Source organism: Caballeronia sp. EK (assembly GCF_014384845.1).
Taxonomy (GTDB): Bacteria; Pseudomonadota; Gammaproteobacteria; order Burkholderiales; family Burkholderiaceae; genus Caballeronia; species Caballeronia jiangsuensis.
The window spans coordinates 1-50,146 of record NZ_JACSUE010000028.1 but is presented as its reverse complement, the minus strand read 5'-3'; the positions used below and the strand labels follow the sequence as shown (position 1 = coordinate 50,146).

41 protein-coding genes, 1 tRNA gene and 1 pseudogene are annotated in these 50,146 nt (G+C 60.9%); 23 read left to right on the top strand and 20 right to left on the bottom strand.

The genetic code is table 11. The annotated features are described in order from the left end of the window. Positions 1-95: 95 nt before the first annotated feature. From IAG25_RS38725 to IAG25_RS38695, 7 genes are all read right to left on the bottom strand, one after another. Positions 96-2,534 carry a CoA-binding protein gene (locus IAG25_RS38725; RefSeq protein WP_255504310.1) on the bottom strand — a complete coding sequence of 813 codons (2,439 nt, stop codon included), beginning with the start codon at positions 2,532-2,534 and terminating at the stop codon, positions 96-98. A 10-nt stretch (positions 2,535-2,544) separates the two neighbouring features. Beyond that, positions 2,545-3,843, bottom strand: coding sequence for an ATP-grasp domain-containing protein (locus IAG25_RS38720; RefSeq protein WP_187609562.1), 1,299 nt, complete (start codon positions 3,841-3,843; stop codon positions 2,545-2,547). 2,643 nt (positions 3,844-6,486) lie between these two features. Then, the gene (locus IAG25_RS38715; protein ID WP_187609561.1) at positions 6,487-6,756 is read right to left on the bottom strand and encodes a hypothetical protein; all 270 of its coding nucleotides are present in this window, start codon (positions 6,754-6,756) and stop codon (positions 6,487-6,489) included. 270 nt (positions 6,757-7,026) lie between these two features. Continuing rightward, positions 7,027-7,099, bottom strand: a tRNA-Lys gene (locus IAG25_RS38710). 15 nt (positions 7,100-7,114) lie between these two features. Further along, positions 7,115-7,681, bottom strand: coding sequence for an Hsp20/alpha crystallin family protein (locus IAG25_RS38705; RefSeq protein ID WP_187609560.1), 567 nt, complete (start codon positions 7,679-7,681; stop codon positions 7,115-7,117). 222 nt (positions 7,682-7,903) lie between these two features. Continuing rightward, positions 7,904-8,311 (bottom strand): Hsp20/alpha crystallin family protein, encoded by a 408-nt coding sequence (locus IAG25_RS38700; protein ID WP_187609559.1) that lies wholly within the window; start codon positions 8,309-8,311, stop codon positions 7,904-7,906. 27 nt (positions 8,312-8,338) lie between these two features. Beyond that, positions 8,339-8,782 carry an Hsp20/alpha crystallin family protein gene (locus tag IAG25_RS38695; RefSeq protein WP_187609558.1) on the bottom strand — a complete coding sequence of 148 codons (444 nt, stop codon included), beginning with the start codon at positions 8,780-8,782 and terminating at the stop codon, positions 8,339-8,341. A gap of 1,604 nt (positions 8,783-10,386) precedes the next feature. Here IAG25_RS38695 and IAG25_RS38690 point away from each other — a divergent pair. The 3 genes from IAG25_RS38690 (at position 10,387) to IAG25_RS38680 (ending at position 14,511) form a co-directional block, all read left to right on the top strand. Beyond that, positions 10,387-10,770 (top strand): hypothetical protein, encoded by a 384-nt coding sequence (locus IAG25_RS38690; RefSeq protein WP_187609557.1) that lies wholly within the window; start codon positions 10,387-10,389, stop codon positions 10,768-10,770. Positions 10,771-11,303: 533 nt separating this feature from the next. Continuing rightward, a complete protein-coding gene (locus tag IAG25_RS38685; protein WP_187609556.1) occupies positions 11,304-12,821 on the top strand; it encodes an ATPase domain-containing protein in 1,518 nt (505 codons plus the stop codon). 4 nt (positions 12,822-12,825) lie between these two features. Beyond that, positions 12,826-14,511: a response regulator gene (locus IAG25_RS38680; RefSeq protein WP_187609555.1), complete on the top strand. Its 1,686-nt coding sequence runs from the start codon at positions 12,826-12,828 to the stop codon at positions 14,509-14,511. Between the two features lie 65 nt (positions 14,512-14,576). On the opposite strand, the gene IAG25_RS38675 is transcribed toward IAG25_RS38680, so the two are convergent. Together IAG25_RS38675 and IAG25_RS38670 are read right to left on the bottom strand one after the other, a co-directional pair. Continuing rightward, on the bottom strand, positions 14,577-15,788 hold the full coding sequence (locus tag IAG25_RS38675) for a DUF2252 family protein (RefSeq protein ID WP_187609554.1): 1,212 nt from the start codon (positions 15,786-15,788) through the stop codon (positions 14,577-14,579). Continuing rightward, positions 15,785-16,147 carry a hypothetical protein gene (locus IAG25_RS38670; protein ID WP_187609553.1) on the bottom strand — a complete coding sequence of 121 codons (363 nt, stop codon included), beginning with the start codon at positions 16,145-16,147 and terminating at the stop codon, positions 15,785-15,787. Before IAG25_RS38670 ends, IAG25_RS38675 begins: the two co-directional genes overlap by 4 nt. Between IAG25_RS38670 and IAG25_RS38665 the strand changes: the two genes are divergently transcribed. Continuing rightward, a complete protein-coding gene (locus IAG25_RS38665; protein WP_187609552.1) occupies positions 16,146-16,307 on the top strand; it encodes a hypothetical protein in 162 nt (53 codons plus the stop codon). The genes IAG25_RS38670 and IAG25_RS38665 overlap by 2 nt on opposite strands. Here the strand turns inward: IAG25_RS38665 and IAG25_RS38660 are convergent. Then, positions 16,304-16,516, bottom strand: a complete 213-nt coding sequence (locus tag IAG25_RS38660) for a hypothetical protein (protein ID WP_187609551.1) — start codon at positions 16,514-16,516, stop codon at positions 16,304-16,306. The two genes, IAG25_RS38665 and IAG25_RS38660, sit on opposite strands and share 4 nt — an antisense overlap. Between IAG25_RS38660 and IAG25_RS38655 the strand changes: the two genes are divergently transcribed. After that, positions 16,515-17,642, top strand: coding sequence for an L-dopachrome tautomerase-related protein (locus tag IAG25_RS38655; protein ID WP_187609550.1), 1,128 nt, complete (start codon positions 16,515-16,517; stop codon positions 17,640-17,642). The two genes, IAG25_RS38660 and IAG25_RS38655, sit on opposite strands and share 2 nt — an antisense overlap. Before the next feature lie 19 nt (positions 17,643-17,661). On the opposite strand, the gene IAG25_RS38650 is transcribed toward IAG25_RS38655, so the two are convergent. The 3 genes from IAG25_RS38650 to IAG25_RS38640 form a co-directional block, all read right to left on the bottom strand. Further along, positions 17,662-17,880, bottom strand: a complete 219-nt coding sequence (locus IAG25_RS38650; protein ID WP_187609549.1) for a hypothetical protein — start codon at positions 17,878-17,880, stop codon at positions 17,662-17,664. A gap of 111 nt (positions 17,881-17,991) precedes the next feature. Continuing rightward, positions 17,992-18,591: a response regulator gene (locus tag IAG25_RS41835; RefSeq protein WP_255504309.1), complete on the bottom strand. Its 600-nt coding sequence runs from the start codon at positions 18,589-18,591 to the stop codon at positions 17,992-17,994. 482 nt (positions 18,592-19,073) lie between these two features. Then, the gene (locus IAG25_RS38640; RefSeq protein ID WP_187609548.1) at positions 19,074-19,307 is read right to left on the bottom strand and encodes a hypothetical protein; all 234 of its coding nucleotides are present in this window, start codon (positions 19,305-19,307) and stop codon (positions 19,074-19,076) included. Positions 19,308-19,682: 375 nt separating this feature from the next. On the opposite strand from IAG25_RS38640, the gene IAG25_RS38635 reads away from it, so the two are divergent. The 3 genes from IAG25_RS38635 to ligD all read left to right on the top strand — a co-directional run bounded on the left by IAG25_RS38635 (position 19,683) and on the right by ligD (position 23,624). Then, positions 19,683-20,999 carry a Gfo/Idh/MocA family protein gene (locus IAG25_RS38635; RefSeq protein ID WP_187609547.1) on the top strand — a complete coding sequence of 439 codons (1,317 nt, stop codon included), beginning with the start codon at positions 19,683-19,685 and terminating at the stop codon, positions 20,997-20,999. Between the two features lie 106 nt (positions 21,000-21,105). Then, the gene (locus IAG25_RS42180; RefSeq protein WP_309244018.1) at positions 21,106-21,819 is read left to right on the top strand and encodes a DNA polymerase ligase N-terminal domain-containing protein; all 714 of its coding nucleotides are present in this window, start codon (positions 21,106-21,108) and stop codon (positions 21,817-21,819) included. After that, positions 21,771-23,624 (top strand): DNA ligase D, encoded by a 1,854-nt coding sequence (gene ligD / locus IAG25_RS38630; RefSeq protein ID WP_309244017.1) that lies wholly within the window; start codon positions 21,771-21,773, stop codon positions 23,622-23,624. The genes IAG25_RS42180 and ligD overlap by 49 nt, the downstream gene beginning before the upstream one ends. Before the next feature lie 37 nt (positions 23,625-23,661). Here ligD and IAG25_RS38625 read toward each other — a convergent pair whose 3' ends face one another. Next, the gene (locus IAG25_RS38625) at positions 23,662-23,871 is read right to left on the bottom strand and encodes a dodecin (protein WP_187609546.1); all 210 of its coding nucleotides are present in this window, start codon (positions 23,869-23,871) and stop codon (positions 23,662-23,664) included. Between the two features lie 121 nt (positions 23,872-23,992). Then, entirely contained in the window at positions 23,993-24,214 is a 222-nt protein-coding gene (locus IAG25_RS38620; RefSeq protein WP_187609545.1) for a hypothetical protein, read from the bottom strand. Between the two features lie 308 nt (positions 24,215-24,522). Here IAG25_RS38620 and IAG25_RS38615 point away from each other — a divergent pair, with 308 nt between their 5' ends. Both IAG25_RS38615 and IAG25_RS38610 read left to right on the top strand, forming a co-directional pair. After that, positions 24,523-25,002: a GNAT family N-acetyltransferase gene (locus IAG25_RS38615; protein WP_187609544.1), complete on the top strand. Its 480-nt coding sequence runs from the start codon at positions 24,523-24,525 to the stop codon at positions 25,000-25,002. Between the two features lie 416 nt (positions 25,003-25,418). After that, positions 25,419-26,009, top strand: a complete 591-nt coding sequence (locus IAG25_RS38610; protein ID WP_187609543.1) for a hemerythrin domain-containing protein — start codon at positions 25,419-25,421, stop codon at positions 26,007-26,009. A 12-nt stretch (positions 26,010-26,021) separates the two neighbouring features. Here the strand turns inward: IAG25_RS38610 and IAG25_RS38605 are convergent. Both IAG25_RS38605 and IAG25_RS38600 read right to left on the bottom strand, forming a co-directional pair. After that, positions 26,022-28,333: pseudogene (locus tag IAG25_RS38605) on the bottom strand (FdhF/YdeP family oxidoreductase). Positions 28,334-29,135: 802 nt separating this feature from the next. After that, positions 29,136-30,293 (bottom strand): YihY/virulence factor BrkB family protein, encoded by a 1,158-nt coding sequence (locus tag IAG25_RS38600; protein ID WP_187609542.1) that lies wholly within the window; start codon positions 30,291-30,293, stop codon positions 29,136-29,138. Positions 30,294-30,613: 320 nt separating this feature from the next. Here IAG25_RS38600 and IAG25_RS38595 point away from each other — a divergent pair, with 320 nt between their 5' ends. From IAG25_RS38595 to IAG25_RS38535, 13 genes are all read left to right on the top strand, one after another. Further along, the gene (locus IAG25_RS38595; RefSeq protein WP_187609541.1) at positions 30,614-31,489 is read left to right on the top strand and encodes a manganese catalase family protein; all 876 of its coding nucleotides are present in this window, start codon (positions 30,614-30,616) and stop codon (positions 31,487-31,489) included. A 113-nt stretch (positions 31,490-31,602) separates the two neighbouring features. Continuing rightward, entirely contained in the window at positions 31,603-32,112 is a 510-nt protein-coding gene (locus IAG25_RS38590) for a response regulator (RefSeq protein ID WP_309244016.1), read from the top strand. 264 nt (positions 32,113-32,376) lie between these two features. Continuing rightward, positions 32,377-33,546: a zinc-dependent alcohol dehydrogenase gene (locus IAG25_RS38585; RefSeq protein ID WP_187609540.1), complete on the top strand. Its 1,170-nt coding sequence runs from the start codon at positions 32,377-32,379 to the stop codon at positions 33,544-33,546. 234 nt (positions 33,547-33,780) lie between these two features. Further along, positions 33,781-34,044, top strand: a complete 264-nt coding sequence (locus tag IAG25_RS38580) for a hypothetical protein (protein ID WP_187609539.1) — start codon at positions 33,781-33,783, stop codon at positions 34,042-34,044. A 244-nt stretch (positions 34,045-34,288) separates the two neighbouring features. Beyond that, positions 34,289-35,239 carry a glycosyltransferase family 2 protein gene (locus tag IAG25_RS38575; protein WP_187609538.1) on the top strand — a complete coding sequence of 317 codons (951 nt, stop codon included), beginning with the start codon at positions 34,289-34,291 and terminating at the stop codon, positions 35,237-35,239. 184 nt (positions 35,240-35,423) lie between these two features. Beyond that, positions 35,424-36,695 carry a glycosyltransferase family 4 protein gene (locus IAG25_RS38570; protein ID WP_187609537.1) on the top strand — a complete coding sequence of 424 codons (1,272 nt, stop codon included), beginning with the start codon at positions 35,424-35,426 and terminating at the stop codon, positions 36,693-36,695. After that, positions 36,692-37,279, top strand: coding sequence for a D-glycero-alpha-D-manno-heptose-1,7-bisphosphate 7-phosphatase (locus IAG25_RS38565; protein ID WP_187609536.1), 588 nt, complete (start codon positions 36,692-36,694; stop codon positions 37,277-37,279). Before IAG25_RS38570 ends, IAG25_RS38565 begins: the two co-directional genes overlap by 4 nt. Further along, a complete protein-coding gene (locus IAG25_RS38560; RefSeq protein ID WP_187609535.1) occupies positions 37,276-38,451 on the top strand; it encodes a glycosyltransferase family 9 protein in 1,176 nt (391 codons plus the stop codon). The genes IAG25_RS38565 and IAG25_RS38560 overlap by 4 nt, the downstream gene beginning before the upstream one ends. Positions 38,452-38,453: 2 nt before the next feature. After that, the gene (locus tag IAG25_RS38555) at positions 38,454-40,199 is read left to right on the top strand and encodes a carbamoyltransferase family protein (RefSeq protein WP_187609534.1); all 1,746 of its coding nucleotides are present in this window, start codon (positions 38,454-38,456) and stop codon (positions 40,197-40,199) included. Then, positions 40,196-41,242, top strand: coding sequence for a glycosyltransferase (locus IAG25_RS38550; RefSeq protein WP_187609533.1), 1,047 nt, complete (start codon positions 40,196-40,198; stop codon positions 41,240-41,242). Before IAG25_RS38555 ends, IAG25_RS38550 begins: the two co-directional genes overlap by 4 nt. Then, entirely contained in the window at positions 41,239-42,297 is a 1,059-nt protein-coding gene (locus IAG25_RS38545) for a glycosyltransferase family 9 protein (RefSeq protein ID WP_187609532.1), read from the top strand. The genes IAG25_RS38550 and IAG25_RS38545 overlap by 4 nt, the downstream gene beginning before the upstream one ends. Beyond that, a complete protein-coding gene (locus IAG25_RS38540; RefSeq protein WP_187609531.1) occupies positions 42,284-43,243 on the top strand; it encodes a glycosyltransferase family 4 protein in 960 nt (319 codons plus the stop codon). The genes IAG25_RS38545 and IAG25_RS38540 overlap by 14 nt, the downstream gene beginning before the upstream one ends. A 27-nt stretch (positions 43,244-43,270) precedes the next feature. Further along, entirely contained in the window at positions 43,271-44,251 is a 981-nt protein-coding gene (locus tag IAG25_RS38535) for a UDP-glucuronic acid decarboxylase family protein (protein WP_045462531.1), read from the top strand. On the opposite strand, the gene IAG25_RS38530 is transcribed toward IAG25_RS38535, so the two are convergent. The 3 genes from IAG25_RS38530 to IAG25_RS38515 form a co-directional block, all read right to left on the bottom strand. Then, positions 44,248-46,893, bottom strand: coding sequence for an ATP-binding cassette domain-containing protein (locus IAG25_RS38530; RefSeq protein WP_309244015.1), 2,646 nt, complete (start codon positions 46,891-46,893; stop codon positions 44,248-44,250). The two genes, IAG25_RS38535 and IAG25_RS38530, sit on opposite strands and share 4 nt — an antisense overlap. Before the next feature lie 386 nt (positions 46,894-47,279). Further along, positions 47,280-49,061, bottom strand: coding sequence for a RecQ family ATP-dependent DNA helicase (locus IAG25_RS38520; RefSeq protein ID WP_255504305.1), 1,782 nt, complete (start codon positions 49,059-49,061; stop codon positions 47,280-47,282). Positions 49,062-49,159: 98 nt separating this feature from the next. Further along, positions 49,160-49,354 carry a DUF2934 domain-containing protein gene (locus IAG25_RS38515; RefSeq protein ID WP_187609528.1) on the bottom strand — a complete coding sequence of 65 codons (195 nt, stop codon included), beginning with the start codon at positions 49,352-49,354 and terminating at the stop codon, positions 49,160-49,162. Positions 49,355-50,146: the final 792 nt, after the last annotated feature.

Sequence of the window (50,146 nt, the reverse complement as noted above, 5' to 3'; positions counted from 1 at the left end):
ACGCAGACCTTCGGGTGGTCCAGGAAGCCAACAACAGGAAAATAGAGTCTAACGCGGGACTTTTTGGGTCGGCGGGTATTACCTACAGATGTCGTTTACGACATTGGTAGGGTAACGACACACGCGTTGTATTCCCCGCGTTGCTCGCACAAATTTGCGATGAACACCTCGCGCGGATCATGGTTGACGGGCCTGTCCTTGAACACCGGATGATTGACCCCTGGCAGCTTCGCTATGTCCAGGCTGCCCACGTTCTTCTTGCGCGCCTTGTACTGGGCGTAACGCTCCACCGCGTGTTCGGCCAGCTTGCGCAGATCCACGCCGTGGCTACCGTCCGACGGATCGCCGAGCGCCGTTTCGCGGAACGCTTCGATCAGGAACGCGATTCCCTCGTACCCGTTGCCTCCATGTGTGTAGCCGGTATGCGAAAGGAAGCCGACAAGCGCCTTATTGAGTTGCACGCGCTCGGGGCTCTCAGGACCGTCGGCCGATACGGCGCCTTTCGCCCCTTGTGCCGAAATGGCTCCTGGACCGTTTGTGAGCAGCAGCCCCGCGAGCGTCTTGAATGCGAAAAGATTGTCGGGGCCAGGTTGGAGATCGAGCAATGCGGCGAAGCAAATCTCGGTGAGGCTGCGTTCGTTCAAGAGCGATTCGTTGGTAAAGCCGCAAAAACCGTCTGGTGCGTGACGCGACGCGTCCGCCGAAGCGCCGATCAAACGTCCGAACAACATCGTCCACCAAGGCAAGCTCTCGGCGGTGACGCGCGACACGCGCTTGCGCATGAGTGGGCCCCACGCCAAAGTGGTTGTGATCGCGGCGAGCACGGCGTCCGCCGTCGGGTGCGCTGGCCGCGACGCGAGCCAGCGGATCAGCACCGACTTAGCGCCACGCTTTGCGAGCCCCGAAAGCATTGCTTCGGCGCGCGGATCGCGAGCGTCCGCGAAGAGCGGCTCGCTGCCGGTGCCGTCGATCTGGCCGATATCAAAGCTTTCGTCGAGCGCATTGGTGAGGCCCGCAGCGGCGAAGTGGTCAATCAACCATTGGGCGGCATCGCGCGCGGCGCGCTGACGCTTCGGCCCGACGATCGACGCCGCAGCCGCCAGAATTGCGTTGGGCGCATTGCCCGCCTCTCGCGCTGCCTGAGCCGCGACGAGCTCCGGCGTTCCATGCAGATTGACCGATGCCGCGATCGCTACGTTGATCAGCTTTTCGTCGTTCTCGCCGCCGGGTTCGTGCAGCAGCGCCAGATTCACGTTCGCTTCGAGCGAGCGCGTCGCGGCGTCGAGCATCGACGTTCCGTGAAGGCTGCTGACTTGCGTTTTCGCATCCATCTGCGAGGCGCCCGATGCGTCCTTGAGCGACTGACGCGGCGCAATCGCCCCGATCTGGCTGTTGACCTGCAAGACCTGCTCGTCATACGGAGCGACCGCGCCGACCACGGGAATCGCAAGTTCAGACGGCAACTCGATCCCCTGAGCGGAGCCGAACCACGGCTTGAGCGCGAGGCTGCCTTCGGGCTCGAAGTCGGGCATCGTCGCGTTGGCGCGCATGACGGCGGTCAGCGCCGCCGGGATATGCGCGATGTTCGTGACGACCGCGCCCTTGGCCGAGCAGCATGGATCGTCGGGGCTGAAAAGTCGGTCGACGCCGAACTTCTCCATGAACCAGCGTTCCTTTGCTTGCGCGTCGTCGGAACCACCGGCCATCGCGCCCGCATGGCCGACCGCGCGTGTCAGCCGGCTTTTCCACCGGCCCACCACGCAGGCGACGACCGGTTTCGTAAAGGTCGCGTCGGCTTCGTAATAGCCGCCCGGTTCGCAATAGAGCACGGCGGCCTTGCTGCGCGCATCGTTGGCGAGTGCGAATGCGAATTCCGGCGCGGCGTAGTGGATGTAGACGTCCTTGCCGCTGGAAATGACGGTCGACGTGCCCCAGCCGCTCATGCGCAGATATTGCGCGATCGTCGTGCTGAAGCCGCCGGAGTTTGAGAAGATAGCGATCGAGCCTTTGCGCAGCGAATCGTCCGGATTGTCGCCCCCGAGCGCTCCGCCAATCCTCACGCGATTCCACGAGTCCGCTACGCCCAGCCCGTTCGCCCCGAAGATGTCGACGCCCGCTTGCTGACCCATCGCGCGGATTTCGCGGGCGTCATGCACGGCGATCTTCTCGGTGATGATGAAAATCTTCTTGAGATCGGGATTGACGCGAATCAGTTCGGCAACACCGTCACGGGCAGCCGATGGCGGCAGATACACCACGCCGCAATTAAAGCGATGCCCTGCCTCCAGCCCTTCGCGGACGTTGTTGTACACCGGAATATCGCCGGCCGATGTGGAGAGCGCTTGCCCCCCCTTCCCGGGTGCCGTACCGAAGACGATATTGCCGCCGGAGAAGGCATGACTAACGGGCGTCACATCGGACGACTCGCCGCCCAGGATGTTGAGCACGCACACGCGATCGTCGCGTGTGGCGATTTGCGCGAGCGAGTTGACGCCGACGAAATATTTGAACGGTTTGCTGTGTTGTTTATGCATGTCGTACTCCTCAAGCCTGAGCCGTTTCGGCTTTCTGCGCGGTCGCGCCAATGCGTACTGCGATCTCGGCTCGGCCACCCTCTCGCATCCACGCGTCCGCCTTGCGTGCGTACTGGATGACTTCGCTGATGTCGGAGTCGAATCCAAAAAGTCTGTAAGGCAGCCCGAGCGAGTCGCAGGTGTCCCTTAACGCAGCCATGCCGCGCACGAGGTTCGGCCCGCCGCGACCCAGCACCACGTAGAGCGGCGTCGGTCCATGCTCGCTGAAGTGTTCGCGAAGGGCATCGGCCATCGCGCGCAGCGTCTCGAAGATGTCGGTGTTGTTCGACTTGCCGCCGATAATGAAAAGCACGTTCGACTGCTTGAGCCAGTGTTTAAAACAGATACGGGCCACTTCCTTCATCTTCGCGTATGGCGGATTGCCCCCGAAATCCGACGAGATGATCGCGGCGTCGCCGAGCATTTCGGTCACGAGCGAGTTGGCACCGCCGCCGAATGTCGGCGCGAGGATCGTTCCCTTGTCGTTGATCACGTACACATCGCTTTGGCCCTGATGCGTGCGCAACTGATTGATCTCCTGCTCGAAGTCGGAGTAGTCGGCGGCGAACAGGTGTTGCGGCAGCCCAAGACGCGTCCAGCGCGGATCGTCGCGATCGAAGCCGCACTTGAAGTCGCAGGCGACAGGGGTCAGCCGTCCGTTCTTGTCCTCGCGCATCCGGATGGGATTGAGCTCCAGCGTCGTCATGCCGAAGTCATGAAAGAGCTCCCAGAGTTTTGGCAACTGCTGCACGAGCGGCGAGATAATCTCCTTCGGCGCGCCGATCTCGCTTAGCGCATTCGCCACGACGAACGCCTTGAGGCCCGTCAACGCATCAAAGGGCACCATCGCCACATGCTTCGGGTCGACCTCTTCAATGTCCATGCCGCCCTTATGCGAAAGCGTCATCGTCGGCGCTCGGAAGCGGGTGGAATCGGTGATCGAGAAATAGACTTCATGCTCGGCCGGAACGCCAGCTTCGAACGTCACGCCGTTCGCCTTCGCCTTCAGGTGGCCGACAGTGTGTTCAGCGAAGTACAACCGTTCTTTTTCGCTCAACGCGGTCTTGAGATCCGCTGCACGGCCGAGCAAGCCCGCTTTGCCTTTCTTTCCGACACCTCCCTTGAACACGGGCTTGATGAAAATCTGGCGATGACGATCGATCAAGGTCTTGATCTCTTCCTCGCTGGCGCTCGGGCCGAGGATCTCACTCGCCGGAAATCCAACGAATTGCAGCAGGCGCGCGCCGTGCAACATACCGGTGATTTGCATGAAGTTTGTCTCCTGAAGGGCATTGCGATAGAAAGAAACGGGTGTTTGGACAAGAGCCAGACATGACGATGCGGCCGCCGCGCCATTGACGCTCGGATTCGGATGTCTGGTTTGCGCAGAGGCTAGGCCGCGAAACCAGGCGGCCTCGAGCGGCAATCGTCAGCCGCGATGGATGTGTTGTGTGACGTGCATGGCGTGTCTCCGATGCGTTCTACTTACGTTCCAGTTTGCTGGAATCTTGAGTACAAATACTGTCGCAAAGGGGCTGAAAGTAGAAGTGCAATCTTTTCAAGTATTGATGTCGTCTGGCTATCAATGCGAGTTCTGTGGCAGCGAAAGTCGTGCCGTGTTTGCGGGTGCTAATTTGCACCGATGCGGTTGATATACGGGGTCGGCCCACCGAACGCAGCAAAACCCGCCATCACGCATACGCGATACGCGTGCTCGCTAAAGCGTTGCCGAATTTCGAGGGCTTCTCGCACGGCTGCATCGGAAATATACTCAGGCGATTAGGTACATGAAGTTGCGAGGTGAAGGCCGATTTACGCGCCCTGCTTGCTCCTGATGCGGTTATGCTCTCTCCTGCCGAGGACTTCCAGTGTCGAGTGACTAGGCGTCCGCCGAACGCATCGACGGCTTCGAGCGCATCGCGAGCGTGATCATTCGCCTTTGATTTACGAGGCGCACTTCCCGCCACCCTCCGACCTACAGGAAACCAATCAAACAAAATGATCGTTGCATGGGCGCGACGGGGTCGGCGCAACTGGAGACCATTGAGCGTGACCGATGTCGACTATGTCGTCGGCACCTTTGTGGATCAGTTACGGACCTAGCCGCTCCCCTTCTGTCCACTTTCCACCCTCGCTTGAGCCACCGCGTACGACACGGCGCATGGTCCATGCCTTTGAGGAGATTGGCCAGCGCGCGTCCGCTGCGCGAGTTCGAAGACGACCTAACTGCTTCGACTGTCCCAAGGCCGGCGTACACCGCCATATCTTTCGCGGCTCGACTCGTGCAACGGTCTCTTCAGCTGAGCCATGCGCGCAGACCAACATTATGCGTGTACGATCACCTTGCGCGTGTCCGCCAGCCGTACCGGTCAGACAGCAACGCGCTGTCTCGATAAGCCTTGCCTAGGTGAGCCAAGCGAGTGGCTCGCCCGCGCCCACTCTACTGACCATGGGTTTCTGAGTGCGGTTAATCGCGCCGAGCCGGGCGCCCACCCAGCGCTCGGCCTATGATTCAAACAATCAAAGACTCGGTCTAGCCGACAGGGTGGCCAGCAGATCTGTCAACTGTTCAATGTCAATCGGTTTGACAAGGTGATGGTCGAAACCCGCCTGCGCGCTGCGCTGGCGATCTTCTTCTTGCCCATAGCCGCTTATTGCGATTAATGTGACGCCCGCCGTCTCAGACCGGCTTCGGAGATTCCGCGCGAACCCTCGGAGCGGCCATCGAACGCGCAGCCGTTGGCAAGTGGCCAGCTGAAGCTGATGATTGTGGACGACAATTCATATGGGCAGCGCGGTCTTCTGGAGCGCGCTGTTCGAAGCGCTGTGCGGACGCGCAGACGGTCGATCCGGGGCGACGAACATCGGGAACGCGGCCGCGACGGGTGCGCTCGTGGCCTACGTCGTCGATTATCAAAGAAGAGCAGACGAGTCATGTTTGGGTGGAAGTGCGCGCCTACTCGACCGGCGAAGGCGGGATCGCATCGTTTTTTCGGGACATCACCGAGCGGAAGCGCCGCGCCGAGGCCGGTGTACTTCGCGCTCGGCCTTCTTCGCCGCGATGCGTCGCGCCAGACACAGTGCGTGATGGCCTTCATCGCCGCGTAGTGTCCATGCCCCTTGTGCATCGCGCCGGCGGATGCTACCGCCGCCGACGCCGCCCTGCCGTGGCGCCCGATCCTATCGCTCGGGTAAGCAATTCGTGAACGTGCGTTTGCATGGCATACCTTCACGTCTCTCGACTGGCTTAGTCCCGTGAGGCCATCGCATCGGCTTTCCCGACGCCGCTTCAAGACGTCGATGCGCGGCGCCCGTTTGTTCTCTCGCTGGTAGCGCCCCGCTGCCGCGACCAACATGACGCCCGCAATCCCGATGAGCGCAGTGCGCGGGCCTGCTCGCGCAACATCGATTGGGTCGCATCGACCGGTTGAACTCGCTAGCGAAGCGGCACGCTGCGACTGAGCTGCGAATGACCGGTGAGCGTCAGCTAAGGCGTGAGACATGTGGAATAGGCTGCGAATAAGTCCAATTAGATTTTATAAGGAAATTAACTTAGGTTAACTACGACAATGGAAATAGGTAGACATGTGTCATTCGAACAACTACTCGGTGGGGTCGGGTTCTTGACGCCGACGTTATTTCCGCGGTCAACAAAAAGGGCGTCAACGGGCTCGCGCGGGCTTGATATGCAGCAATGCAGACTGGCTTCGTTTAGCCGAAGCCGGATGCGGCGACGCAGGCGCGGTAAGTCATGCTTATAAGGGAAACGATCTAGAACGTGGTCGAACGTCGCAATGGTAACCGGCCTTTAACATGCCAAGCGCAGTGGCGCGCCCCTGCACGAGGAGGCGCGCGGCGAAGAATGCGCGAACGAGCGATGCACAGCGACACGTCGTCACCCAGCGAGGGGGCGTCATGCCTTTCTCGACGTTTCGTCGAAAATGCCGCGCCCGATGGAGATGATCGCGTATTCCAACGCATTACGTTGCGCCTCGGACGCACTTTCGAACGGTCGGGAAGAACGCGCCAGGTGCCAATCGGCGAGCACCTTGCCGGCCCTGTCGATGCGCACGATTGCGACGTAACCGTCGGGCGAGGACGTCCGCGTTTGAAGCTCGAGAACCGGGAACGTCAGAATGCCGACAGTAAAATCGCCCCATGTTTCTTGAAGTACGTCAAGCATCGGAGACTCCAACGCCCGGATGCTTGTCCTGTCCGGGCAGAATTGGTCTGATATTTGTTTTTAGTCCAGCTCGTGTCGATTTGAACGAGTTGCAAGCGTCTCGTCGCGCCTCTGATCGTCGGCTCAGGCATCGCTACTCAGGGAGCAAAGCGCCGCCTTCCGACAGTAAGCACTTGCTTTGTCTATGAGAGATGCCAATGTTTTACATGCACCGATTCGGGTTTCTGGGCGATAACCATACCTCCTTTCAGCTTCGCGTTACCGTTCCCATGGGCCGTATTGGATTCGAACCAGCGACCAACGGATTAAAAGTCCGCTGCTCTACCAGCTGAGCTAACGACCCGATCCCCTCGATGCCCTAGCCAATATCAATCGTGCGGCTCGCGGGGCGCGTCGGCTCTAATTTCGGCACCGTCAACGTGAGCACGCCGTTGTCAAATTTCGCCAGCGCGCGTTCTGGGTCAGCGTAATCCGGCATCGGGATCATGCGCACGAACGTTCCATGGGCGCGCTCCAGCCGGTAGCAGCCATTCTCTTCGCTGCGCACGTCCTGCTTTTTCTCGCCACGCAGCAGGATCGCCCCGTCCTCGACGCTCACATTCAGATCTTCGCGCGCCATGCCAGGCAACTCGGCTGTTATGCGCAGCACCTTGCCCTCATCGACCACGTCGACGCGCGGCTGGAAGCGTGACGAACTGAAGTCGCCAAACCATCGTTCGAGCGTGCCCCGACCCGCAAATGGGTCATGAAAGAACTCTTCCATTGCATGCCACGCTTCGCTTGAAAACAGTCGCGCAATGTCAGGCCACGAGGCCCGCCACTGTTCATTTGTCGAAGGCGTTTCTTTGCGATCGTCCGCATCGGAGTTGCGGGATGAACCGCGAAGGAACTTGGAGGGATTCCATTTCTTCGGATCGGTGCTCATCGTATTCTCCTCTATAGCATGGGAGACCAACATTCCGACGCAGCGAAGCAAAGTACTCGCAAAGAAAATTGCTTTCGCACGGGGCCGGCGGTTCGCTGGATGAGTCTGTCTCCAATGCACGCACTCGTGTCTAACACCCACATCGGAGCCAAGGGGCGGCAGGTGGCAGCCTGACGGCCACCACCCGGTTCCTTTCCGCTACCGTTGCCGCCGGCCCTCGGCTCAGTCCGTCCGTATTTCGATCCGGCGCGGACGGGCCTCGTCCCGACGCGGTATCGTTAACTTCAACACGCCATCTTTGAGGTTGGCATCGATTTTTGACGCGTCCAGGTCAACCCCGAGAGAGAACGCCCGCGCAAAATGGGGCCGGCGAATCTCCGCATGCTGCAAGCGCAGCCCTGCCGGCATGGGTACCATCGCCTCGGCCTCGATGTATAGGCTGCCGTCGTGTACCTTTACGTCGAGTCGGTCCTTTGTCACACCGGGCAAATCGGCCCACAGGGTTACGCCCTGGCTGTTCTCGAAGATGTCTACGGGCGGAGTTAGCGTGATGCGACGTTGCGACTGGTCGCCTTCACGCCTCGCCACTTCCGTCTGATCCTTTTTTGCAAGCTCGGTCGTGTCGTTCATGATGTTCTCCTCAGTCCGCAAAAGATTTCACTGCACCGTGATGGCCCGGGGCTTGGACGTCTCCCGCTTGCCGATGCTTACGGTCAGGCAGCCATTGGTGTATTGCGCCGAGACCTTGTCAGGGTCAGCGTGCTGCGGGAGCTCAATGACGCGCCGGAAAGTGCCGACGAACCGCTCGTGCGCGTAAGTGCGCATGTCGTCGCCAGTTGCTTCTGGCTGCGAAGGCTCGCGCTCGCCGCTGATGGTCAGCAGCCCCTTGTCGATGGATACGTCAAGTTTCTGCGGGTCAACACCCGGCGCGAACGCGACGATTTCGATCGAGCCGTCGGTCGAGCCGATGTTGATCTGCGGGAAGGCGCCAAAGGGCCCGGAACGGATGCTGGACGGGAAACCGCCGAAGAGGCCTGCCATCTGCCGTTGCAGACGGTCGAACTCGCTAAAGAGGTCGGTCCCGAAGTTAAGTTCGCTCATGGTCAATCCCTCCTTTGAACGAGCAGGAAGACGAACCGGCCTACGCGCTCCAGTTCGTCTCCCGTGCCGCGGGCAAACAAATCGAAACACGCAGCGCGCCGGACTGCTGGCGCGACTGCCTGAGCGAGATCTAAGATAGGTTGCAGAACAGGAATTTCAAGGGGACGAGCGCTGATGTTTTGTTCATGGAAAGCGGCGGCCGAAGCCCTGTTATGACGGTTTCTCCTGACAAACCATGCGACGACACCATGGATTCGAATACGAATGGATGAGCTTGAGCCAGCACAGTGTTCTGTTACGTGCCAATAAGGTTTTCGCTCCGCGGCGAATGCGTGTGGCGGTCAGAGTCATTCCGGCTCCCAGTCGGCAGTAACATGAGCGCCCGCGCGCGAGACGGACCAATCAGACCGAGTAACCGACTGCCCCTTCAGCGCACCGGACGATTCTTACTCCGCCTTACAGCGACAAAGTGGTCACCGTATTTTGCTAGGCGTAAGCGGCACCCCGGTCCCGACACTAATGCGTCGCTACCTCCGCCAGCGGGTGGTCGTCAGGGGCGCGTGACGTGTCCCAGCTCAGGCATTCAGTTTTCAGGTCGCCGGGCGATCCGGGAGGATCGTTGTATAGTCGCCCGGGGCGTACCGGTCCCTGCCTCGCTGGAACGTCCCCGTAATCCAAATATCGCCCTGAAGGGGCAAGGTCCGCAGCGGCGAGCTCGTTGAAGGTGCGTCGCCTGTCCAGAACATGGTTATCGCGGCCGCAGCCCCGAGTAATACCTGCCGTGCGTTCATAGCCCTAGCCTCATACTCTTGCAGGCCCATTGGGGCAAATCCCCTATCCATCGCTGGGATCAATTCGAAGCGTGTTGGCGGCGGGCGTTATCGCGGCACCTGAAAGTCGCGCATGCTCACAAACAGCGAAGTGGGACCCGCATCGCATAATTGCCTGCATGCACAACGGCGTTGTGCTACCGCGCTCCGACGGGAGAGGCGTGGAACCACCCGTGGCGCATGAGGACATGCTCGACCAGACTGAACGAAGCCGGGCGCAAAAAACTTGCTCATCGTCTTCTCCTTCGACGCAGCAAGGAAGAGAACGGGCTTGCGCGCCCCATTTCGCCTGCGATGCTGCCGGCTAACAAATAGAAACACGCAGCGTGCGACCGATCGGGCGGCGGACACACTGCCTGAACTGAAAATAACGTACTCAATCTCTTTGAAAATTTCAAGTCGCCGCGGTGGACTGAGGGGGCAGCAGCGCCGCCGCGAGCGACAACGCAACTCAGGTCGCACGTCGGCGAAGACGAACGGCGCTGTGGTCGAACGCAGTGCGCCGCCACAAACGCACTCCTTGCGCGGCCCTCAGTCCACTGCGTTTCAGGCACCGCCAATGAAGGCGTGAACCCAGGCTGCGATGCTCCTCGGCGACGGGCGCCGACGCCGCCGTGACGGGGTGACGTTTCCATGGTCCCGTTCCGGGGATCGATGTCGTCGCTCATGACATCGCATGACCGCTGCTGCTCGTTCTTCCGGTCCAATCTTAGGCTTGAAAATCGTCGCTTTGCCCATATCGTCCCGCGCAAATAGATCGATTGGGAGGACATCGTGGAATTCGATACTGATTGGCGTACGCTTGGCAAGCACCGCATCCGGCTGCGCTCAGCCAAAGGCTTCCCGACCGAGGTCATGCATCAACTCGCGGAAGTGACGCGGACCGCGGTCGACAACAATATGAGTGCGCGGGCGCGCGTCGTCGACATCGTCTTCGGGCAAGAGAAGACCTACGACATAACAGTCGGCTCTACTGTAGCGGAGGATCGGCTCTGCGCGCCGCAACTGGAGGCCGCTCTCGCAACGGTGATGGGCCTTGTGCCTGATCAGGTCAATATACTTGTCCGGATCGTGGCCCAGGAAGAGGTCGACCTGCACTTTGGGGTGTATGAGCGGATGCTTGCGGAAAAGGTCGGTGCCGTGCCACCGATACAGTGATGTCAGGGCGATCGTCGCCCGAACAGCGAGGGCAGCCGGCGGCGACCTTCGGGTGCAGTCGGCTAGCTGGCCACAATTGCACCGATTGAACACGTGGAACACGCCGCGACTCGTGGTTCTCGCGCTGCCATCGAACATCGCTTGTCCACGAGCGCGGCAACACGGCGTGCAGTCACGCGCCGTGCGACCGTCCGAGCTCGTCTGAAGGGTCTATTGATGCGCTATGCACCCCTCGTGCCGCCTCCGGCGGCATTTTAGCCGCGTCCGATCGCGACAATGGGATGTGGCGCAGTCAGCGCGCGGGATCGGAACCTCCGCTCGTACGACGCCGGGGGCCCACAGCCCCATCGGCGCCCCCAAGGCCCGGCGCCATGACGTCGAAACGAGAAATGCCGCTCTTCTAGACGGTATCAGCGACATCATCGACGCAAATACCGCAATCGGGTCGCTCAGAATCTCCCGCACGCCGACGCGAACGCGGCCCAGTTTTTGCTCGACATGGCGGCCGACGGTACAACACCACACTTCAACATATGTTAGCGACGATCAATCAGCCAGATCCGTGCCGTATCTCATCGGGCGTCGACGGCCTGGACGATATCCTGGGCGGTGGTTTGACGCCGCACCGCATGTATCTTCTCGAAGGCGCCCCGGGTGCAGGCAAAACAACGTTGGCCATGCAGTTCTTACTTAAGGGTGCCGAAGTCGGTGAGCCAGGCTTGTACGTGACCTTATCGGAGACAAAGGCCGAACTCGTGGCCGTCGCTGAAAGTCACGGCTGGGACACCGCGCACATCACGATCATTGAACTGCTCACCGATGAGGGCCTCGATCCTCGTTACGAACAAACGATTTTACATCCCGCGGAAGTTGAATTGGGCGAAACCGTCCGTGACGTCATCGCGCGGGTCGACGACTTGAAGCCGGTCCGCCTCGTCTTTGACAGCCTGTCCGAACTCCGAATGTTGTCGCAGAACCCGCTGCGATACCGGCGTCAGATCCTCGCACTGAAGCGCTATTTCGCGACCCGTGCCTGCACGGTGATGCTGCTTGATGACAACGCCTCGGAACCCGGCGATCTTCAGTTACATAGCATCGCGCATGGCGTGATCAGCCTCGACAATCTGGCACACGATTATGGTGGCGAACGCAGGCGACTGCGCATTGCCAAGATGCGTGGCATTAAGTTTCGCGAGGGATACCACGACATGACGCTCGAAACGGGGGGCATCAAGGTTTATCCTCGCCTCGTCGCTGCAGAGCATCACAGCGACTATTCGGCGAACGCATTGAGCACTGGGACATCCGGGCTCGATGCGCTCCTCGGCGGCGGCCTTGTCCCAGGCACAAACACGCTGTTCGTCGGGCCATCGGGCGTCGGTAAAACGACAACCGTCGCCTCATGTCTGCTGGCTGAACTCGAGCGCGGAGAAGCCTGCGTCTACTATCTGTTTGACGAGACGCGTACCACGCTGCTACGGCGTTTAACCAGCCTCGGCATTGATCTCAGGCCCCACCTGGAAAGTGGGCTGCTGACCCTGCGCCAAGTCGACCCTGCCGAAATTTCGCCGGGCGAGTTTGCGAGTGATGTGCGTCGCAGCGTCGAGCGGGACAACGCGCGCTTTGTCGCCATTGATAGTCTTAACGCGTTCTTGCAAGCCATGCCTGGCGAACGCTATCTGCTGTTGCAGATGCATGAGTTGCTCACCTATCTTAATCAGCGCGGCGTCATCACCCTACTGGTCTTGGGGCAGCATGGTGTCATCGGCGAGATTCAGAGCGACATTGATATCAGCTATCTTAGCGATGTGGTCGTACTGTTCCGCTACTTCGAGCGTCGGGGTGAAGTGCTCACCGCGGTGACCGCGGTCAAAAGTCGCGCGAGCGGGCACGAGCGCTCGATACGCCAGTTCCAGCTAGGCAACCGCGGCCTAATCGTCGGCGAAGCGTTGCGTGATTTCGAAGGCATTCTGGGCGGTCTTCCAAGGTACCAGGGGGAGACGGCTATGCTGCCCCCTTCGAACGGCAATAAAACACCCTCCTCCGACTAGCGCAATGGAACTTCGCGTTCTCATCATGGCGCCCTTCGGCCGCGACGCCGATGTCATCGCCGACGTTCTCGCGAGCGACGGTCGAAGCTGCTTCTCTTGTCTTGACTCGGAATGTCTCTTGAAGGAACTCGAAAGGGGCGCGGGCGTTGCGATTGTTACGGAAGAATCCATTCAGGACGATAGCGCTCGCTCGCTCGGAGAGTGGCTCGAGCATCAAGCTGCCTGGTCCGATCTCCCCATCATCCTGCTCTCAGGGCGTTTCGCCGGCCGCCGTCCCATGGCGAGCCTCGACCTGCTCGAACAGCTTGGAAACGTACTGGTTCTTGAGCGGCCCTTGAACTCCGAGACGTTGCGTCGTGCGGTGACGTCGTCCCTGCGCGCCCGCGCTCGGCAGTATGAGTCGCGCAAGCATCTGGCGGAATCCGAGCAACATCTGATCGAACGCGTGAAAGCGCAAGGGGCGCTCGAGCACCTAAATGAATCGCTCGAAAGTCGTATCAGCGAACGCACGCGTGAGCTTGCATCGGCGAATGATCGGCTCATGAAAGAGATCCATGAGCGCGCCAAGGTGCAGGCCGTGCTTGTGCAATCGCAAAAGATGGAAGCGCTGGGCCAGCTGACCGGCGGCATCGCGCACGATTTCAACAATCTTCTTAATGTCATCATGGCCAACGCCGAGTTGCTTGCTCGTCTAAGCGTTGATGAGCGGGTGCGCAAGATGGCAGCAACGATCAAACGCGCCACTGAGCGTGGAGGCAAGCTCACCGCCCAATTGCTCACGTTCTCACGCACGAGCAATCTCGACTTGAAGGCCGTGAACGTTACTTCGCTGCTCCAAGGCATGCGTGACATCATCTCGATCTCGCTGGGACCGGCCATCGCATTCTCTACCCATGCGGACGGGAAAGATCTTTGGACGCGGGCGGACGCGAACCAGCTAGAGCTCGCCGTGCTCAACCTTGCCATTAACGCGCGTGATGCCATGCCGGGCGGCGGACGCCTTTCCATCCACGCAAACGAGCGCCCTGCGCCGGATGAAACACTTGCCGCCGGACGCTACGTCGTCATCAGTGTGAGCGATTCCGGAACGGGCATCGAGCCAGGTGTGCTATCTCGCGTGTTCGACCCGTTCTTTACGACAAAGCCGGTCGGCAAGGGTACCGGACTGGGATTAAGTCAAGTGTACGGAATCGCACGGCAGGCAGGCGGTGTTGCGCGCATTGCGAGCGAACTGGAAAAAGGCACCACTGTAGAGATGTGGTTGCCGCTCGTAGAAAAGGAAATGCAGGAAATCGTCGCCGGGTCAAACTTGGATAACCGCGCGGTCGAGGGCCGCCACATCCTCGTAATTGAGGATGACGAGGACGTCCGGAGCATGCTTGTCGAATGCCTGCAGGCCTTCGGGTACACCGTTTCACAAGCACGTGACGGCGTTAGCGGTCTCGAGCGCCTTCACATCGACGATCCCGACCTGCTGATGGTCGACTATGCCATGCCCGGGATGAACGGATTGCAGGTCATAGAGAAGGCCCGAGAATTTCGCGAAAGCTTACCGGTAATTTTGGCCACAGGCTACGCAGATGTCGATATTTCGACGCTCGCTGATAAGCGCCTCACGGCGCTGCGCAAGCCATTTCAACTTGACGAGCTTTCACGCGTGGTCCGCTTGGCGCTGAGCGCGCCCACATAACGAGAATTAAAACGTAGCTACGCTGGAGGACCTCACAACAAGCGAGCGATTGGTAGATCGTACAGTCAAGTTCCGGTCGCGTAACGCCGACAATGCTCGAGGTAGCCCGCTTCATGGTTGCTCACCAATTGGACGATGCTGTTCCAAAGCCATAGCGGCGCGTCGATGGTCTTCGATCGATTGCGACCGAGTTCCGCTCGCCACGCCCGCTTCGTTGCGTCGTCCATCTGCCGCGCATGTGCCTTACCTACGACAGCCGCGAGATAGTGCGCGACGTGCATCGCGTCATCCTTGCCGAGCGCCTCGATCTCGAGCTTCATGTCCTGCGGCAACAACTCGCGGATAACGACGCCGCGATCGAGCAGGCGCGCTGCGCGCATTCGCTCACCGAGATACGGTGAGAGGTTTCGGGCACCTTCGAGGACACGCAACGCGTTGTCGCGCGGCATCGCCACATCATCATAACGGGGCGCCGCGGGCTTCACGCCTTCCTTGATGTCCATCAGACACAGGTCGTCGCCTTCCACGACGCCACCATCGATATCGAGCAGGACCGCATAGCGCAGACGGCCGAGGGAACTGCAACCCTTCACCCAATACGCCGCGTCCAGCACGACAACCTCGCCCGAGTCTTTGCGACCCTTCAGGCTGGTCGGCAGACTCGCAATGTCTTCGTCGGCGAAAAACGCTTCGATCGCCTTTCGCTCGTCTCTGGCAAGAGGCCAGAATCGCCTTCCCAGGGGAATCGCCGGATGAAGATCGTCGATGCGCTCACGCGCGAGATGCTGCCACGACCGGCGCACGGCTTCCTTCATCGTCACGTGAACAGGTTCAGGACGTTTGATGTCAATGACCTCACCTGCGAACGCGGATTCATATCCGGCAGCCAACGCCTCGATCATTCGCACGACGTTCAGGCCGGACAATGAGGACCCGCGCGCAGCCGTCGCGAGCGACAATCCCAGGCGGACGACGTCATGCACGGGATTGCCGATCACCGTCTGATCGAGGTCGCGAATCTGGATCTCCACTTTGCCTTTCGCATTGGCGATCGGCCCAAGATTGCCGGTGTGGCAGTCGCCGCAAATCCAGATCGCCGGTCCGTGAGGCAGCGAGTCTCCGTTCGCTTCGATCACCCACTCGTAAAATCGTTCTGTATTGCCCCTGACGTATGCGTGCGGCGAGCGCGCCATCTTGCAACGGCGCAGTTCGGAGAGAAGCGCCTGTCGGTCATCGGGCGCGGGCATCCGCTTGTTCGCTTCGCTGTTCTTCGTCATATTGTTTGTCGTAGGTGGCTGACCAGCATAGCAGGAGCTGTTCCGTTGTCTTCCAAACGGCTTACGCGGTCGGCAAAGTGCCCGTCGATGCTCTCCAGATTTCCCCCGACCTGTTCCAGGGCGAATGACAGCCTCGACAACGACTGCAACTGGCGTAAATCTGCCTCGATGCCGGAAATAGCGGCCGCGATGTCGGACCGGATGGCCGCGGACGTATCGTTCAGTGGCCCGAAAAAACGTTCGGCCGTTGGCAGCGGCCCGCCGCCGCGCATCCACGCAGCCAGTGCTCGCAGATAGTAGCGAGCGCGATCGCGTACTCGCGCGATGCGCGACGCCAGCACCTTCAGAAGCTCGCCCATGATCTCGAAGGCGCGCGAACGGGAGAATTGCGGTCACACGCTCAACGACACGCCGATGCCGATGGCCGCGCCCAGCGCGATTGCTCCTGCACGCGACACTGCGCCCGCGATGCTCGCGGAAGACTCGAGCGCGAGCGCCGCAGCCACGACGATGCTTTAGTTCGTGGTCGGAAGGCGCGTTGATGCAATGCATGCCACGAGCGTCGCGAGGGCGAATCGTGGCAAGGCATCGGCGACATCGGGGAAATAATGCAGCGTCACGAGACCGACCGCGGTGCCGATCACCGCGCCGATCACGAGCATCGCCCGTGCGCATGCCACGGCATCGCGATTGCTGAGTTGGCGGATCCTCGCCTCGGAGCCGATCATGAGACCGCTCGTCAAAACCCTTCTCGCCCTTTGCCTCGCCGCCCTCGCGCCGTTGGGCAGCGCACAGGAATCCGTTATCAGACACGATCGGCAAAGCGGCGATGCCCGGCTGCAGCTCCTGGCGACGTTCGAGCATCAAGTGACCGGCGTCACCGTAACGCCCGATGGCCGCATTTTCGTCAACTTCCCGCGCTGGACGGAAGATGCGCCGATCTCCGTCGCCGAGCTCGGCAGCACCGGCGATCTTCGACCGTATCCCGATGTCGAATGGAATAGCTGGCGCAATTCCCGACGCGACGAGGTCACCCCGCAGGACCATTGGGTCTGCGTTCAATCCGTCGTTGCGGATAAGCGCGGCAATCTCTGGGTCATCGATGCCGGTGCGCCGGCCCAGTCGCTCGTCGTGCCGGGGGCGCCGAAGCTCGTGCAGATCGACTTGACGTCGAACCGCGTCGCGCATGCCTATTCGTTCGACGAAACGATCGCGCCGCAAGGCAGTTATCTCAACGATGCGCGCAACAGCCCGGACGGCCGCTTCGTCTACATCACCGACTCCGGCGTGCGCGGAGCGATCGTCGTGGTCGATACGGCGTCCGGCTCGGCGCGCCGCGTGCTCGACGGCGATCCGAGCACGCAGGCCGACAAGAGCGTGACCGTCAAAGTCGACGGCAAGCCGCTACAGCAGACAGATGGACGACGCGTAAGTTTCTCCGCTGACGGGATCGCGCTGACGCCCGATGGGCGCTATCTGTACTGGCAGGCGGTGGAGGGAAGAACGCTCTATCGCATCGCGACCGACGCCCTTCAAAACGCGCAGTTGAGCGCGCAGCAGGTGTCGGCGCGGGTCGAGGCCGCCGGCATCGATGGTCCCGCTGACGGTCTATGGTTCGACGAACGCGGGCGGCTTTATGTGTCGTCGGTCGAACATCATGCGATAAGCATGCGCGATGGCGAGCGCTTCACCACACTCCTGCGCGATAAGCGCCTGGTCTGGCCCGATACGTTCTCGGAAGGCGTGGATGGCACGATCTATGTCACCGACTCACGGATTCCCGACATGAGTTGGTTCAACCCGCAAAGCCCCACCGCGTTACCGACGCGGCTCTATGCGATTAGGGGACGTTAAAGGTCGTCGTCTTCGTCGGCTAGCTGACGAAGACGATCTCTTGGACGAAGGTACTGCTGCAAGTGAAATGAGCGATCCGCCCGATTCGCAAATTAAAGAGCACTTGTTCGAGCCCGTGGACTTCCCTGCCGTCCTTATGCTCGCCGACGACCGTCGCGCCGCACGCCTCAGGCCCATTGCGCTTGAGGTCGATGATGCGGCGGATGGCGCCCTGCTTATTGGTGAAGTATCTATTCATGAAGGGCGCGCGTGCGTTGTCGTGCTGCGATCGTAGCGCAGCTTGCCTTAAGTGAATGTTATGTTGAATACGTTTCCACTCGATCCACGCAATCCTGCGCGAGTTGACGCCTCAACAGCGCCGGATGATTTCCGCGACTTCCAACGCGGTAACGGGCTTGCGCAGATAACCGTCGAATTGACGCGATGATTCCATGTCGAATCCACTCTTACCGGTCACCGCGACGATACACGCTTCGGTTGATGCACCCGCGCAGCGAACGTATTCGCAGAGCTTGCGTCCGTCGATATCGGGCAGGCCGATATCCATGAAAACGGAGTCGTAGCGCGTCTGGCCTGTCATGCGTAGCGCCTCGCCGCCGGTGCGCGCAACGTCCGCATGATGGCCGAGCGATGCGGCCAGTTCGGCGAACGCCGCCGCGACGTTTTCATCATCTTCGACGAACAGAAACAGCATTGTCGATACTGGCCGATTGCGGCCAGCCCCCGTGTCTTTGGAAGGGCGCGCGTGCCTAAGCAACCTGAGCAAATCCCGTACCTTCGGGACGGACCTGCAAACGCTGCTACTTTCATTCATCCCGACCCAGCACGGAAGGTGTCGATTTCGCGCCGAGGTGGAGGCTACCTCGCCGTCGACCCTGTCGCGACGTCGCTTTAGCGCGACCATCCCGGCCGGCTGCTTTCCGGTGTCAGCGCAGGCATGCACGTCCATTCACAAATGAAGCACCGATCGATGCATCACTCCAATCCGCCAGTACCGTCGTGGTCGCTGCCGTCGAGTTGGATCTTGTTACCCAAGCACGCCCCTCGTGCTCATGTCTGGTAAATTTTCGGCGACATCTTTCGGGCGTGTTGGAGGCCGCGGCGCAATAGGACATCGAAGCGTCCGACACTGCCGCGAGCGACTCGCTGACGAAGTCCACGAACATTCGTCGAGCGCCGGCGCGGTCAACCGCTTGCGTCCGGCGCGTCCGCCGTCTCATAAGTCAGGTACGCGCGGTGCTCCCTGATCTAAAAAGACCAAACGAGTCATGTCGTGTTCGTCGACGTCGACCACTTAGCGCGATATCGTGGAACATACATAGCGGCTTCCGCGTCCCGGCGTCGACCGAGTGCATGGCAGAGCTTTACTTTACAGAGAGGGGTTACCGCCGTGCTACGCAATGTACGGGCAAAAAACCAGCCCCAATGGGCTCATTGCTGATCAATGCCGTCTGACCAGGAGCGCACCGTGAAAGCTTCCAACCGAATCAAAATCTCGCTGATCATCGCACTGACGACGTGCAGTTGCTTTATGGCGGGCTGCAACCGCAACCGCACCACCGTTACCACGGGGAACGCGGCCAGCGACACCGCGGCCGCCGCGCCAGCATCGGGCGCCTCGGTTCCGACTGCGGCGAGCTTCCCTGCTACCGCGGCCAGCGACACGCCTTCGGGCGCCAGCCAATAACGCCTAAACCCAGTACGCCGCGAGTCAACTGATCAACGAACTCGCGTCCCTGTCTACGGACAAACTCCCGACGCACCAAAGTGCGTGACGGCGTTCATCGCAGCGCACGGTCCGTGCCCCCTGTGCATCGCGCCGGCGGATGCGACCGCCGCCGACGCCAGCCCTGCCGCGGTGCCCGATCCTATCGCTCGGGTTAGCAACTCGTGAACATGCGTCTTCACGATAACCTCCACGTCTCTCGACTGGTTTAGTGCCGTGACGCCATCGCATCGGCTTTCCCGACGCTGCTTTACGACGTCGCTGCGCGGCGCCCTTTGGTTTCGCGCAGGTAGCGCCCCGCTGCCGCGACCAACATGCCTGCCCGCAACGACCCTACGCGCCTTGAACCCGAATCGACTTCCACGCCGCCAGGAACCGGGCGGCGCGCGTTCTTATTACGCGGAAGCGCGGGCATCGCGGTCGCGTTCACCGCCGCTTCGGCTGGCAACGCGTGGGCTGCCGGTCCGACGGGCGCCGACGCCAATCAAGTCAAGCTCCCGCTGATTCAGGATCCGAACACTGAGCAGAAGGAAGAGACACCGGACGCCAGCTTGCCGCCCGACGACCGCATCGGTTATGCGATCGTCGGACTCGGTCGCCTGTCGCTCAACCAGATCCTGCCAGCGCTCGCGCAGTGCAAATACTCGAAGGTCTCCGCGCTGGTTTCGGGCGATCGCGCGAAGGCGCTGCGCGTCGCGCGCCAGTACGGCGTGCCGGAGGCTGACATCCACGACTATCAAAGTTTTGAGCGCCTCGCCGACAACCCGCGCGTGCAGGTTGTCTACATGGTCTTACCCAACGGCATGCACAAAGAATTCACGTTGCGCGCCGCGAAGATCGGCAAGCACGTGCTCTGCGAAAAGCCCATGGCGAATAGCGTCGCCGATTGTCAGGCCATGGTCGACGCGATGAAGCGCGCGAACCGCAAACTCATGATCGCATATCGCAGCCAATACGAGCCGATGGATCGCATGATCGCGAAGATGGTGAAGGACAGGCAACTTGGGCCGCTGCGCGAGTTCATCGCGGGCAATTCACAGAACGTTGGCGATCCGTCCCAATGGCGATTGAACAAAGCGCTGGCGGGCGGCGGTGCATTGCCCGATATCGGGCTTTACTGCCTGAATGCGGTGCGCTTTCTTTCCGGCGAGGAGCCGCAGGAAGTCATCGCGACGGTGAATCGGCCGGAGTCCGACCCGCGCTTTGTCGAAGTGGAGGCGTCCGTGCACTTCATCCTGCGATTTCCAAGCGGACTGACGGCGACGTGCATGTCGAGCTATGCAAGTCACGAGTCGCGCTTCTTCAGGCTGCAGGGCGCGCAGGGCTGGGTGGAGATGGATCCGGCGTTCGGCTACAACGGATTGCGCCTGCGGCACGGCAAATTGCTGGGCGGCAAGAGCGCGGCTACCGAAGTGCAGATCGATCCGCAGAATCAGTTCGCGCGCGAGATCGACCACATGTCGGTGTGCGTGAAAGATGACATCGTGCCGCACACACCGGGCGAAGAAGGCTTACAGGATCAGCGCATCATCGAGGCGATCTACGAGTCCGCTCGCACCGGCCGCGCAATCAGGCTCGCCGCGCCCGCAGTCCCGACACGCGGCCCCGATCCGCAGATGGAAGAGTTTTGAGAAGTTCTGCAATTCACCCGAACATCCAAGGTGGAAGGTCGGCTACTTTTCCGGGCGAAACGATCGGCGTATTGAAAATCAGCCCATCGAACCGAGGGAAACCGCGATGGTTTCGTCCGGAAAAACTGCAGCGGCAACGCCACTCAAGCGCTATCGCGATAAGCGGTACTTTGGTGCCACGCCTGAGCCGTCTGCATCGAAGGCGAGTGTGGCAAACAGAACGCCGACTCAGGGCAGCAGCTTTGTTGTGCAGAAGCATTGGGCCAGTCGCCTCCACTATGACTTCCGGCTCGAACACAACGGCGTGCTGCTCTCATGGGCTGTTCCCAAAGGGCCGTGCTACGACCCTGCGAAGAAGCAGATGGCGGTGCACGTTGAAGACCACCCTATCGATTACGCTAGCTTCGAGGGAACCATCCCTCCCAAGCAATATGGCGCAGGCACGGTCATTGTGTGGGACCGTGGGACGTGGGAGCCGGTCGGAGACGCTGACAAGGGTATGGAAGCAGGAAAACTGATTTTTCGATTGCACGGTGAAAAGCTCGCCGGTTTGTGGGAGCTGGTGCGGATATCAAAGCCGGGAGACAAGGCCGACCAGTGGATGATGTTTAAGAAACGCGATGAGTGGGCGCGACCGCTCGCCGAATACGACGTCATCAAGGCACTCCCCGACAGCGTCATTGCCAGTCCCCTTGGACTTGTCGAAGAACGCGAGTCTCGCTCTTCCGAAATCGGCCCACTGCGCTCCCGGAGGTCGACCTGTCGGATGCAGTGGCAGCGTCGCTGCCCGCTAAGCTTGAACCTCAACTGGCAACGCTAGCGCCTTCGCTGCCAGCAGGCGGTGACTGGATAGTTGAATCCAAGCTAGACGGTTACCGACTGCTAGCTCGCATCGAGAAGAAGCGAGTGAGGCTGTTCACACGCAACGGGCACGACTGGACATCTCGATTCCCATTATTGGTCGCTGAACTCAAGGACCTACCTCTCTCGAGTGCATGGTTGGACGGCGAGATTGTCGTGCTAAAAAACGGTATCCCCAGTTTCTCCGCTCTTCAAAACGCGGTTGATGGGCAATCGAACAACGACATCGTCTACTTCCTTTTCGACGTGATATTCCTTGACGGCAAAGACCTTCGGAGGGTGCCACTGTGGTCCAGGCGTGCGGTACTAGCGCCGATTGTTGAAAACTCAGGAAACCGGCTGCTATACAGCCAGGACTTTAACGCTCCGCCGGCGCAGATATTTGAAGCGGCGACAGGATTGGGGTTGGAAGGGCTAATGCTTAAGCGTCGCGACGCACCGTACGAGTCGGGGCGTACGCAAACTTGGCTGAAGGCGAAAGCACGGCTGCGACAGGAACTGGTTATTTGTGGCATGACCGCGCGTGGCGGCAATGACGGAGAAGTGGGCAGCTTATTACTCGGCTATTACGTCGGCGGCAAGCTTCATGACGCGGGGAGTGTCGGGACTGGTTGGGATTCGAAGGCTGCACGCGACCTCTGGAAGCAACTCACACCTCTTGAGCTCGACGCAACGCCGTTTCACACGCCACTCAAGAAGCCAGGCAGATGGTCAAAGCGAGCGGTCGGGAGCGAGAGATGGGTAATGCCTGTCCTGGTGGCAGAGGTGGAGTTCACTGAGTGGACGGCCGATGAAGTGATTCGGCAAGCGTCCTTCATAGGTCTGCGCCTTGACAAGGACGCTCGTGGCGTAGTTCGCGAAGGCGGGACGACCCGGGCCCCTGGGTCTCATCCTCAAATGAAGATAACGCATCCCGAACGCGTGATTGATGCGTCAGCGTCGGTGACGAAAGCCGACCTCGTTCGGTTCTACGCCAGCGTCGCGGAGAGGATGCTGCCTCATCTCAAAGACAGGCCCGTTGCCCTCGTGCGTGCGCCTGAAGGCGTAGCCGGTAAGCTCTTTTTCCAAAAGCACGCCGAGCGCACAGCGATGCCCGGGCTGAAAGCGCACGACCGTGATTTGTGGCCAAAGCATCCGCCATTGCTAACGGTCGACACAGCGGAGGCTTTGTTATCCGCGGCGCAGATGAACACTATTGAATTCCATACATGGAACTCGGTAGTGCGACGGCTCGAGGCGCCAGACAGGGTCATCTTCGACCTCGACCCTGGCGAGGGCGTCAAATGGGCTCACGTTCAGGAAGCGGCTTTACTCGTCCGCTTGCTACTGTCGGAGTTGGGCTTGCAAGCGTGGTTGAAAACGAGCGGTGGCAAGGGCTTGCACATAGTCGTGCCGCTGAACCCCCGCCTTGACCACGCCAAAGTAAAGGAATTCTCGAAATCGTTCGTTGCACAGCTCGCGAAGACGATTCCAGCGCGCTTCTCGGCGGTCTCTGGTCCATCGAATCGCGTGGGGAAAATCTATGTTGACTACCTTCGCAATGGGAAGGGCCAAACGACCGCCGCAGCATTTTCGGCTCGAGCCCGGCCGGGGATAGGCGTTTCAATGCCAGTTGCTTGGGAACAACTTGCTGACCTCAAGAGCGGTTCGCAGTGGACCGTACAGACCGCTCGCGAGTACTTGAGCTTCCAGGCAAGCGACCCTTGGAGCGATTACTGGACGACGAAGCAGTCGCTGGCCTCTGCGACGAAGCGACTGCCGTAGACTGGCGGTCCACCCAGCCCTTCGTGCTTGATAATCGTCAGTCGTCGACGCGGAACCCAACTTTCAAGGTCACTTGCCAGTGCGCAATCTTGCCGCCTTCTGTATGGCCCCTAGTTTCTGTCACCTGAAACCATTCAATGTTCCGCACTGACCTGGACGCTTTTTGAAGCGCAACCTCGACAGCTTTATCGGACGATTCAGGTGAAGAACCTGTGATTTCGAGAAGTTTGTAAACATGATCAGACATACGAGCTCCCAAGACAATATGCGTCTTCAATCGTTGATGGTTGGTGGTTAATTCGATGTAATTTTGGGCTCTCGAGCTTCGCCGCGGGTGTTCGAAGGAGGGGCCGAGAGCCCGCGCGGAGCTAGCTTCGTGCTTCCGCTCCCTTCAATTCATCGTGTTTGTGAGCATGCGTTGCAGCGTATTTCAGCTCAAAGTGCGCTCCCTTGCCGCTGCGTGTCGGCGGGAAGTGTTCGCCCTCTACGCACGTCACATCGAACTTATCTTTGCCATCGTCATGGACGACAGAATAGATACCGGATACTCTCACGCGCTCACCTGGTTTATATGCAGTGTCGCCAGCCATAGATTGCTCCTCGAGTAGTGACGAGTGCTGGCAAGCAACTGCTGTACCTTGCCAGCCAGTCGAGTGCGTGTTTGCCCAGATCCCCTGCTAAGGTCGTTAACAGACCAGCCACGGTACGCGCTCTCGCCAAGTTGCAACTTCAGGTCCCGGGTTGGCTTTGGTCATCACGCTCGCACTCCGCGGCATTGGATTTGACCGGCTGGAGACGCCTAGTCACGCCTGAACCGACTCGCGCTCAGAATCACCTGAGGTCATGTGTGGCTCTTTTCTTGCTGCAGACGGGAACGCTCGCCTTAGGATACACTCGCATGACAGCCGCTTCTCTTCCTGTACTCGTGCAACGAGAAGGCACATGGTCCTACGATGGGCGTGTTCTCCTCGACGAAATTGCAGCCATGCATGCCCTCTATTTGGGTGTCGGCGGAAAGTCGCGCTTCTCGCCTAGTGACATAAGCACCGCCCGAGGGCGTTTTCTTATTGCTCGAACCGCGAGGGGTGAGGCTGTTGGTTGTGGTGCTTTCAGGCGACTCGACTTCGGTGTCGCAGAGCTGGTCTGTATCTATAGTCGAATGCCAAACGCCGGCATCGGAAGAGCCGTGCTGACGGGACTCGAGTCGAATGCGGCAAAGGCCGGATACCACTCTCTTATGGTCGAAATGCCGAGACCGAACCTGTCGGAACAGCGTTTCTTCTGGCGCATGGGCTTCGAGCCAGCATTTCCCACCGCCGCGAACCTCAAGCCGGACCAAGGCTTGTTCATGCGGAAAAAGGTGTCGGAGGTACGTTAGGAGGTGCTTTTGCTGGCTTTCGGGCGGCAAAGGGTCGCCGCATTCACGTGTGGTCGAATCTCGTGCACGTTGCATTTCCGCGCGATTCTGCCCTCTTCGGCGCGATTTTCCGCAGTGCGATCGCACCATTCCTAGCGAAGCTTCTTGGGCAAGCACCTAGGCCAAACACTATGCTGCGATGATTACGTAGCAGCAACCCGGTCCCAGCGCCGTCGATGGACGACCCCTCCTGCGACCTCGCGTTGACGGGTCATGCCCTCCAGCATTCCGTCCATCGGTAAGAAGTCTCGTCGATTACGACGACTTCGCCGCTCTGGCACACTTGAAGCATGATGCGGGAGGCGGAACAGTGCTTGCTTAAGTGCTTTTATCCGGACGGGACGAGCTCTCGGCCCCGCCAGCGCGAAGGAGTGGCCATGTACATCTCATCATTCCCAACCATCACGGCGATGATCCGCATGGATCACACGCACGTGATGGCGACTTTTCATCGGTATCACGCTGAAACGTCTTGGTGGAGAAAGCGCTCCATCGTCGAACTCGCTTGTACGGCGCTCGAAATTCATGCGCAACTGGAAGAAGAGATTTTTTACCCCGCGCTGAGCGAGGTGATGGCCGGTGACGAGCGCCTAACGAAGAGCAAGCCCGAGCACGACGCGATGAGGGAAGAGATAGCGAAGCTGCGCGCCATGGGGCCGCAAGACGCCGCTTACGATGCGCGCTTCATGCAGCTCATGCGCGAAGTGATGCATCACGTCGCGGACGAGGAAACGGTATTGCTTCCCACTGCCGAGCGCGCGCTGGCGTCACAGCTGTCCGAACTCGGCATGCGCATGACGAAGCGCCGCATGCAACTCGTCGCGCAGCATCGGCCGACTGCGATCGCGGCGAACACCGTCGGCACGTTTCCGCTCGCTTCGCTTGCTGTGATGTCGCTTGGCGCTCTCGCTATCGCGCATCGTCTGCGGGGGGCCGCCGACGCGCGGCGTGGCGGACGCCATACGTGATTCTCGTCACGCTTAGCGCGGCCTTCCATTCACCTCGACGATCAGCACCGGAATCGACTTCGCGCCCGGCACCTTGCTTTCCTTGGCGCAGTGCCATAAAGGCAGGAGCGGATTGCACTCCGGGTAGTAGCCGGCGATGCATCCCTGCGGTATGTCGTAGGGCTGTACGCGCAGGCCTGCGACGCGTCGCTCGAAGCCATCGTCGACGATCGTGCGCAACGTGATGCGGTCGTTTTTCCTTAGACGGTGTTGCGTCATGTCGGCTTCGCACATGAAGATCACCATTCGGTCGCCGCTGATGCCGCGAAACCGGTCATCGAGACTATAGATCGTCGTGTTGAACTGGCTGTCGCTGCGCAGCGTCATGAGGCGCAATGACTGCGGCTCGCGCTCGGGCATATCGGGATCTTCGCCGAGCGTCTCGGGCACGAAGAACTCCGCCTTGCCGCTTTTCGTTTGCCACTGGCGTTCACGAGCGGGCAGATTGCGCGGGAAGCCGCCCGGCGTCCACATTCTCTTGTTGAAGTCGTGGAAGGTGTCGGGATAGGTTTTCGCGATCTCATCGCGCACCAGCGCGTAGTCGTTGCGCCAGCGATCCCAGTCCACCGTCGAGCGTCGCCGAGCGTGTGCTTCGCCAGTTCCGCGACGATATACGGCTCCGAGCGCGCATCGTGCGAAGCAGGCTCTGCCACGCCGCGCGAACCGTGAATGCAACCGGTGCTGTCTTCCATCGACACCGCCTGCGCGCCGCTTGCCTGCGTATCGATTTCGATCCGGCTCAGGCACGGCAGAATGTACGACTTCTCGCCATGCACGAGATGACTGCGATTGAGTTTCGTCGCGATATTGACCGTGAGTTTCAGATTGCGCCATGCCGGCTCGATGCGCATGCGGTCCGGCACCGAACGCACGAGATTGCCGCCGAGATTGATGACCGCGCTGACCTTGCCGTCGAGCATTGCCTCGAAAGTCTCGACGATGTTCATGCCCTTCTCGCGAGGCGGCTCGAATCCGAACTGGCTTGCGAGCTTGTCGAGCGGCGCGAGTTCCGGCTTCTCGGTGATGCCCACCGTGCGTTGACCCTGCACGTTCGAATGCCCGCGCACCGGAGACGGCCCCGCGCCCGGCCTGCCGACATTGCCGCGCAGAAAGAGCAGATTGCATAGCATGCGCACGTTCTGCACGCCTTGCCTGTGCTGCGTGATGCCCATGCCGTAATGCGCCATCACCGCGTTCGCGCGCATGTATCCCGCAGCGGCGGCTTCGAGGTCCGCGCGCGGCAGTCCTGAGACGCGTTCGATCTCGCTCCACGACGCGGCGCGCACATAGTTCGCGAAGGCTTCGAATCCCACGGTGTGTGTTTCGATGAAATCGACATCGAGCACGCGCGGCTCGCCGCGTTCCCGGGCGCGATCGTCGGCGTCGATGACGATCTTGCAGATGCCGAGCAACGCCGCCGTGTCGCCGCCTGTCTTCACCTGATGATATTGCGTGCTGATCAGCGTATGCGCGGGCGTCATCATCTCGACCGGCGATTGTGGATTGCTGAACTTCAACAAGCCCGGCTCGCGCAACGGATTGAACGTGATGATCGGCACGCCGCGCTTTCTGGCTTCCTGTAGCGGATGCAGCATACGCGGACTATTGGTGCCGACGTTCTGGCCGAAGAAGAACATGAGATCGGTCTTCTCGAAGTCTTCGAGTCTCACGGTGCCGACACCCACGCCGATCGCTTCCTTCAGTCCAACGCTCGTGCTCTCGTGACACATGTTCGAGCTGTCGGGCAGATTGTTGGTGCCGTACATGCGTGCAAAAAGCTGGTACATGTACGACGTTTCCAGCGATGCGCGACCGGATGCATAGAACGCGACCCGCTTCGGATCGAACGTGCGCAACTCGCGGCCGATGTCCTCGAAGGCTTCTTCCCAGCTGACGCTCACGTACTTGTCGGTGACGGCGTCATAGCGCAACGGCGCGGTGAGACGCCCGGCGTCTTCGAGATCGTGATCGTGCCACGCGCAGAGTTCCGTCACCGTGTGGAGCTCGAAGAACTGCGGCGTCATGCGCTTCGCGGTGAGATCCCACGCGGTCGCCTTCGCCCCGCTTTCGCAGAATTCGAAGGTGTGCGGATCGGCGGGCTTCGCCCACGAGCAGCTCACGCACGCAAAGCCTTCGGGCTTGTTCTGTTTGAGAAGCACCGTGCTGACCTTGAGCGGCGCCTTCGCGTGAATAACTGCACCCGCGACCGCTCTCAACGATCCCCATCCACCCGATGAATACGGATACGTCGCGTCCTTGCGGTCAGCGTTGTCTGATTCGGCCATATCTTTGCCCCGCACGCTTGCCAATTTGCCTCATGCGCAAGCAAGCCGCGTACCCCTTTTAGCACGGCCTACAAAGCAAGCTGCCCGCGTTGTATCCGCGCGGCTAGTCCTGTTTATGCAATCGCCCCCGTGTGCGTGGCTATCGTGACGGGGTCGCGGATACGTCGCCGATCATGTCGGCCCTTATTCAGGATCGCGCACAAATATCGCTTATGCGCTTTGACCGCGGCGCCGCTGACCTCCCGGCTAAGGGAGTGGGACGTGCTCGAAGAAGCATTCGGGTTCCTCGCGATCAAAGGGATCGCCCGCCTGCCCCTTTCGGGCGCGAATGGTCTAGCTCGATGGCGCTGCCTACCCCGTCATGCTGCTGGGGCTCGCACTGTGTACAAGCCCGACCTTCGACGCCGGCCTGTCGTGGACCTTCGCGGCGTCCGTTGCTTGGGGCATCGTCAGTGGCTCGGCATCGGTTGGGCGTTCGGTGCGGGCGTCGTTAATCCTCACGACTAGGCTACGCGAATGCTCTACATCTGAAGTTCAACTTCGCGCCACGCTAATTGCGGCTACAGGCAGTAATTGCGGAGCCCGCGTTGACGGTCGGCTCCGCCGGGTCATCGAAGTGTTCTTGCGCTTGCCTCTCCTTGCCGAGCGCGGCCCCACTCTTTCAAGCGTTTTGACCTCGTCCGTGAACGTGAGCGCCTTCTCAAATCGCCAGGAGTTAATTACCGGCGACGAAACGATTGTACCTAAGACATTGCGTTTCTCGCCTCGGCAGCTCCGCTGCATAGTTGCGGCGGAAATGCGGTCAGCTCCGTCGTCTCGTGTCATCGGGATGTGCGCCCTTCATGAACATGAAGAGGCTCGCGCCCGCCGCTGCGATCGCGAAGCGCCTCGGATTCGCCTTCACTGCATCGATAGCCTTTGCGATCACTCGCGATCCGATTGGCGCAACGCGCGGGCCGGCTTGCACCGCGGGTGTGGACACGATCGCATGTGCGGCAATGAGAGCGGCGTGCGCACGCGCGTCCGCGGGCACCTTCATCGGCGCCGCACGAGGCGCACGCTCCTCGCGGGATGCCTGCGCTTCGCCATCCGTCGCTTCGCCTTGCCTCACCCCCCCTTCTCGGGCTTCGACTCTCGTTGCAGCGGCTTCGGCGCCGAGCAGTATGACGGCGGCAGCGAAATACAGCCACATCAAAAGCACGGCGAGCGAGCCAGCCGCGCCGAACGCGCTCGCCGTGCCAGCGTGCGTGAGATACAAAGCGAACAGCTTCTTGCCGACGGAAAACAGCACCGCGGAGATGACACCGCCCACGAGCGCATCGCGCCACGGTACGTGGCCGTCCGGAAGATACTTCAACAGCGCGGCGAATGCGCCCGAAAGAATCACCAGGCCGAGCAAGAGCTGCACGATATCGCCGATGACGACGAGCGGCGAATCACCGAACACCCACTTGCCCGCGGCCTGCACGGCGGTGTCCAGCACGAGCGACACGATCAGCAGGAAGGCGACGCCCATGACGAGGCCGAACGAGATCAGCCGCACCTTAACGAGCGTGGCGACCCCCGACTTCCGTTCATTGGGCGTCGGCCAGATGATGGAAAGCGCAGTGTTCAAAGACGAGAACGTCGCGGACGCGCCCACGGCCAGCAACACGAACGAAATCACGGCCGCGATGCCGCTGCCTCCGCTCCGATGCGCATGCGAGACAATTGTCTGGACGCTCTCGGCGGCGTCCTTCCCAAGCATGCCGCTAATCTGATGAAAAAGCTGCCCGCGAGCGGCCTCTGCACCGAACACGAGGCCTGCGGCAGCGATCACCATAACGAGCGTCGGCGCCAGCGAAAAGGCAGAATAAAACGCAATGCTCGCGGCCATCGGTGCGGCGCGATCAGCGCCAAAACGTTTGAACGTGCGTGCGGGCCATGCGAAGGTTCGGCCCATAAGCGATTTGACGTTCATGATTTTCCCCGTTGTCAATGCGCTGAGTTGTAAGCATCGAAGATGCCCGCCTCCGGACGACCGTGGAATCGCATGGCACACGCGTTGCTGATTCCCATTCAGGCCGAGGCGAGGAATTCGATCCGGATAGTGGCCCTTCATTCAACACGCGGCTTCCCTCCGCGATACGCCAGTGCGATTGCTTAGCACTGAGGCTCGCAGCAGCGTGACCGTAAGCGACGCTTTGGGGTCCTCTTGGTCGCTGCGAGCTAAACCGTTCAACTTGATGATTCGCGCTGAGCCCGTGACGGGTTTCATGCGCTCGAAGAGGAGTCGTCCAAATGTTCGTTCATAACAAGCGTCTGCAATACACCGTGCGCGTGAGCGCTCCCAATCCGGGTCTTGCCAATCTGCTGCTCGAGCAGTTCGGCGGTCCGCAGGGCGAACTGGCAGCCGCATGCCGGTACTTCACGCAAGCCGTCGGAGAAGATGATCCGGGCCGCAAAGACCTGTTGTTCGATATCGCCACCGAGGAACTCAGTCATCTCGAAATAATCGGCTCGATCGTCGCGATGCTGAACAAGGGCGCAAAAGGCCAGCTCGCGGAAGCCGTGGAATCGGAAGCCGAGTTGTATCGTTCACTCACCGGCGGCGGCAACGATTCGCACACCACCGCGCTGCTCTATGGCGGCGGCCCTGCACTCACGAACTCTGCAGGCGTGCCTTGGACCGCTGCTTATATCGACACCATAGGAGAGCCGACTGCCGACCTGCGCTCCAACATCGCCGCGGAGGCACGCGCGAAGATCGTCTACGAACGCCTCATTAACGTAACGGACGATCCGGGCATCAAGGAAGCGCTGGGCTTCCTCATGACGCGCGAAATCGCGCATCAGAAGTCGTTCGAAAAGGCGCTGCACTCGATTCAGCCAAACTTCCCGCAAGGCAAGCTGCCGGGGAAACCGGAGTTCACAAGCGTCTACTTCAACTTGTCGAAAGGAAATGACGCGCGCGGTCCCTGGAACGAGGGCGGCGACTGGGAGTTCGTCGACGACCCGCAACCGGCCGTCGACGGCGGAGACGGCACGGCCACCGTGACCGTGACCGAACGGGACGTGGAGGTGCTGCAGGCGATGGCATCGCGCACGGCTTCGGATCCATCGGCCGAGCCGACCACCGGAGCCGATCTGGGCGCAGGAAAAGCCACCGAGGTGTAAGACTGACCGGCGCTGCTGCATATCGGGGCAGCGTCGGCCGAGTCGCTATCTTAATCCGGCGGATGCTCGATCGAAGATCCTTGGAAAAGCGCCACAGCCGAAACTAGCCACACGTGTTGGTAGCCACACCTGTAACCCGTCCCGCGATAACCGTTCTGCGGAGCGCCACGATCATCATGAGTGCCGCGAACGTCCACCTGATACCCAAATGCGCGATCTGGACGCGCAGAAAAAAGCCGGTGTCTGACACGCCGCGCGTGCTCGTCGTTGACGACTACGCGGATACGGCCGACGCCATCAGCATGGTGCTGGCCATCTGCGGCTTCGACGCCCATGCGGTCTACGGCGGCCGCGCCGCGATCGACGCGACCGCGCGATTGAAGCCCGAACTCGTCCTACTCGATATCTGGATGCCCGGCATGTCGGGGCTGGAAGTCGCAGCGCACCTTCGTGCGGACGAGAACACCTCTGAGATCATCCTGATCGCGCATTCTGCTGCGGCGAGCGAGTCCGATATGCAGCGCGCGAAGTACGCGGGATTTGACGCATTTTGCGCGAAGCCGACGGATGCAACGGACTTTGCGCCATTACTGCGTCACTTCTTGCCTGGATCCGTCGCGTGACGTCATTGAGCAAGAATTCGCGTTTCCCGCTTGAGAACCCGCCTGCTCCAGCGATAGCGGGGTCAGCGAATAGTGGCTCAACGGTCGACACCTACCGGCCATGACGTCACGTTTGAGGACGGTGTTCACGTCAGTTTGTACTCGCGTTCAAACTAGTAGCGCAACGCGGCACCGCCGACGCGCAAGGACGAAAGAGCGAAATGGGCGTAAGCGGTACGTGCATTGCTGAGTTGAAGCACCGCTCACGCTCAAGGGATGCAGACCATGAAAGCGCTCATCTGGCAAGGCAAGAAAGACATCCGCTACGAGACGGTGCCCGACCCGCGCATCGAACATCCGCGCGACGCCATTATCAAGGTCTCGACGTGCGCAATTTGCGGTTCGGACCTACACCTATTCGATGGCTTCATGCCCGGCATGAAGTCTGGCGACGTGATGGGGCACGAATTTATGGGCGAAGTCGTCGAGGTCGGCAGCGAGAATTCAGCGCTCAAAATTGGCGAGCGCGTGGTTGTGCCGTTCACCATCATCTGCGGCGAGTGCGATCAGTGCAGGCGCGGCAACTTCTCTGTGTGCGAGTGCAGCAACCGCAACAAGGACGATGCAGAGAAGCTCTTCGGCCACACGACGGCGGGCCTTTTCGGCTATACGCACCTTACGGGCGGTTACCCTGGCGGACAGGCGGAATATGTGCGCGTGCCGTTTGCGGACAAGACCCACGTCAAGATCCCCGAGGGCCTAAGCGACGAGCAGGTGCTCTTTCTCGGCGACATCTTTCCGACCGGCTGGCAGGCGGCCGTGCAATGCGAGATCGAACCGACCGACACGGTCGCAATCTGGGGCGCAGGCCCTGTCGGACAGATGGCCGTGCGCAGCGCCCTTCTGCTCGGGGCGAAGCAGGTCGTCGTGATCGATCGTGTGCCTGAACGATTGGCGATGGCGCGCGCCGCTGGCGCTATCACGATCGACTTCAAGGAAGAAAGTGTGCTCGATCGCCTCAAGGAACTTACACAGGGCAAGGGCCCCGAAAAGTGCATCGATGCCGTTGGCATGGAGTCGCATGCGACGCGTTCCTTCGATGCGCTTTACGATCGCGCGAAGCAGGCTGTGATGCTTGAGACCGACCGACCACATGTGTTGCGCGAGATGATCTATGTGTGCCGTCCGGCGGGCACGCTCTCAGTGCCCGGCGTCTACGGCGGGCTGATCGACAAGATCCCGTTTGGCGCGGCCATGAACAAGGGGCTTACGTGGCGGATGGGCCAGACGCACGTGAATCGCTGGACCGACGACCTGCTGCGCCGCATCCAGGAAGGCCAGATCGATCCGTCCTTCGTCATCACCCACCGTGTTTCGCTCGCCGATGGGCCTGAAATGTATAAGACATTCCGTGACAAGGAGGATGGCTGCATCAAGGTCGTGCTCAAGCCATGAAGGTCGCGTACCAGCGAGGCACGCCATTGCGCAACGCTGCTTAGCAAACCACCGACGCGACTCTCATGCTGGTGATTTCACCTCATCTCGACGACGCCGTCTTCAGCTGCGCTGCGGCGCTCGCGGCATCGCCCGGCGCGGTCGTCTGCCCGATCTCTGCAGGCGCGCCGCGCGAGGCGCTTGGGACCGACTGGGACACGCAATGCGGCTTCGCAAACGCGCACCAGGAGATGCATGCGCGCCGCGCCGAAGATGCCGCCGCGTTGGGGCACCCTCGACGCGCAGCCCCTTCATCTCGACCTTCTCGATTCCCAGTACGCGGGCGATGTCAGCACAACATCCGATGGAGTCGCCTCGGTGTTGTTCGGCGTGACCCGCACGAACGCGTTCCCGATACTTCTGATTCCGCTGGGTCTACTCCATTCCGATCATCGTCTCGTGCATGCCGCGTGCCAAAATGTGTGGCGCGCCGAACCCCATGCTGACGTGCATCGCTGACGAAGATGCGCTCTATCGGCGCATGAGCGGGCTCGTTCAAGCACGCCTTGACGAGTTGGCACAGGACGGCATGACCGCGACGCCCGTATCGGAGCCCCATCGGCACGGACGCGCTCGTACGCAACCTCGCTGCGAAGCAACGGGCGGTAAGTCGTTATGCGAGCCAGCTTCGGGCGTTCTGACCGAACGGGCTATGACGACGTCTTCGCACCCGAGCGTTTCTGGACACTTGAGCCCTCACGCCATGACCGCTGAACGAGACGTCCATTCCGACGAAAAGCCCGCGCGACTCACGGTCGTCGTACTGACTTATAACCGTTCCGACGAGGTTCACGACACCCTCGCAAAACTTGCCGCGCTGCCCGATCGCTTCGACATCGTGGTGGTAGACAATGCCTCCACGGACGGGACGGCCGCGCGGATCGCTGCCGCTTTTCCCTTCATTACGCTCGTCATCGCGCCGGCTAATCTCGGCGCAGCCGGGCGCAATCTCGGCGTCGCGCATGTCAGCACCGAATACGTCGCATTCTGCGACGACGACACCTGGTGGGACCCGGGCTCGCTCTCGCGCGCGGTCAAGATACTCGATGCCGCGCCGTGCGTTGCGGTGTTGAATGCCCGCATCCTGGTCGGCGCACTGGGCACGCCCGACGAGACCTGCGAACGCATGCGCGAAAGCCCGCTACTCAGCGAGGTAAAGCCGGCACCCGCCCTCATCGGTTATTTGGCGTGCGCGTGCGTATTTCGCACGGAAGTTTTCCGGCAAGTGGGCGGTTACGAGGCGAGGCTTTTTATTGGCGGAGAGGAAACGCTCGTTGCTCTGGATGTTTTATCGGCCGGTCACGAGATCATATACATAGACGAATTGATTGTTCACCACCACCCGTCTCCAATCCGAGACAGCGCGCAGCGCCGAAGAATCATGGCGCGCAATGCAGCGTGGGTGGCATGGATGCGTCTTCCGCTGGTCGAAGCGCTGCGGGAAACGCGCAACGCCTTTCGCATCATCCGCATGGAACACTCAACGTCCTCCGATTTACGTGTCTTCTTGGCAGGCATCGCATGGGCGCTAGGTAAGCGTCGGGTGATTCCGCAGCGCGTACAGGACATGCGCCAGCGCGTTCGCCAGGACGACGCCCGCCACGCGACAGAGATAAGCGAGTCAGCCTCTTTCCGTTCTACACACATCGAGTAAAAGCGCGCAGGCCGCCTCGTTCGTCCCAAACGATATTTGGTTCGTCTCTCAACGAACCGCAAATCGTTTCGTATATCTGACGACCTCCGCAACGAGTGGCACATCGAATGCTGAAAGCCCGTCGACTGATCCCCGCGATTGTGCACCCACGCACGCGCTATTGTGGATCGTGACAGGGGCTCCTATGAAAATCGCGCTGATCAGTGAACATGCCTCGCCGCTAGCGGTGGCGGGCGGTGTGGACAGTGGCGGACAGAACATTTATGTCGCGAACGTCGCGCGTCAACTGGTACGTATCGGTCACGATGTCGATATCTTCACGCGCCGTGATCGTTCCTTGTTACCACTCGTCTCCCGCTTCGACAACATCCGCGTGGTAAACGTACCGGCAGGGCCGCCCGTGCAGTTGCCCAAGGAGCAGCTGCTACCGTACATGGATGCGTTCGCGACCTTCATGATCGACTTCATCAAGAAGGAAGCGCAGCCTTATACGATCACGCATGCGAACTTCTTTATGTCCGGCATGGTTGGCTTGCGTATCAAAGATGCGTTAGGTATCCCGCTCGTCACCACGTTTCATGCGCTCGGCCGCGTGCGGCGACTGCATCAGGGCGAATCGGACGGCTTTCCTGATGCGCGCTTCGACATCGAGGACCAACTCGTAAGACGTTCCGATTCGGTGATTGCCGAATGCCCGCAGGATGAAAGCGACCTGCTTCATCTCTACGACGCAGATCCCGCGCGCATCGATCTGGTGCCATGCGGTTTCGACCGCGTCGAGTTCCATCCGATCGAAAAAGCGGTGGCGAGAGAACGCCTCGGCTGGCCGCAAGACCGCTTCATCGTGTTGCAGCTTGGGCGCATGGTGCCGCGCAAGGGCGTCGATAATGTGGTGCGCGCGCTAAGCGTATGCCGCGCTGAACACGGCGAAAGTGCCGAACTTTACGTGGTCGGCGGCAACTCCGACGAAGCCAACGAGATCGCGACGCCGGAGATCGTGCGTCTGCGTGGCATCGCGCGCGAAGTGGGCATTGAGAATCATGTGCACTTCGCCGGCCGTCATGGACGCGCCGAACTCAAGCACTTCTATAATGCGGCCGATGTGTTCGTGACGACCCCGTGGTACGAGCCCTTCGGCATCACACCGTTAGAGGCGATGGCGTGCGGCAGGCCGGTCATCGGCGCGGACGTGGGCGGCATCCGCTATTCGGTCGCCCACGGCGAGACGGGTCTGCTCGTCCCGCCGAAAGATCCGGCTGCGTTGGGGCAAGCGATTGCCATGCTCAAACGTGATCCGATGCTTGCGCGCCGCATGGGCGAAGCGGGCCTCGCGCGCGCCAACGCGATGTTCACCTGGTCGAGCGTCGCGCAAGCGCTGGCGGACGTCTACGCGCGCGTCAGCGGCGAGGAAGCGCAGACCGCAGCGCGTGCCGCAATGGGCGGAGCATCGCGATGACCCCGTTGTCATCGACACCGCGTGCCGCCATCTTCATCGACAAGGACGGCACTCTGCTCGAAGACGTGCCCTGGAACGTCGCTCCGCACATGATGCGTCTCGCGCCCGGTGCATTCGAAGCGCTACGTCTGTTCGCATCGCGTGGCGTGCCGCTTTTCGTCGTCAGCAATCAGAGCGGCGTGGCGCTGGGCAAGTTCGGACGTGATGCGCTCGATCGCGTCGAGATGCGTCTGCATGAAATCGCAGCGCAAGCGGGCGCCGAGTTCGAGGACATCTATTGGTGCCCGCATCATCCGCAAGGCATCGTGCCCGATTACACGCGGACCTGCGAATGCCGCAAGCCCGCGCCCGGCATGTTGCTGTGCGCGGCGCGCGAGCATCGCATCGATCTGTCGCGGAGCTGGTTCATCGGCGACATACTCAACGATGTCGAAGCGGGCACGCGCGCGGGTTGCCGCAGCGTGCTCATCGATAACGGCAACGAGACCGAATGGTTGCGCGGCGAGGGTCGCGAGCCGGATATCGTCGTAAAGGACATGCACGAGGCCGCGATAGCCATAGTCAGCGAGGAGCACCCGGCATGAAGCGCGATCCGTTGAGTCCATCGGCGTTATCGCCGGTCGTCGAGGCGCATGCGCGTAAGAGCGCGTCGAATCGGGCGCGCGAATGGGGCGCGGACGTGAAGCGGATTCTTTGCATCCGTCTCGACAATCTTGGAGATGTATTGATGACCACGCCCGCGCTGCACGCATTGCGCGCCGCGCAACCGGGGCGGCATCTGACCTTGCTCGCATCGCGCGCTGGCAAGGCGGCGGCGCCCTTCATCGATGCGATCGACGACGTAATCGAATACGACGCGCCGTGGGTCAAACAGGATGCGCCAATCGATGCTCTCGCGGACCTCGCGATGCGCGCGCGCCTCAATGCGGCGCATTTTGATGCGGCCGTCATCTTCAGCGTATATAGCCAGAATCCGCTGCCCGCCGCGATGCTGTGTCATCTCGCGGGCATTCCGCTGCGGCTCGCGCATTGTCGCGAGAACCCTTATGGCCTCTTGACGGACTGGGTGCAGGAAACCGAACCGCAGCAACGCACCCGGCATGAAGTGGAACGTCAGCTCGCGCTCGTCGCGCAAGTCGGCGCGCGTACGGCGGATACGCGTATGCGCTTTGCCGTGCGACCCGAAGATGCGGCTTCTCTCGATGAAAAGCTGCGCGCGCACGATGTCGATATGCATGCGCCCTTCATTGTCGTGCATCCGGGCGCGAGCGCCGCATCGCGACGATATCCGGTCGAGCGTTTCACCGACGTAATGAAGCGGTTGCATACGCAACTTCAATGGCCGATGCTTGTCACCGGTTCAGGCGGCGAAGGTGCGCTATGTCGCACTGCATGCGCTGCAGATTCCGGCGGGATAGATATGTCCGGCGCGCTCGAACTCGGTGAACTCGCTGCATTGATCGAGCGCGCGCGCGTGCTCGTATCGAATAACAGCGGGCCCGTGCATCTCGCATCGGCGCTCGGCACGCCCGTCGTCGATCTCTATGCCCTCACGAATCCACAGCACATGCCGTGGCGAACGCCGCATCGCGTGCTCTACCACGACGTGCCTTGCCGCTGGTGCTACCGCAGCGTGTGCCCCGAGGGACACCACCAGTGCCTCGTCGGCGTCGGCGTGGATCAGGTCGTGTCGGCGGTGCTGGAACTGATCGAAGAACATCCATCGCACCTCAACTCTTCAATACAGGGCCGCTGAGCATGTACACCTTGGGAATCAATGCGGTTTATCACGACAGCGCGGCTGCGATCGTGAAAGATGGCGTCGTCCTTGCGGCGGCCGAGGACGAACGCTTCACGCACGTCAAGCATGCCAAGCGCCCGGTGCCGTTCTCGACATGGCAGCTTCCGTTCGATGCGATCGACTATTGCCTGAAGGAAGCGGGCATCGAACTGGCCGATATCGATCACGTCGCGTATTCGTACGATCCGCAGCTCTTTTCGGGCATGCCGAAGCACGTGAAGGCGAGTATCGCGTTGCCGATGATGCCGTCCGCGCAGCCCGGCGGCAATCCTTCCGAATCGCCGTGGGATCCGTTGTTTCTGAGCTATATCGTCAACGCGAAAGCGCAACTGCTCGACGGCGCGCCGCATCATCTGAAGCGGCGCTTCGCAAGCGGAGGACGCGCGCCGCGCTTTGCATGGCATCACGTCGATCATCATCTCTGCCATGAAGCGAGCGCTTTTCTCGCGGCACCTTTTGACGACACCGCCGTCCTCACGATGGACGGACGAGGCGAAGGCGTCACGACGAGTCTCGGGCAATTCGTGAACGGCGAGTACCAGCGGCTCAAGCAAGTCGAACTGCCGCATTCGCTCGGCTTGCTATACGAAGCCGTGACGGGCTATCTCGGCTTCCTGCATTCGTCGGACGAGTATAAGGTCATGGCGCTGGCATCGTTCGGCAAGCCCGCGTATGTCGACCAGTTTCGCGAGATCGTGAAATATCGGCACGACGGCAGCTATACCGTGGATGCGCCGCGCCTCGTCGAACGTTTCGGTCCGCCGCGCGAACGTGGCGGACCGCTCACGCAGCATCATTTCGATATCGCGCATTCGCTGCAAGAGGTGCTCGAGGAGACCGCCCTCGAACTTGCGAAGTGGCTGCACGAACGCACCGGCTTGCCGAATCTCGCGATGGCGGGCGGCGTCGCGCTCAACTGCGTGATGAACGCGCGCCTGCGCGATCGCGGACCGTTCGACGAAATGTGGGTGCAGCCCGCCGCCGGCGATGCAGGCACCGCGCTTGGCGCCGCGTTGTGGACGGACTATCGCGAGCGCGCAAAAGCGGGCGATCGCAGCCGCAAGTGGCGGATGGACCACGCCTATCTCGGCCCCGAATTCGGCGATGAAGAGATCGAAGCGTTTCTGAAATGGACACGCGCGCCTTATCGCGAGCTCACGAATATCGCTGAAGAAACCGCCGACCTTCTCGCGCAGAACCGCGTGATCGGCTGGTATCAGGGACGTACGGAATTCGGGCCGCGTGCGCTTGGAGCACGCTCGATTCTCGCGTCGCCCATCGATGCGTCGATGCAGGCACGGCTCAACGAAATCAAGGACCGCGAGGACTTTCGTCCGGTTGCGCCGGTCGTAATGGAAGAGCATGCGGCCGACTGGTTCGTCGATGCGCGCGTCGCACCGTTCATGCTGTTCGTGTTCGACGTGCGTGACGAAATGAAAGCACGCATACCGGCCGTCACGCATATCGACGGCACGGCGCGTGTGCAGACCGTCAATCGTGCGCAGCATGCGCTCTACTACGATCTGCTTGCCGCGTTCAAGGCGCGCACGGGCGTGCCGATACTCGTCAACACGTCGTTCAACACGCGCGGCGAGCCGATGGTCAACACGCCGCGCGATGCGCTCGAATCGTTCTGGACGTCACCGCTCGATGCGCTCGTGATCGGTTCGTTCCTCATCGAAAAGCCGGGAGCGCGCGCATGAGCACGTATGCCGGCCTTTTCGAAAACGCGGGTGCGACGGCTGCGCCCCTCCCGTCACGTGGCGATTTCGTCCCCCACGTGTCCGTGATCGTGCCGACCTATCGCCGTCCCGCGATGCTCGAACGCTGCGTGCGTGCCCTCGCCGCGCAAACGTATGATCCGTCGCGCTACGAAATCATCGTATGCGACGACGGACCCGACGAAGCAACGAAGGCATGCGTGCAGCGTCTTGCCACATCGCATGCCCAGAGCGGGCCGAAGATCCGATATGTGCCGGTGACGGCAACGCAAGGCCCGGCGGGCGCGCGCAACGCAGGCTGGCACGCATCGCTTGCAAGGCACATCGCGTTCACCGACGACGACACCATCCCCGATTCGCAATGGCTCGCAAACGGCATGCGCGCGCTCGATACTGGCGCGGACGCGGTATCCGGACGTATCGTCGTGCCGTTGCCGAAGCGTCCCACCGATTACGAACTAGACGCGGCCGGACTCGCGAACGCGGAGTTCGCGACCGCCAATGCGTTTGCGACGCGCGTTGCACTCGAACGCACGGGCGGATTCGATGCGCGTTATACATCCGCCTGGCGCGAAGACTCCGACCTGCAATTCGCGTTGATGCAGGCGGGACTCGTGGTCGCGCGCGCCGACGATGCGACGGTGCTGCATCCCGTGCGGTCCGCGCGCTGGGGCGTGAGCATTTCGCAGCAGAAGAAAAGCCAGTTCGATGCGCTGCTCTACAAAAAGCATCGCGCGCTATTTCGCGAGCGCATCCGGCGCCATCCGCCGCTTCTCTACTATGCGATGCTCGCGGCGCTCGTAGCCCTATTCATATCGCTGATGGCGAACGCAAGACATATCGCAATCGGCGCAGCCGCTGCATGGATCGCGATGACGATCTGGTTCTGCATGCAACGACTCAAGACAACTGCGCGGACGCCAGCGCATATCGCGGAGATGCTGTGCACGTCAGCGATCATTCCGTATCTGTCGATCTACTGGCGGATTCGCGGCGCGTTCAAGTTCAAGGTGTTCTTCCTATGAACGCCGAGCCGGTCGAGCGCATCGTCATCTTTCGCGCGCTGCAACTCGGCGACATGCTGTGCGCCGTGCCCGCATTGCGCGCATTGCGGCAGGCGTATCCGAAAGCGCACATCGCATTGATTGGCTTGCCGTGGGCCGCGCGTTTCGTCGAGCGATACAGGCATCTGCTCGATGAATTGATCGTGTTTCCTGGTGCGATCGGCTTTCCAGAGCAAAAGGAGACCGATGCGCATCTGCCCGCGTTTCTAGGCGCGTTGCGCGAGCGTCGCTTCGATCTTGCCATTCAGTTGCATGGCAGCGGCGGTGTCGCGAACGACATCGTCGAAGGGATGGGTGCGCGTTTGAACGCAGGCTTTCTGAAGCCCGATGAAGCCTTGCGCGAAGGCGTTTTCATGCCGTGGCCCGATGACCTGCCCGAACCCGGAAGATACACCGCCTTGATGGTACGTCTCGGCATCGAGGTCCGCACGCTCGATCTCGAGATTCCCGTGACCAAAGAAGACGCACGCGAATGCGATGCGCTTGTCGATGCCTTCGCGATAGAGTTGAACAAGTTCATCCTCGTTCATCCGGGTGCGCAGTTGCCTTCGCGTAGATGGCCCGTCGAACGCTTCGGTGAAGTGGCGCGCGCGCTATCGGATGCGGGCTGGCAAGTCGCCGTCACAGGCAGCGCGGCGGAAGCGCCGCTGACCGCACGCGTGACACGCGGTGCAGGCACGCATGCCATCGACCTCGCTGGACGTACGTCGCTTGGCGCGCTCGCTGCGCTCGTCGCGAAGGCGAGGCTCATCGTCTGCAACGACACGGGGCTTTCGCATGTGGCCGCTGCGATGCGCACGCCGAGTGTCGTGATCGCATCGGGAAGCGATACGCAACGCTGGGCGCCGCTCGACCGCGCGCGTCATTCAGTCCTCGCAGACTGGCCTGCGTGCCGGCCTTGTGCATTCCGCGAATGTCCATATCAACACGAATGCGCGCTGAACGTGAGTGTACAGAGCGTGCTCGATGTCGCGTTCGGACACCTCGAGGAGGCGCTTATTCATGCCCAAGACTAGTTCCCGACGCCTGCGCGTGCTTACCTGGCATATCCACGGCAATTATCTTTACTACTTGAGCCAAACGCCGCACGACTTCTATTTGGTGACGCGCCCCGGCTATCCGCCCGGATACGCGGGCAAGGCGGGCGCGTTGCCTTTCGGGGCGAACGTGCATGAAATGCCGGCGAGCGAAGTGCCGTCGCAGTCATTCGATGTGATCCTGTTTCAGCACAAACAGCAATGGGACGATGACCGCCTCAACCTTCTCACCGATGCGCAACGGCGCTTGCCGCGGGTCTATATCGAGCATGATCCACCGCAGGAAAATCCGTTCGAGCAGAAGCATTGGGTGCAGGAGCACGGCACACTGCTCGTGCATGTCACGCACTTCAACCGACTGATGTGGGATAGCGGCGACACGCCGACGCGCGTCATCGAGCATGGCGTCGTGGTGCCTAAGGACGTGCGCTACACCGGCGAGCTAGCGCGCGGCATCGCGGTGATCAATCATCTGCATCAACGAGGAAGGCGGCTCGGCAATGATGTCTATGCGCAGGCCGCCGCGTCCGTGCCGCTCGATCTCGTCGGCATGGATGCGCAGTCAGCCGGCGGCATCGGCGAGATCGGCAATCTGGAACTCGCGGCGTTCAGCGCGCGCTATCGTTTCTTCTTCAACCCGATTCGCTGGACGAGTCTCGGGCTTGCCATCGTCGAGGCGATGACGATCGGCATGCCGGTCATCGGACTTGCGACGACCGAACTCGCCACCGTGATCCACAACGGCGAGAACGGTTTCGTCCATACAGACACGCATGCGCTCATCGACGCAATGCAGCATCTGCTGCGCGATCCCGTTGAGGCGCGACGTCTTGGCGAAGGCGCACAACGGACTGCGCTCGAACGCTTTCACATCGCCCGCTTCGCCCACGACTGGGGCGAAGCGTTGCGCTACGTATGCAGCTAGCACGCATCATTACTGGAATATCTCGACATGAAAGAAGCTTATAGAAAGCGCATTCTGGTGACGGGTGGCGCGGGCTTTCTCGGCTCGCATCTGTGCGAGCGGCTGGTGGCGCAAGGCCATGACGTGTTATGCGTCGATAACTTTTACACCGGCACCAAGGACAACATCGCGCATCTATTCGATAGCCCCAACTTCGAACTGATGCGTCACGACGTGACCTTTCCGCTCTACGTGGAAGTCGATGAAATCTACAACCTCGCGTGCCCTGCTTCACCTATCCATTATCAACACGACCCGGTACAGACGACGAAGACGAGCGTGCACGGCGCGATCAACATGCTCGGTCTTGCCAAGCGCGTTCACGCGAAAATCTTTCAGGCTTCGACGAGCGAAGTCTATGGCGACGCGCACGTGCATCCGCAACAGGAAGCGTATTGGGGCAATGTGAATCCTATCGGGCCACGTTCGTGTTACGACGAAGGCAAGCGTTGCGCAGAAACGCTCTTCATGGATTATCGGCGGCAACATGGACTCTCGATCAAGATCGCGCGCATCTTCAATACGTACGGGCCGCGCATGCATCCGTCGGATGGCCGCGTGATTTCGAACTTCATGATGCAGGCGCTATCGGGCCAGCCGATCACAGTGTATGGCGAAGGCATGCAGACGCGCTCGTTCTGTTATGTCGACGACATGGTCGAGGCGTTCATCCGCCTCATGAATACGCCCGACGAGTTCACGGGTCCGATGAACCTCGGCAATCCGCACGAGCTGACGATGCTCGATGTCGCGCGGCGCATCATCGAGTTGACGGGATCGTCGTCGGACATCGTGTTCAAGCCTTTGCCGCTGGATGATCCGTGGCATCGTCAGCCGGACATTGCGCTGGCGCGCGACAAGCTCGGCTGGTCCCCGACGACGCCGCTCGATGAAGGGCTACGTCGCACGGCGCAGCATTTTCGGCAGGTTATCGAAGCCTCGGAATCGCGCGAGGCCCAGCGCGTTTAGATAGTCCGCGCTGTCACCGCGCTTATCGACGCAATCAGCTTCGGCGCGGGCACCGGTTTCGTCAGATGGGCCTGAAAGCCCGCCGCCTGCGCGCGCGAGCGCGCTTCGGCCTGTGTATGCCCCGTCAGCGCGATAGCGGGCATGCGTTCGCCAAGCGATGCGCCGCGACTCGCCTCTTCCTCACGAACGAGTCGCAAAACTTCATAGCCGTCCTGCTCGCCGCCCAAAACGATATCGCAGAGCAACACGTCGGGCCATTGCGCGCTCGGCAATGCGCGAAGCCTGGCTAACGCATCATCGCCCGATGCGCACAGGACCACATGCGCGCCGACTGACTCGAGCAGACCTTCAAGCGCGTCGCGCGCTTCTTCCTGATCGTCGAGCACCATCACCGTGACGCCCTTGAGCGCGTCGTCGTGCGAAGCTTCGGGAGCGGCCGTTTCGTCGAGCACCGGGCGTAAGGGCATCGTTGCGACATAGGCGACGTGCTTGTCGATGTAGCGCACCGCAAGGCTTCCGCCCGTCTCGGTCAATGCGTTCTCGAGACGCCGCACTTGCTGCTGCGAAAGATCGGCGGGATCGGGTCGCTGCCCCATCACCGTGAGACTGGCGTGATTGCCCTCGCGGAACACGCGCAACTCGATACGCTCGCTGCGCATCGCCGCGCTCATCTGCGCGCGGCACAGATCGGCGACGACCTGCTGCAACACGCTCGCATCGCCGGACACGCGCAAGCCCGGCTCGGCGATAACGGTATAAAGGTTCACGCCGCGCGCCGCGATCTCTTCATGCAGCGCATCGATGACGCCCGCGACGAGTGCATCGAGCCCGACCGCCTGCGCGGAGACCTTGCGCTGCGCATGCTCGAGCTCACCCTGCTGCCATTGCAGCGACCACATGCGCGCATACACGCCCTCGCGAGCGAGCAGTTCGTCATGCTGTCCCTGCTCGACGATACGCCCATGCTCCATCACGAGCGTCCAGTCGGCATCCACAACCGTCGAGAGGCGATGCGCGATGACGATCGACGTGCGTCCCTTCGCGAGACGATCCAGCTCGGTCTGGATCGCGCGTTCAGAACGCGTATCGAGCGCGGAGGTGGCTTCGTCGAACACTATGATGCGCGGGTCCTTCAAAATCGCGCGCGCGATCGCGATGCGTTGCCGTTCGCCACCCGAGAGCCGCACGCCGCGCTCGCCGACGCGCGTGTCGTAGTGATCCGGCAAGTGCTCGATGAAGCCATCGAGCTGTGCGGCGCGCGCGGCCTGTACGATCTCCGCGCGCGTCGCATCGGGGCGGCCATAAGCGATGTTGTAGGCGATCGTATCGTTGAAGAGGACCGTGTCCTGTGGCACGATGCCGATGGTCGCGCGCAGGCTGTTCTGCGTGACGTGCGCGAGGTCTTGTCCGTCGATCCGTATCGCGCCCGCGCTCGGCTCGTAGAGCCTGAAGAGCAGCTTCACGAGCGTCGACTTGCCCGAGCCGCTGCCCCCAACCACCGCGAGCTTCTTGCCCGGATGCGCGCGAAAATCGACATCGCGCACAATTTGCCGCGCCGGATCGTAACCGAACTCGACGTGATCGAACTCGATTTCGCCTGCTGTCACGATGAGCGGTTGCGCGCCGGTCTCGTCCACATCTTCACGCACGCGGCCGCGCGAGAGAAGAATCATGAACATGCGTTCGACGTTCACGATCGCGTCGTTGGTCTCGCGAAATACGAAGCCCAGCGTGTTGAGCGGGTTGCATACCTGCACGATATAGGCGTTCACCAGCACGAGATCGCCGACGCTCATCGTGCCCGCAACGACCTGTTGCGCCGCGCGCAGCATCACGGCCGCAATGCCGACGGCGATGATCGTGCTCTGTCCCACGTGCAGCAGGGTGAGCGCGCGTTGATTGGCGACCCGCGCATGCACCCATTCGTTTAGCACGCTCGTGAGCCGGTTCGTTTCGATGCGCTCGCTCGCGAAGAACTTGACGGTTTCATAGTTGAGCAGGCTATCGACGAGACGACTATCGGACTGGGCCTCAAGCCTGTTGACCGCGCGTTGAAAGCGCATGCGATAACGCGTGAAGATGAGCGTCCACACCGAATACAGCACAAACGTCACCGTAATGATCACCATGAATTCGATCGCGTAACTGCTCATCATCACGGCAACGACCGTGCTGATTTCAATCATCACCGGCACGATGGTGAAGAACGCAGTGCCGAGTAAAAAACCGACTCCGTCCGCACCTTTTTGCACGTCTCGCACGACCGCGCCGGTTTCGCGCTGCGCATGAAAGCGCGCGCCCAATGCATGAAGATGCGCGAACGTTCGCTCTGCAAACGACGCCACGGTCCGCTGAGTGACGATGCTGAAGACTACGTCGCGTGCTTCGTTCAGCACATCGCCGAGATAGCGCAACAAGACGTAGGCGAGAACCAGGAAGACGGGAAAGACGACGGTCGTTGCGGGATGACTGAACTCGTCGATGACGCGCTTAAGCATCAACGGAACCGACACGACCGCGAGCCGCGCGCTGATCATCAGGACAATGGCGGCGGCGGTCTGATAACGCCACGCCCACACCTCGCGCCACAGGTCGGCAACGATGCGGCGGCGCACGCGCGTGCGCTCGGCATCGGAGGACACGCCCGGCGTCACTCCTTCCGGTCCTTGCGCTTACGGGCGTCATGTGTTGACGATGCGCCCTGGGCGCCGTTCTTTTTCTGAACGCGCTGTTCCTCGATGCGGCTTAACGTGGCAGGGTCCGTTCCGGATTGTCCGGCAGCGCCCGCACCGCCCGCGACGCCGGTGGATTTGCCCGTATTGCCTTGCGATGACGTATTGCCCGGCGGCGCGCCAGTCTCCTGCGCCCATGCGCTTGTCACACATGTCATGCAGGCGCACGCGAATGCGACGATCGTTCGAAGTCGAAGATTGCGATTCATCTGGCCCTTCCGTTTGCGCGAGTGCTTCGATATTCTAGTCGTCAACAGTCATGCGCGCGCCAGAATGCGTTATCCCATTGGCGGGCTTCACGATGACATGGCGCGGCTTCGTTTAAGATATCGCGCGATGAACGTGCGCGTTTCGTCGCGAGCGAAACGCACGGCCACGCTTTCGCCGCTGACCATTTCGACGATACCTTCGCCATAGCGACGCACGACGACTCGTTCGCCTCGTTCGAATGTTGGCACCGCGCGCTTGGGCTTCGTCTCTTCTTTCTTACGGGCGTGTTCGAGAAGCTCGCGCGGGCTCTCGATCACTTCCGGTGGATGCAGGCAGTTATCGCATACGCCACATGTCTTTCCGCCGAGTTCGTCATCGGGCGGGGCGTAATGTACGTCCGATGATGAGTCCGCGTTGTGCGCGAAGTAATCGAGCAAAATGCGCCAGCGACATTGAGCGCTTTGCGCATAACTGATCATCCGTTCCAGCACGGCCCGGTCTTGCTCGGCGCGCGCTACATAGGCGTGCGATGCATCGCCGAGTTTCGCGTCCGCCTTGCTGCCGTCCTCATCGATTAGCTTCATACCACCGTGGCGCGTGCGGCGCGTCATGCCGATATCGTGGAGGAGGGTTGCCGCGACGCGCAGCTTGTTCGCGCCCACGTCGGGCAATGCGTCACGCAGGCGCTCGAGCGGCTTCTCCAGCGTCTTGCTGCTCGTTTCGTTCGCGAGTTCACGCACGGTCCGCGCAACGCGTTCGATGGTCTGCGCACTCGGATAGCGGCCGCTCAGGAAAAACTGCTGCACCTGCTTGTCCTTCAGTTCGAAGAGCAACGTGCAGCGCGCCGGCTCGCCGTCGCGTCCGCCGCGGCCCGCTTCCTGATAGTACGCGTCGAGACTGCCGGGCATCTGTGCATGGATCACGAAGCGGATATCGGGCTTGTCGATGCCCATGCCGAACGCATTGGTCGCGACCATCACCCGCGCGCGGTCTTCCATGAAGGCGTCCTGGGACGCCGATCGCGCGCCCGCCGCGAGCTTGCCATGATAGCGCTCCGCTGCAACGCCCGCTTCGATCAGGGCCGCATGAAGCGCCTCGCATTCCCCGACAGTCGCACAATAGACGATGCCGCTGCCCTTCTCGCTGCACGTCAACTCTACGACCCGCTTGCGCTTATCCTCGAGGTTCGTCATTTGTTCGACGCCGAAACGCAAATTTTCGCGATAGACGCCTGTATGAATGACATTGGCTTGCCGCATCTGAAGCTCGCGCGTGATATCGGTCATGACCGCAGGCGTCGCGGTTGCGGTAAGTGCGAGTATTGGCGGGCGGCCCAACAACTTTATCGCCTGGATCAGTTCGACATACGCGGGACGAAAGTCGTGCCCCCACTGCGAAATGCAATGCGCCTCGTCGATGACGACGAGCGCGATCTCGGGTACATCCAGCGACTTGAGCTGCGCGACGAACTCCGGGTCGACAAGACGTTCCGGTGTAACGAACAGCATGCGCAGCGCGTGCCTGGCGAGCGCGTCCATTGCATCATGCAACTCGCTCGCGGACAGCGCGCTGTTGAGCACGGCATTCGCAATGCCGGCTTCGGTCAACTTCGTCGCCTGATCGCGCATGAGCGATATGAGCGGCGATACGATGAGCGTCATGCCTTCGAATTGCAGCGCGGGCAGTTGATAACATAGCGACTTGCCCGCACCGGTCGGCATGACCGCCAAGGTATCGTGCCCGTCCATCACGCTGCGGATGACGTCCTCCTGCCCTGCTCGCAGATTCGGAAATCCGAAAACCCGGCGCAATGCATTTTCCATTTCCCGGTCGAGCGCCTTGCGCACGGGCTTCATAGTCGGATGCATATGAGTCGATCGTTTGAGGTTGTATTTGGCGTGCACAGACGAACAGACGCGTTCCGCTCGCAATAGTGGCAGCGGAAGTCCGATTCTTACGATGTGTTTCACATTGTGCTTTCCGGTCGCTCAGTCCCGTCCGCGGTGGCATTGTTCGGAGGGACGCCTTTCGCGTCTTCTGCGCTGATCGACGCTATTGCCTGCTCCCAAAACTCTTCCGCGCGTCCCTCGGGGGAGCCCTCCCGCTCCCATATCTCATAGGCGCGGCGGCGAATGCGGTCTAGCTCTTTCTGTTCATCCATGACCATCTCCCAGTGATGCGGCAACGTCGCCGCCGGATCGGAGCTTGCACACTAATGGCGCAACCATCGTGCCGCGTGCGTTAGCGGCGCTCGTCTTTCCGAGAGAAGATCTTGGGGTTCAGGTTAGTGCGCTTGGCCGCGCTCTCGTTTTCGTGAGACTACTGCAACGCCCAATGCGACAGGCGAGCCTGCCCATCGAGTGACGGCGCTCGCAAACGCAACGAACGCCCGTGCGACGGGATGCGCCCCGGCGTTTCCCGGACTCGACGACGCGGGCGCGGTGTCCATCGCTCTGAATCGGGCAGTGCGTTTCGGTGAGTCTTATTCGAGGTCTTGAAAGAGGTCGTGCCGCGAATTTATTAACTGCAACTTTCGAAGGGAAACCGGAAACACCGGATTCACAAACTTGAGCGTCATCCGATCCGATTTCCTGGTCCCTGCATAGCGTGGCCGGGGGCGTCACCCCCCTCGTGTGCAGCAGCGATCACGCGCCGTACAAATAGTCCTTCGGACCTTTCGCATTCGCGTTGACCTCGCTGCGCACAACACCTTCGCGTGCGGCGTGCCGATGACGACTTAGAAGCTGTTGCAGAATTACGTTCAAGGCTTCTTAAGCTTGTTCCAGCAAATCAGCGCGCACGCGAGCGAAAGGAATGCCTCGTGAATATAGGCTCTTTTGAAAACGAAGTGGGTAATGGCTCTCAGCGGGCATGCGAGTTGAATGCGGAGAAGTCGAGTTTGCCAGCGATAAGAAACAGCACCGTTCGCATGGTTGCGAAGCGCGTGTAGCCA

Excerpts from the sequence above, each read along its gene's own strand:
- IAG25_RS38665 (WP_187609552.1), top strand. The coding sequence starts at position 16,146 with ATGATCTCGAAGGCGCGCGAACGGGAGAATTGCGGTCACACGCTCAAC.
- IAG25_RS38625 (WP_187609546.1), bottom strand. The coding sequence starts at position 23,871 with ATGTCTGATCATGTTTACAAACTTCTCGAAATCACAGGTTCTTCACCT.
- IAG25_RS38550 (WP_187609533.1), top strand. The coding sequence starts at position 40,196 with ATGAGCACGTATGCCGGCCTTTTCGAAAACGCGGGTGCGACGGCTGCG.
- IAG25_RS38650 (WP_187609549.1), bottom strand. The coding sequence starts at position 17,880 with ATGAATAGATACTTCACCAATAAGCAGGGCGCCATCCGCCGCATCATC.
- IAG25_RS38695 (WP_187609558.1), bottom strand. The coding sequence starts at position 8,782 with ATGAGCGAACTTAACTTCGGGACCGACCTCTTTAGCGAGTTCGACCGT.
- IAG25_RS38565 (WP_187609536.1), top strand. The coding sequence starts at position 36,692 with ATGACCCCGTTGTCATCGACACCGCGTGCCGCCATCTTCATCGACAAG.
- IAG25_RS38675 (WP_187609554.1), bottom strand. The coding sequence starts at position 15,788 with ATGACGAAGAACAGCGAAGCGAACAAGCGGATGCCCGCGCCCGATGAC.
- IAG25_RS38680 (WP_187609555.1), top strand. The coding sequence starts at position 12,826 with ATGGAACTTCGCGTTCTCATCATGGCGCCCTTCGGCCGCGACGCCGAT.
- IAG25_RS38700 (WP_187609559.1), bottom strand. The coding sequence starts at position 8,311 with ATGAACGACACGACCGAGCTTGCAAAAAAGGATCAGACGGAAGTGGCG.
- IAG25_RS38705 (WP_187609560.1), bottom strand. The coding sequence starts at position 7,681 with ATGAGCACCGATCCGAAGAAATGGAATCCCTCCAAGTTCCTTCGCGGT.
- IAG25_RS38520 (WP_255504305.1), bottom strand. The coding sequence starts at position 49,061 with ATGCATCCGACTATGAAGCCCGTGCGCAAGGCGCTCGACCGGGAAATG.
- IAG25_RS38725 (WP_255504310.1), bottom strand. The coding sequence starts at position 2,534 with ATGCATAAACAACACAGCAAACCGTTCAAATATTTCGTCGGCGTCAAC.
- IAG25_RS38685 (WP_187609556.1), top strand. The coding sequence starts at position 11,304 with ATGTTAGCGACGATCAATCAGCCAGATCCGTGCCGTATCTCATCGGGC.
- IAG25_RS38570 (WP_187609537.1), top strand. The coding sequence starts at position 35,424 with ATGAAAATCGCGCTGATCAGTGAACATGCCTCGCCGCTAGCGGTGGCG.
- IAG25_RS38620 (WP_187609545.1), bottom strand. The coding sequence starts at position 24,214 with ATGGCTGGCGACACTGCATATAAACCAGGTGAGCGCGTGAGAGTATCC.
- IAG25_RS41835 (WP_255504309.1), bottom strand. The coding sequence starts at position 18,591 with ATGGACGTGCATGCCTGCGCTGACACCGGAAAGCAGCCGGCCGGGATG.
- IAG25_RS38545 (WP_187609532.1), top strand. The coding sequence starts at position 41,239 with ATGAACGCCGAGCCGGTCGAGCGCATCGTCATCTTTCGCGCGCTGCAA.
- IAG25_RS38585 (WP_187609540.1), top strand. The coding sequence starts at position 32,377 with ATGAAAGCGCTCATCTGGCAAGGCAAGAAAGACATCCGCTACGAGACG.
- IAG25_RS38580 (WP_187609539.1), top strand. The coding sequence starts at position 33,781 with ATGCGCGCCGCGCCGAAGATGCCGCCGCGTTGGGGCACCCTCGACGCG.
- IAG25_RS42180 (WP_309244018.1), top strand. The coding sequence starts at position 21,106 with ATGGTTTCGTCCGGAAAAACTGCAGCGGCAACGCCACTCAAGCGCTAT.
- IAG25_RS38535 (WP_045462531.1), top strand. The coding sequence starts at position 43,271 with ATGAAAGAAGCTTATAGAAAGCGCATTCTGGTGACGGGTGGCGCGGGC.
- IAG25_RS38655 (WP_187609550.1), top strand. The coding sequence starts at position 16,515 with ATGAGACCGCTCGTCAAAACCCTTCTCGCCCTTTGCCTCGCCGCCCTC.
- IAG25_RS38575 (WP_187609538.1), top strand. The coding sequence starts at position 34,289 with ATGACCGCTGAACGAGACGTCCATTCCGACGAAAAGCCCGCGCGACTC.
- IAG25_RS38610 (WP_187609543.1), top strand. The coding sequence starts at position 25,419 with ATGTACATCTCATCATTCCCAACCATCACGGCGATGATCCGCATGGAT.
- IAG25_RS38660 (WP_187609551.1), bottom strand. The coding sequence starts at position 16,516 with ATGATCGGCTCCGAGGCGAGGATCCGCCAACTCAGCAATCGCGATGCC.
- IAG25_RS38720 (WP_187609562.1), bottom strand. The coding sequence starts at position 3,843 with ATGCAAATCACCGGTATGTTGCACGGCGCGCGCCTGCTGCAATTCGTT.
- IAG25_RS38595 (WP_187609541.1), top strand. The coding sequence starts at position 30,614 with ATGTTCGTTCATAACAAGCGTCTGCAATACACCGTGCGCGTGAGCGCT.
- IAG25_RS38615 (WP_187609544.1), top strand. The coding sequence starts at position 24,523 with ATGACAGCCGCTTCTCTTCCTGTACTCGTGCAACGAGAAGGCACATGG.
- IAG25_RS38515 (WP_187609528.1), bottom strand. The coding sequence starts at position 49,354 with ATGGATGAACAGAAAGAGCTAGACCGCATTCGCCGCCGCGCCTATGAG.
- IAG25_RS38715 (WP_187609561.1), bottom strand. The coding sequence starts at position 6,756 with ATGCTTGACGTACTTCAAGAAACATGGGGCGATTTTACTGTCGGCATT.
- IAG25_RS38540 (WP_187609531.1), top strand. The coding sequence starts at position 42,284 with ATGCCCAAGACTAGTTCCCGACGCCTGCGCGTGCTTACCTGGCATATC.
- IAG25_RS38635 (WP_187609547.1), top strand. The coding sequence starts at position 19,683 with ATGCCTGCCCGCAACGACCCTACGCGCCTTGAACCCGAATCGACTTCC.
- IAG25_RS38560 (WP_187609535.1), top strand. The coding sequence starts at position 37,276 with ATGAAGCGCGATCCGTTGAGTCCATCGGCGTTATCGCCGGTCGTCGAG.
- IAG25_RS38555 (WP_187609534.1), top strand. The coding sequence starts at position 38,454 with ATGTACACCTTGGGAATCAATGCGGTTTATCACGACAGCGCGGCTGCG.
- IAG25_RS38670 (WP_187609553.1), bottom strand. The coding sequence starts at position 16,147 with ATGGGCGAGCTTCTGAAGGTGCTGGCGTCGCGCATCGCGCGAGTACGC.
- IAG25_RS38600 (WP_187609542.1), bottom strand. The coding sequence starts at position 30,293 with ATGAACGTCAAATCGCTTATGGGCCGAACCTTCGCATGGCCCGCACGC.